We start from the raw sequence: 57,671 nt of genomic DNA, 5'->3' as shown, positions 1-57,671 counted from the left end.
TTCAAAGCGGGCGAGGATTATCAAATCCTAGATACCGCAGCGACCGACACCCCAACGGTAACCGAGTTCTTCTCGTTTTATTGTCCGCACTGCTTCCAATTTGAGCCACTGGTGCAGCAGTTGAAGCAACAAGTGCCTGACAATGCCAAAGTGGTAAAAAATCACGTTTCTTTCATGGGCGGCAATATGGGTGAAGTGGTCACACGCGCCTATGCAACCGCCGTGGTCTTAAACGTTGAAGACACCATGATCCCCGTGATTTTTGACCGTATTCATGTGGCCCAAAATGCGCCCAAGTCGCTAGATGACGTTCGCCAAATGTTTGTCGACAACGGCGTCGATGGCAAAGAGTTCGATTCGGCTTACAACAGCTTTGCCGCCAACTCGATGGCCAAACGATTTGATCAATCTTTTGAAAAAGCCGGCCTACGCGGCGTGCCTGCGGTGATCGTGAACGGTAAATATCACGTGACACCGAAAACCGTCGAAACCCCGGAAGAGTACTTCCAGCTGATTAACTTCCTGTTAAGCCAGAAGTAATCAACTGACTTGGGCGTTGAGATGGCGAAGTAAGCCATCCATCGCCCGATACCCTAAGGCCTCAGCAAGATGAGGGCGGCTTATCGCCTCCGCTTCGGCCAGATCGGCAATCGTCCTCGCCACTTTAATGATCCTATGGTATGCCCGTACCGACAGTCCTAATCGATGCAATGCCTGCTCGAGAAACGCAGCATCCACCTGCGCAAGCTGACAGTATTCCTCCATTTCGCGATTGCTGAGTAACGCATTCACTTTCCCTTGCCTCGCCAACATACGCGCACGGGCACACGCAACTCTCGCTCTCACCTTTGCGGTTGATTCACCGCGGTCGCCGCCGCTCGATAACATCCCGCGCGGCAGTGCCGGGATCTCAATCGACATATCAAACCTATCCAGCAAAGGGCCAGATAAACGCGCCAAATAGCGCAACACTTGCTGTGGATTAGAGCGCGCTAGTTCGCCCTCATGATGGCCTGTCGGGCTCGGGTTTAATGCGCCAATCAACTGAAAACGCGCGGGGAAGCGGGTTTTACCGTTAGCACGCGAGATAATAATTTCACCCGACTCCAGCGGCTCGCGGAGCGCATCAAGCACACGACGCTCAAACTCTGGCATTTCATCCAAAAACAGCACCCCTTGGTGCGCCAATGAGATCTCCCCGGGACGCGGGACCGTTCCGCCCCCGACCAGTGCCGCCATAGAACTAGAGTGATGAGGACTTCGAAACGGTCGCTGGCGCCAGTTTCCCTCATGCAAAGGTTGCTGGGTTAATGACGTTACCGCGGCGGAGGCTAACGCTTCTTCGTCGTTCATGGGAGGAAGCAAGTCGCACAAACGCGACGCTAACATGGTTTTTCCCGTTCCGGGCGGTCCAACAAACAACAAGTTATGTGAACCACTGGCGGCGATTTCTAGCGCGCGTTTGCCTTGCTGCTGGCCGATGATGTCACGTAAGCAGCGGGTTGGCGCCGGCGTTGTATCCCCATGTGGTGTCGCGTTAAGCTGCAAACTCTGTTGGCCCGCTAAGTGCTGACACACTGCGATTAAATCGGGCGCTGACACATGGCGCTCGCTGTCCACCAACGCCACTTGGCTAGCGTTACCATCAGGGACCACGAGCGCGCGCTGCGCTTTTTGACTGGCAAGCGCCGCCGGTAATGCCCCTTTGACGGGGCGCAACTGCCCGGATAACGCCAGCTCACCGAGAAACTCAAATTCATGCAGCCGTTTCGCTGGAATTTGCCCTGAGGCGACCAAAATGCCAAGCGCGATGGGCAAATCAAAACGCCCTCCTTCTTTCGGTAAATCCGCCGGTGCCAAATTGACGGTAATACGCCGTGACGGAAATTCAAAATTGGAGGTCACAATGGCACTTCTGACCCGATCACGCGCTTCTTTGACCGTGGTTTCCGGTAACCCCACCAGCGCAAATCCTGGCAATCCATTGGAAATGTGAACTTCAACCGTCACATTGGGAGCCTCTACCCCGACACACGCTCGGCTATGCACAATCGCTAGCGCCATGACTCTATCCTGCTATTACTATGAAACCTTGCGCTTATGGTGACGAGAGAATTTGTGATTCAGAGTAATTTTTTCTTGTCATGCGAGTGAGGTCTGTGATACCACTACAAATGCACAACAATTAAACATGAGACTCGGCGCCAGATCGAGTTCGTGACTGACCTGTAACAAGCAGGCGCAAACAAAAACATAATTAACAAAACGCCCAACAATGGGCGACTAACGACAAGAAAAGACAGACAAATGCCAAACTTCGCTACCGTCCTCATTATTCGCCTTATCGTGGTCATTCTACCGCGAGGGGTGTAGGTACGCGAAACACAGCAGCAAACATCGCAACCAAGCCCCCGCACCCAACCAGGTTCGGGGGCTTTTTTCATTCATGTGGTCAAGCCACACAAAAACGGAAGCAGCAAAAATGGAGAGCGCAGACACTGACTATTCGCACACCTGCCCTCCCCGTTCATTCGGGGAGGGGCGACGATGACAGGTGCACAATGGGTTGTGGAAGCCTTACGTAAGCAAGGCGTTGAAACGGTATTTGGTTATCCGGGTGGCGCCATCATGCCAGTCTATGATGCGCTATACGACGGCGGCGTCGAACACATTTTATGTCGCCACGAACAAGGCGCTGCCATGGCCGCCATCGGTTATGCTCGTGCTAGCGGGCGTCCCGGCGTCTGCCTAGCGACCTCTGGCCCCGGCGCGACGAATCTGATCACCGGATTGGCCGATGCAATGATGGACTCCGTCCCGGTGGTCGCCATCACAGGCCAAGTGGCCAGCCCATTAATCGGCACGGATGCTTTCCAAGAAATTGATGTCTTAGGTTTGTCTTTGGCCTGTACCAAACATAGCTTTTTGGTCACAGACCCCGCAGACCTTACCGCCACGCTCGAAAAGGCGTTCGTCGTGGCACAATCAGGCCGCCCGGGGCCTGTGTTAGTCGATATTGCTAAAGACGTACAACAAGCGCTGATCCCTGCGCCCCGAGAAGCCTCAGTGCCTGCGCCCACTGGCATCCCTCTGGATGCTGTCGCGCTCGAACATGCCAATGCACTGATCCAAAAAAGCGAGCGCCCTATGCTGTATGTCGGTGGTGGCGTGGTGCTAGGCAAAGCAACAGCGGCGCTTCGCGATTATCTTATTCGCAGTCAAATGCCCGTTGTCAGTACCCTTAAAGGGCTAGGCACCGTTAACAAAGACTATCCGCACTATTTAGGCATGTTGGGTATGCACGGCACCAAAGCCGCCAACCTTGCGGTACAGCAATGTGATTTGTTGATTGCCGTCGGGGCCCGTTTTGATGATCGCGTCACCGGGAAGCTCGATACCTTTGCTCCTCACGCAAAGGTAGTGCATGTGGATATTGATGCCGCAGAATTAAACAAGCTGCGCCGCGCACAAGCGCCGGTTTGCGCTGAGCTGAATACCGTCTTACCCAAGCTCGCCACGCCCAACACCTCACCGGCATGGCGAGAGCAAGTACACCACTGGCAACAGCAGCACGCATGGCGTTACGACCATCCCGGCGATGCCATTTATGCGCCCGCGCTACTGAAAACCTTGTCAGACAGCATGCCGGCGCAAACCGTGATCGCCACCGATGTCGGTCAGCATCAAATGTGGGTCGCCCAGCATGTGACGCCTAGCGAGCCCGAAAACCTATTGACCTCGGCAGGACTTGGCACCATGGGGTTTGGTTTGCCCGCCGCGATGGGTGCGAAGATCGCTCGCCCCCACGATGAGGTGGTACTGGTGACTGGTGATGGCTCATTTATGATGAATATCCAAGAGCTTGGTACCTTAAAACGCCGAGGCATCGGCGTGAAAATCATCCTGCTCGACAATCAACGCTTAGGCATGGTGCGCCAGTGGCAACAGCTCTTTTTTGATCAGCGCTACAGCGAGACCAATTTGTCTGACAACCCTGATTTTCTCACCTTGGCGCGCGCCTTTGATATTCCGGGACACCGTATCCGCTGCAAAGAAGAAATACACGCTGGGCTGACCATGATGATGGGCCATCCCGGTCCTTACCTGCTACACGTTGCTATCGATGAAATGGAAAATGTTTGGCCACTGGTGCCACCCGGTGCGGCCAACCAACAAATGATGGAGCAAAGCTGATGACACAACACCAATTTTCGATTCACGCCACCCACAGCCCAGAATTATTGGAGCGCATCTTGCGCGTGATCCGTCACCGTGGTTTTACCGTGCGTCAGCTCAATGTCTCCATGCCCACAGCGGCGGGCGAGGTAATCTTTGACGTGACCGTCGAAAGCCAACGCGCGATCGAGACCTTGCGACCACAACTGACTAAGCTATGGGACGTGGTTGAGGTACTCACACCCTCAACCCAATCACATTCCCTACGCGCATAAAAAAGGAAAATAACATGTCGACAAATACCGCTGATTACATTTGGTCTAACGGTGAAATGATCGCTTGGCAGGATGCCACTGTGCACGTACTGACTCACGCGATGCATTATGGTACCTCCGTCTTTGAGGGGATCCGTTGTTACGACACCCCAAACGGCCCGGTGGTCTTTCGCCATCGTGAGCATATGCAGCGCTTAAAAGACTCTGCCAAAATCTACCGCTTCCCGATCCCCTTTAGTGTCGATGCCCTAATGGAAGGGTGCCGCGAAACCCTGCGCGTTAACCAACTGCGCTCGGCGTATATCCGTCCGTTAGGCTTTGTGGGTAACGTAGGTTTAGGCGTTTGTCCGCCTGTCGATACAGAAATGGATGTCATCATTGCCGCGTTCAGTTGGGGCAGCTACCTCGGTGAAGATGCACTAGCCCAAGGCGTGGATGCGATGATCTCAAGCTGGAACCGCGCCGCCCCAAACACCATCCCCACCGCCGCTAAAGCTGGCGGAAACTATTTATCCTCCCTACTGGTAGGAGGCGAAGCTCGCCGCCATGGTTACGCCGAAGGGATTGCTCTGGATGTACGTGGCTTTTTATCCGAAGGCGCGGGAGAAAACCTCTTTGTGATCAAAAATGGCGTGATCAGTACCCCCCCTGCCACCAGCGCGATTTTGCCAGGGATCACCCGTGACTCGATCATCACCCTTGCAAAAGAACAGGGCTACACCGTGCGCGAAGAGCCGATTGCACGCGAAGCGCTTTATCTGGCCGATGAGGTGTTTATGACTGGCACCGCGGCCGAGATTGTTCCCGTACGCAGCGTCGATCAGATCACGGTCGGCGAAGGCCAACGAGGCCCGATCACCGCCGCGTTACAACAAGCCTTTTTCGGCTTGTTTGATGGCACCACCGACGACAAATGGGGCTGGCTTGACCCCGTTAACCCTCAGCACAGCGAATAAAGGCAAAGGAGCCGTAATTATGCCAACCTATCGTTCCGCTACTACCACCCACGGTCGCAACATGGCAGGGGCGCGCGCGTTATGGCGCGCCACTGGCGTCAAAGATGACGACTTTGGCAAACCCATTATTGCCGTGGTGAACTCCTTTACCCAGTTTGTTCCCGGTCATGTCCATCTCAAAGACATGGGCCAGCTGGTGGCGAAAGAAATCGAGCAAGCCGGCGGTATCGCCAAAGAGTTCAATACCATCGCGGTCGATGACGGTATCGCTATGGGTCACGGCGGCATGCTCTACTCGTTGCCTTCTCGCGAGATCATTGCCGATTCCGTGGAGTACATGGTCAATGCGCACTGTGCCGACGCCATGGTGTGTATTTCCAACTGCGACAAGATCACTCCGGGTATGCTGATGGCCGCTATGCGCCTGAATATCCCGGTGATCTTTGTGTCGGGCGGCCCGATGGAAGCGGGCAAAACCAAACTGTCCGATCAAATCCTCAAGCTCGATTTGGTCGATGCTATGATGCAAGGCGCCAATCCCGACGTCTCCGATGAGCAAAGCGAGCAAATCGAACGCTCCGCCTGCCCAACCTGTGGCTCGTGCTCTGGTATGTTTACCGCCAACTCGATGAACTGTTTGACCGAAGCGCTGGGGCTGAGCCAGCCGGGTAATGGTTCTATGCTCGCCACCCATGCCGACCGTGAGCAATTGTTCATCAACGCCGGCAAACGCATTGTGGGTCTGACCAAACGCTACTACGAGCATGACGATGACAGCATCTTGCCACGCAATATCGCCAATCGCGCCTCGTTTGAAAATGCCATGGCGCTGGATATTGCTATGGGTGGGTCCACCAATACGGTCTTACACCTACTGGCCGCCGCGCAAGAAGGCGAGATTGATTTTGATATGGATGACATCGATCGCATGTCTCGCCAAGTACCTCACCTTTGCAAAGTCGCGCCGTCAACCCAGCAATATCACATGGAAGATGTGCACCGTGCTGGGGGGGTGATGGGCATTCTTGGGGAGCTGCAGCGCGCGAACCTGCTCAATGTCAAACAACAAACCGTGCTGGGGATGAGCCTCGAGGAGCAGCTCGCTCGGTATGACATCATGCAAACCGATGATGAGGACGTGAAGTCTTTTTATCGCGCCGGCCCCGCAGGCATCCGCACCACCCAAGCGTTCTCACAACGTTGCCGTTGGGACACCCTGGATGATGATCGCCAATCCGGGTGTATTCGTGCCCATGAATACGCCTTTAGTCAAGACGGCGGCCTTGCCGTGCTACAAGGCAACATCGCCTTGAACGGCTGCATCGTCAAAACCGCAGGGGTGGATGAAAGCATACTGACCTTTGAAGGCCCCGCGGTGGTGTTTGAAAGCCAAGACAGCGCGGTAGATGCCATTTTAGGTGGCAAAGTGAAAGCGGGTGATGTGGTGGTGATCCGCTATGAAGGCCCGAAAGGTGGCCCAGGTATGCAAGAAATGCTGTATCCGACCACTTACTTAAAATCGATGGGATTGGGTAAATCCTGTGCCCTACTCACCGATGGTCGTTTCTCTGGGGGGACATCTGGGCTGTCCATCGGCCATGTTTCGCCCGAAGCAGCCAATGGCGGCACCATCGCCTTAGTCGAAGATGGCGATCGGATTCGTATCGATATTCCTAGCCGCGAAATCAGCCTGCTGGTGGATGAAGCCACCCTCGCCACCCGCCGTGCTGAGGTGAACGCTCGCGGTTGGAAGCCTAAAGACCGCCAACGCCAAGTCTCCTACGCGCTAAAAGCGTATGCCAGTCTCGCCACCAGTGCCGATAAGGGTGCAGTGCGCGATCGCAGTAAGTTGGAGGAATAACCATGCAACAGGCGCAAACGTCACCCGAACACCCCATGGATGGCCCCGATTACTTAAGGAATATTTTACGTGCGCCTGTCTATGAAGTGGCGACTGTCTCGCCACTTCAGGCCATGAAGCGACTCTCTGAACGCTTAGGTAATCAGGTTCAGCTCAAACGTGAAGACCGGCAGCCCGTGCACTCATTTAAGCTACGCGGCGCGCATAACATGATGGCGCAGCTGACAGAGGCGCAGAAAAAAGCGGGGGTGATCGCTGCATCAGCGGGTAACCACGCCCAAGGTGTCGCCCTGTCCGGCAGTAAACTGGGTATCAAAGCCACCATTGTCATGCCCCGCACCACTCCCGCCATCAAAGTTGAAGCCGTTAAAGGCTTTGGGGGGAATGTGGTCCTACACGGCAATAACTTTGATGAAGCGAAAAGCAAAGCACAAGCGCTGGCCGACCAACACGGCTATACCTTTGTGCCCCCTTTTGATCATCCGCAGGTCATTGCCGGACAAGGCACGATCGGGCTGGAGCTGGTGCAACAAAACAGCCACCTTGATTACATTTTTGTCCCGGTCGGCGGCGGTGGTATTGCTGCCGGTGTGGCGGTGCTTATCAAGCAGCTTATGCCCAATATCAAGGTGATCGGAGTGGAGGCGGAAGACTCCGCATGTCTGCGTGCCGCCTTGGATGCAGGCTTTCCCGTCACCTTAGAGCGGGTGGGAACTTTTGCCGATGGGGTGGCGGTTAAACGGATTGGTGACGAATCATTTCGACTGTGTCAGCAATACCTAGACGACAGTATTACCGTCTCCAGTGATGCGATTTGTGCTGCCGTACAAGATATTTTCGAAGACACGCGCGCGATCTCTGAACCGTCAGGTGCCTTGGCACTCGCTGGTCTCAAGCATTATGTCGACAAGCACCAACTACAAAACAAGCAATTGGGGGCGGTCCTGTCGGGCGCCAACACCAACTTCCACTCACTACGCTACGTGTCTGAGCGTGCTGAACTGGGGGAGAAACGTGAAGGCCTACTGGCGGTGACCATCCCTGAGCAAACCGGTGCATTTTTAAAGTTTTGCGATATTCTTGGTGGCCGCGCGGTTACCGAATTTAACTATCGCTATGGCGACGACCAATTGGCCAATATTTTTGTTGGGGTACGTTTACTGGGCGGGCAAGAAGAGCTCGACAGTATTCTGCATGATTTGCGCCAAGCTGGTTATCCGGTCGAAGACTTATCTGACGATGAGATGGCCAAGGTACACGTACGCTACATGATTGGTGGGCGACCATCTGTGCCGCTTAACGAGCGCCTGTATAGCTTTGAGTTTCCGGAATACCCCGGGGCATTACTGCACTTTTTGCAAACCTTGGGCACCCACTGGAACATTAGCTTATTCAACTACCGCAACCATGGTTCAGATTATGGCCGTGTGCTGTGTGGATTTGAACTTGGCGAGCAGGACTTACTCGCGTTTACCGCCCATTTGCGTGAACTGGGTTATGCGTGGAAGGACGAAACGGCTAATCCAGCCTATCGCTTCTTTCTCTCTCGCCGTTAAGCGAATAATACAAAAAGGCCCGACAGGGGATGTCGGGCCGATAACAGAGGTTAGACGCGCTTATCTGGCGAGAGTGATACCAGATACTCGGCAATCGATAAGGCATTATCCATCACCGTTTGGCGCGCCACTTGAGGCAACTGGCTTAACAGACTGGTCAATGCCGCTAAATCATCGCGGTGAGAGAAGGCAATATCTCGCTCGTCTGTTTCACCATAAATAAACCAATTAAATGGGCGACCAGTGATCTCTGCAATCGTGATGAGCGCGAGAATCTTAGGATCGGTCTTTCCCGACTCCACATCCAAGTAGGTTTGGCGCGCCACATTCAAACGCTTCGCCATGTCTACTTGGGTTATTTTACTGAATTCCCGTGCTTCACGGATCCGTTGCGCCATGCGCGCTGTCGAAATCACCATGGTCCATGCCTCATCTCTGTTACCCGGGCCGTTTAAACATCGGCTCCCGTCACATCACCGACCTTGCATTATGCATGGCTCGGCGGGCCTATCATGGGCGCTGTCATCGATAGTGTGATGCTACGCTGCTGATGCCTACCTCAGTAAGCAGGCACTTACCCGCATATCTAATCAGGCAGGCAGGCCTTTAGGCACGCTGTGCGGCCTTAGAATAGTTCACCAAGAATGAGGCCATGTTCACGCTCTGGTTCAAGATCGCCGTACGTGCTTCATGCGGTAAACGAGAGAAGTGCTCCAACAAGCGGTTCACATCTTGCTTGTACTGCACATCGTGCATCTCGACATCTTCATCGCCATACACAAACCACACTAATGGACGCTCAGTCAGCTCAGCGATGTTCGACAACATGCGCACACGCGGTTCGGTTTTACCGTTTTCGATATCCAAGTAAGTTTGGCGTGCGACATTGAGTAGCTTGGCCATTTTTACTTGAGTGATCCCTTTCCACTCACGGGCTTCTTTGATGCGCTTAGCGACTTGGTTTTTAGAGTCAATCATTGCTTCCTCTCTACAACTTATCAATGTTGGTACTTGTCCATCGACTATGCACAATGCAGGCCAAGTTATTAGGCAGGACTAAAAGCAATAAAAATCATAAGCTTATGGTATAGAACAGCGTTCTGTTTGTATTTTCAGGCGGGATGTCTGAGATTGAGTGCAAAATGATTTGCATTTTGCAAAATGTGTCACTGCAGATCGCATTTTTGTAGCAAAACGGCAGTAATTGATAAAAGATCAACCACGCTCCTAGTCAGAGCGTGGTGAATGTTAGGCAGGCTTACTCTACAGTAACGGCTTTCGCAAGGTTACGAGGTTGGTCGACGTCCGTGCCTTTAATCAAGGCCACATGATACGACAATTGCTGCATCGGGATGGTGTAGAACACCGGGGCGATGATGTCATCCACGTGTGGCATGGCGATGATGTTCATCCCCTCTTCCGGTGTAAAGCCGGCATCTTGATCGGCAAACACATACAGTTGACCACCACGAGCACGGACTTCTTCGATATTGGATTTAAGCTTTTCCAACAACTCATTGTTCGGTGCAATAACAATCACTGGCATGTCGGCATCAATCAGCGCCAGTGGGCCGTGCTTTAGCTCACCAGCGGCATAGGCCTCAGCGTGAATGTAAGAGATTTCTTTTAGCTTTAGCGCAGCTTCTACGGCAATCGGATAAAACTCACCACGCCCTAAGAACAGTGAGTGATGCTTGTCAGCAAAGTCTTCCGCAAGTTGCTCAATGGCTTTATCAAAGGTCAGGGCTTGCTCGATACTTGAAGGCAGATGATGCAAGGCATCGACAATCTCACGCTCTTTTTCGTATCCGATAGTGCCCTGCATTTTACCCAGTGCGGTGACCAGCATCAGCAGTGCAGAAAGCTGGGTGGTGAACGCCTTGGTCGATGCGACACCGATTTCTGCGCCCGCGCGCGTCATAAAGGCCAGATCGGATTCACGTACCAACGAGGAGCCCGCCACGTTGCAGATGGTCATGGTGGCCATATAGCCACGCTCTTTGGCCAAACGCAGCGCTGCTAGCGTATCTGCGGTCTCACCAGACTGCGATAAGGTGATCAGTACACTGTTCGGACGGGTGACAAACTGGCGATAGCGAAACTCTGACGCGATTTCCACATCACAGCTTATCCCTGCCAGCGATTCAAACCAATAACGCGCCACCATGCCCGCATTATAGGAGGTGCCACAGGCAATGATTTGAATATGCTGCGCTTTAGCAAGAATATCGCTAGCACCGTTACCAATCGCATCCACAATCACATGATCGTTGCCCAAACGCCCTTCCATGGTATTGGTAAGCGCAGTCGGTTGCTCGTAAATCTCTTTTTGCATGTAATGGCGATATTGGCCTTTGTCCGCCGCGTCGTACTGGGCGCTTGCTTCATGCACCTCTCGCTCAACCGGCGTACCTTCTTGGTTGTAAATCACCACTTCACGACGACTAATATCTGCCACATCGCCTTCTTCAAGGTAGATAAAGCGACGGGTAACATTGAGCAGCGCTAGCTGATCAGAGGCGAGAAAGTTTTCTCCCACACCCAGGCCAATCACCAACGGGCTGCCTGAACGAGCCGCAATCAAACGCTCAGGTTGGTTTTTATCCATCACCACAGTGCCATACGCGCCTTCAAGCTGACTGACAGTGCGCTGGAAAGCGGCGAGGAGATCGCCACATTGACGACGCTCCCAATCAACGAGGTGAGCAATCACTTCGGTATCGGTTTGGGAGTGGAATTGATAACCACGCGCTTGCAATTGTTCGCGCAAGCTGTGGTGATTTTCGATAATGCCGTTATGCACAATGGCAATATCATCGCCAGACATGTGTGGGTGCGCATTGGCTTCGCTTGGCTCACCGTGCGTTGCCCAGCGCGTGTGCGCAATCCCTGTGCCTCCAGCAGGGTTGGCGTCAGCCACTGCGTCCGAGAGCGCCGCCACTTTACCCAGTCGGCGTAAACGCGTCATCTGCCCGCTCTTTGTATCGGTAATGGCGACCCCTGCTGAGTCGTATCCGCGATATTCTAAGCGACGTAAGCCTTCAACCAGAATTTCTGCCACATCACGCTGCGCCACAGCGCCTACAATTCCACACATAGTGAGTCCTTATACATTGTCTACACAGATAACGTCTGTGCCGGTTTGTTCTATCGCGCGCCGAGTGTCTTCATCCAACGCATTATCAGTGATCAAGGTGTCGATACTGGACCACGCAAGCTCCAAGTTAGGGATCCGACGGCCAATTTTTTCAGACTCGATCATCACCACCACCTCTCGCGCGACTTCCGCCATCACCCGAGTCAGGCCCGTCATCTCGTTAAAGGTGGTCGTCCCGCGCGCCACATCAATGCCGTCAGCGCCCACAAAAAGCTGGTCAAAGTCGTACGCACGTAAGGTTTGTTCAGCCACTTGGCCTTGAAACGATTCAGAATGGGTATCCCAAGTGCCGCCCGTCATCAGCAGCGTTGGCTCGTGTTCGAGTTCACGAATGGCATTGGCAACCTGGAGTGAGTTAGTCATCACCACCAGGCCACGCTTTTTATCCAATAAAGGGATCAAAGCGGCGGTGGTCGTGCCACTGTCGACCACAATACGGTTGTGGTCCCGAATGCGCGCAGCGGCGGCATCGGCGATGCTTTGCTTTTGTTTCGAAACTTTGACGGCTTGTTCCGAGACCATTTCTTGCGGCACAGGCACCGCTCCGCCATAACGGCGCAGCAACAGGCCATTTTTTTCTAGCTCGGCAAGATCCTTACGGATAGTCACTTCTGACGTTTCAAAGCGTTGAGAGAGTTCGTCAACGCTGACGCTGCCCTGCTCGGTAAGCAAGGTAACGATGGTATGACGACGCTGTTGCGTGTTTCGTTTCGACATGTAACCTACCAACTTTCGTTTCGAAACTTATGGTAGTGAAAACACATCAAAGATCAAGAAAAGAACACAAAAAGTGACGAGAAATAAGCGGATAAACAAGAAATAACAAAAAAGCCCACCAGCAACAGCTGATGGGCTTCTAAGATGGTGCGGAAGGAGAGACTTGAACTCTCACACCTTGCGGCGCCAGAACCTAAATCTGGTGCGTCTACCAATTCCGCCACTTCCGCATATTTTTATGATAGCTCAGCGGGCGGGCTGAGTACCAATTGTCTTGGTGCGGGGGGAGGGACTTGAACCCTCACGTCCTTTCGGACACTAGCACCTGAAGCTAGCGCGTCTACCAATTCCGCCACCGCCGCAAACCGGTGTGATTTACCGCTTTTGGCGACAAATCGGAAAGAATGGTGGCTACGACGGGATTCGAACCTGTGACCCCATCATTATGAGTGATGTGCTCTAACCAACTGAGCTACGTAGCCAACCTAAAGTGGCTGGGGTACCAGGATTCGAACCTGGGAATGACGGGATCAAAACCCGTTGCCTTACCGCTTGGCGATACCCCAACTTAGTCATGCCGCTTTACGCCACATGCTTTCAAATAATGGTGCGGAAGGAGAGACTTGAACTCTCACACCTTGCGGCGCCAGAACCTAAATCTGGTGCGTCTACCAATTCCGCCACTTCCGCATTCCAAGTTGTTCATCTCACTTCATGGTAGTTGAAGAAAGATGGCGCGTCCGGGAGGATTCGAACCTCCGACCGCCTGGTTCGTAGCCAGGTACTCTATCCAGCTGAGCTACGGACGCGTTGGCTGGGGTACCAGGATTCGAACCTGGGAATGACGGGATCAAAACCCGTTGCCTTACCGCTTGGCGATACCCCAACTGAGGCGCGTATACTAGGCTGGTTTTTATCGGGAGTCAACACCTGATTTTACCAACCGCGCAAGTTTTAGCCGCTTGCGTGAAAAAGCCGTTGATACGCGCTCAACAGACAGTGATTTTACTGTTTTTTCGGCCGTTGCCAAGCCTCAATTGTCCTTGGTTTAGCGCGAGTGATGATAAGTTGACCATCGGAGACATCTTTGCTGATGGTACTACCGGCTCCGACGGTCACCCCTTCGCCAATCACCACAGGTGCCACCAGCTGAGAGTCTGAGCCGATAAAGGCATTGTCTTTAATCACGGTTTTATGTTTATTGGCGCCATCGTAATTGCAGGTGATCACCCCAGCACCAATATTCACGCCGCGTCCCACCTCTGTATCACCCAGATAAGTCAGGTGGTTGGCTTTCGACCCTTCCCCTAAGCGAGACTTTTTCATTTCCACAAAGTTACCGACATGCGCATCGCGAGCCAGTTCGGCACCCGGACGCAACCGCGTAAACGGACCGACTGTGCACGCTTCCCCAACGCTGGCCCCTTCAATGACGCTGTACGGGCGCACTAATGTATTGTCATCAATCTCACAATCAATCAGCACACTGCCTGCGCCGATGGTCACGTTATCCCCTAGGGTGACATTGCCTTCGATAATCACGTTGGCGTCAATGGTGACATCCAGCCCACATTGCAGTTGGCCACGCAAATCAAAACGCGCAGGATCGATGAGCATCACGCCACTAAGCAATAACTGTTCAGCCTGCATTTTTTGATATTCCCGCTCAAGGCGTGAAAGTTGTAGACGATTATTCACCCCTTCCACTTCAATCGCATTCACAGGGTGCACAGCTTGAATCGTGCGGCCTTGTTGATGGGCCAGCGCAATCACGTCAGTGAGATAAAATTCGCCTTGCGCGTTATTGTTATCAAGCTGCGATAACCAATGACGCAAGTCACGTCCAGTCGCCACCAGCACACCGGTATTGATTTCAGTGATGGCAAGCTGGCTTTCAGTGGCATCTTTTTGCTCAACAATCGCGACCACTTCCCCGTTTTCACGCACAATACGGCCATAACCGGTCGGATCGTTTTGATGCACCGTTAATAGACCAATCCCGCCCTCAGGCTGTCCTTCGAGCAAACGGGTTAAGGTTTGCTCTGAAATCAAAGGCACGTCGCCATACAGCACCAGAACCTGCTCATCATCACGAAAATGCGGTGCCGCCTGCTGTACCGCATGACCAGTCCCCAATTGCTCTGCTTGCAAACACCAGTTCACATCGCTATCAGCAAGCACCTGCTTCATGGTGTCGCCACCATGACCATAAACCAGATGAATCGACGCGGCGCCTAGCCCTTGGCAAGTGTCAATCACATGTTTCACCATAGGTTTACCGGCGAGAGTATGAAGCACTTTGGGAGTATTAGAATACATACGCGTGCCTTTTCCGGCCGCAAGAATTACTGCACTGTATTGCATAGTCTTTCCGTGATAAGAGAGATGAGTTGTCTATGATATTGCGCTTAGTGTAACGCGTTTTGGCTTGCGAGCGAATCGCCACCGAAAAAGTACACTCGTACAGGCAATAAAAAAGCGACGCCAACGCGTCGCTTTTATTTCACCGTGAGCGCCTGATTAACGCTTGTGTTTGGTCAGCTCGATCACTCGAAGCTTCGCAATCGCCTTAGCCAGGTCACTGGCCGCCTGAGCAAAGTCGATGTCACCGTGCTGATTGTGGATTCGCTCCTCAGCGCGGCGCTTCGCTTCTTCTGCCTTGGCTTGGTCTAGCTCTTCACCCCGAATTGCTGTATCAGCCAGCACAGTCACTGTGCCAGGCTGTACTTCAAGGGTGCCGCCAGAAAGATAAATGATCTCTTCGCTACCGCCTTGTTTGACGATGCGAACCATACCAGGCGTGATAGCGGTCAGCAGCGGTGTGTGTCCTGCGTGAATACCCAGTTCACCTTCGCTACCGGTCACCTGAATGTGCTCGGCACGGCCAGAGAACAATTGTCGCTCTGCGCTGACCACATCCAGATGGAAGGTTATCGCTGCCATATCGCCTCCTACTCAAGCCTTACAGGTTTTTCGCTTTTTCGAGCACTTCATCGATGTTACCGCAGTACAGGAATGCCTGTTCTGGGATATCGTCGTACTCACCACTGAGCAGGCCTTTGAAGCTTGCAATGGTATCTTTCAGCGAAACATAGACACCTGGTTGGCCGGTGAAGACTTCTGCAACGTGGTAAGGCTGAGTCAAGAAACGCTCAATCTTACGTGCACGTGCAACAGTCAGTTTGTCGTCTTCAGACAACTCGTCCATACCCAGGATGGCAATGATGTCTTTCAGCTCTTTATAGCGCTGAAGCACAGACTGTACGCCACGTGCCACATCATAGTGGTCCTGACCAACCACCAATGGGTCCAACATACGTGATGTAGAGTCCAATGGGTCGATCGCTGGGTACATACCCATAGACGCGATGTTACGTGACAGAACAACGGTTGCATCCAAGTGAGCAAACGTGGTTGCTGGTGACGGGTCAGTCAAGTCATCCGCAGGCACGTAAACCGCCTGTACCGAGGTAATAGACCCGGTACGGGTTGAGGTAATACGCTCTTGCAGCACACCCATCTCTTCAGCCAGTGTTGGCTGATAACCTACTGCCGATGGCATACGACCCAACAGGGCGGATACTTCAGTACCGGCAAGGGTATAACGATAGATGTTATCGATGAACAGCAGTACGTCACGGCCGTCATCACGGAATTTTTCCGCCATGGTCAAACCGGTCAGTGCAACACGCAGGCGGTTACCTGGTGGCTCGTTCATCTGACCATATACCATGGCCACTTTTGACTCTTCGGGCTTCTCAATGTTTACAACACCCGCTTCCTGCATCTCGTAGTAGAAGTCGTTACCCTCACGAGTACGCTCACCTACACCGGCGAATACAGACAGACCTGAGTGTTGCAGTGCGATGTTGTTGATAAGCTCCATCATGTTAACGGTCTTACCGACACCCGCACCACCAAACAGACCGATTTTACCGCCTTTCGCAAACGGACAGATAAGGTCGATAACCTTTACACCCGTTTCCAAAAGCTCAGTCGCGCTTGACTGTTCTTCGTAGCTTGGCGCTTCACGGTGGATAGAGTAACGCTCTTTCTCACCGATATCGCCACGCTCATCAATCGCATCACCCAGCACGTTGACGATACGGCCGAGGGTTTCTTCACCCACAGGGACTTCGATTGATTTACCTGTATTTTCTACTTCGATTCCACGACGTAGACCATCAGATGAGCCCATAGCAATGGCACGGACTACGCCACCACCTAGCTGCTGCTGAACTTCCAGCACCAGACGCTCGCCTTCACGTTTCACATTCAACGCATCATATACCTGAGGTACTGCGTCTTGTGGAAACTCTACGTCGACTACCGCACCGATGATCTGAACGATCTTACCTGTAGCCATCGTTATTCCTCTAAACTAGTTCGTTAACCCTTGCCTTTACACCGCGCTTGCGCCAGAAACAATTTCTGACAGCTCTTGGGTGATCGCAGCCTGACGGGCTTTGTTGTAGACCAATTGCAGATCATCAATCAGATTCCCTGCATTATCAGTCGCAGCTTTCATCGCCACCATACGTGCCGCTTGCTCACTGGCGAGGTTCTCAACCACACCTTGATACACCTGTGATTCCGCATAACGGACCAATAGGGTATCGAGCAACGGCTTTGGCTCAGGCTCATATATATAATCCCAAGCATGGCTGCGCTGCATTTCCTCGTCGTCTGACTTTGGCAAAGGCAGCAATTGATCGATCACTGGGGTCTGCACCATGGTGTTCTCAAACTTATTGAAAACCAAGTACAAGCGGTCCAGCTCACCTTCATCATATTTTTTCAGCATCACCCCAACGGTACCGATGAGGTCTTCCAGTGCTGGGGTATCACCCAGACCAGACACTTGCGCCACTACATTACCGCCGTAGCTGTTGAAGAAAGCTGTCGCTTTAGCGCCCACTAAGGCTAAATCAATCTCAGCCCCTTTTTGGGTCCAGCTTTCCATGTCACTGATAGCGCTTTTGAACATATTGATGTTCAAGCCACCACACAGCCCACGGTCTGTAGAAATGATGATGTAACCAACGCGCTTGGCTTCCCGCTCTTCCAAATAAGGATGGCGGTACTCCAAGTTACCCAGTGCAAGATGACCGATCACTTTGCGCATAGTGACAGCGTATGGACGTGACGACTCCATGGCTTCTTGCGTTTTACGCATTTTGGAGGCTGCCACCATTTCCATCGCTTTAGTGATCTTCTGTGTGTTTTTCACACTTCCGATCTTATTACGAATCTCTTTTGCGCCGGCCATAGTTACTCTCCGTTAGTGGGTGACCACCTGAGTGGTCACCTACGTTTTACCAAGTCTGGGTCGCTTTGAAATCTTCCAACAGCTTTTTCAGCTGTGCTTCAACTTCATCGTTATAAGCACCAGACTCATCGATCTGAGCCGCTAGGTCAGCGTACTGACTCTTAGCAAAGGCCAGCAGAGAGCGCTCAAAATCACCGATTTTGTTCAACTCAACGTCTGCTAGGAAGCCTTTTTCCGCAGCGAAAATCACCAGCGCCTGCTCAAACACAGACATAGGTGCATATTGCATCTGCTTCATCAGCTCGGTCACTTTCTGACCGTGGTCCAATTGCTTCTTAGTAGCGTCATCCAGATCGGAAGAGAACTGAGCGAACGCCGCAAGTTCACGATACTGTGCAAGCGCGGTACGAATACCACCAGACAGTTTTTTCATGATCTTGGTTTGCGCAGAACCACCAACACGCGATACCGAAATACCTGGGTCAACCGCTGGACGGATACCTGCATTAAACAGCTCAGTTTGCAGGAAGATCTGACCATCAGTGATCGAGATAACGTTGGTCGGTACGAATGCAGATACGTCACCGGCTTGGGTTTCAATGATAGGGAGTGCGGTCAACGAACCGGTTTTTCCTTTCACTTCACCCTTAGTGAACTGCTCAACATAGTGCGCATTAACACGTGCCGCACGTTCTAGAAGACGTGAGTGCAAGTAGAAAACGTCACCTGGGAAAGCTTCACGGCCTGGTGGACGACGTAGCAGCAGCGAGATCTGACGATATGCAACAGCCTGCTTAGACAGGTCATCGTAAACAATCAGGGCATCTTCACCGCGGTCACGGAAGTACTCACCCATTGCACAACCCGCGTAAGGCGCGAGGTATTGCAATGCTGCCGCTTCAGACGCTGAAGCCACCACAACAATGGTGTTTTTCAGTGCGTCATGCTCTTCCAGTTTGCGCACTACGTTCGCAATGGTCGACGCTTTTTGGCCGATCGCAACGTAGATAGAGTAAATACCAGAATCTTTCTGGTTGATGATGGCATCGATCGCCAGCGCGGTTTTACCGGTTTGGCGGTCACCGATGATCAGCTCACGCTGACCACGGCCGATTGGGATCATCGAGTCAACCGCTTTATAGCCGGTTTGAACAGGTTGATCGACCGATTGACGTGCGATAACACCAGGGGCAATCACTTCGACTGGCGAAGTGGTTTTGGTTTCGATCGGACCTTTACCGTCGATCGGCTCACCCAGCGTATTCACAACGCGACCCAGAAGTTCAGGGCCAGTCGGGACTTCAAGAATGCGACCTGTACCGGTCACTTTCATGCCTTCTTGCAGGTCCGCATAAGGACCCATCACAACCGCACCCACTGAGTCACGCTCAAGGTTCAATGCAAGTGCATAGCGGTTGCCAGGCAGTTCAATCATTTCACCTTGCATAGCATCAGCAAGGCCGTGGATGCGAATGATACCGTCGCTGACTGACACGATGGTACCTTCGTTACGCGCTTCACTTACAACGTCGAATTTCTCGATACGCTGCTTGATCAGATCGCTTATTTCCGTGGAATTAAGTTGCATGCTCCAATTCCCCAAATCAAGACTGCAATGCATCGCTCAGACGGCGCATACGGCCGCTTACTGAGTTATCGATGMCCAAGTCTCCAGCTCGAATAACAACCCCGGCAACCAGGGCTTCGTCTACACTACAGTTCAGCTTTACTTTGCGCTCAAGACGCGCGGCGAGCTTGTCACTGATGGCTTGTTGTTGCTCTTCGGAAAGAGCCGTCGCTGAAATCACTTGGACTTCCGCTTCTTTTTCCAGATCGCGGCGCATGGCCAGGAACTGTTCACAAACCTCAGGCAGGGCTTTTAGGCGCTGGTTCTCTGCCATTACCTTAATCAGGTTCTGGCCGAACGTGTTGAGCTGATCGCCACCAACTGCGATAAATAATTCCGCTAACTTGTCAGCGGAATAGGAGGCGTCCAGCATATGTTGGACGCGCTCATCACGGGCGATCTCAGCAGTAAAGGCGAGCATTTCTGCCCATTGGGACAGCTCGCCTTTTTCTACCGCAAAATCAAAGGCTGCTTTCGCGTAGGGGCGAGCGATTGTTGTCAGTTCAGACATTGCTGCCCCTCCTTATTACAGTTCTGCAGTGATTTTATCGAGAAGATCTTTATGGGCATTCTGGTCGATAGAACGCTCAATAATTTTCTCGGCACCAATAACAGCGAGCGATGCAACTTGCTTACGCAGCTCATCGCGAGCACGGTTACGCTCTGCTTCCAACTCGGCTTTACCCTGATTCAGGATATTGTCGCGCTCAGCAGCCGCTTCAGCACGCGCCTCGTCGAGGATTTGTGCTTTGCGTTTGTTCGCCTGCTCGATGATGTCAGTTGCAGCGCGCTTCGCTTCTTTCATTTGCTCAGAAGCATTTGCCTGGGCCAAATCCAGGTCTTTGGCAGCACGATCTGCCGCCGCGAGTCCGTCAGCAATTTTCTTCTGACGCTCCTCAATCGCTTGCATCAATGGTGGCCATACATATTTCATGCAGAACCACACAAAGATTGTGAATGCGATTGCCTGGCCTAGCAGAGTTGCGTTGATATTCACAACAGCGCCTCCTTAATCATTAGCTAAAGGGTCTGTTCAGCTACTAGCCAGATTACAGTTGACCTACAAATGGGTTCGCGAAAGTGAACAGCAGTGCGATTACGATACCGATCATTGGTACGGCGTCCAGAAGACCCGCGATGATGAACATCTTCACTTGCAGCATAGGAGCCATCTCAGGTTGACGTGCTGCACCTTCAAGGAATTTACCACCCAGCAGGGCGAAACCAATCGCAGTACCTAGGGAAGCAAGACCTACAATGATGCCCACGGCAATTGCAGAAAAGCTCAATAAAGTTTCCATCACTATCTCCAGTTTTCGTTGTCGGCGTAAACGCCAATAATGACTAACAAATTGCTTACTAACTAAAAAATGTCATCAATGATCTGAGTCTTCGTGTGCCTGCGAGAGATACACGATGGTCAACATCATAAAGACAAAGGCTTGAATTGTAATGACTAGAATGTGGAAGATTGCCCACGGCACAGAACCCAGCCATTGCGCCCACCACGGCAGCAATGCCGCGATAAGAATAAATACCACCTCACCGGCAAACATGTTACCGAACAGACGCATCCCAAGAGAAATCGGTTTCGCCAGCAGCGAGACGACTTCCAACAGGAGGTTGAACGGGATCATGATAGGGTGATTGAACGGGTGCAGAGCCAGCTCTTTTGCAAAGCCGCCTAGGCCCTTAATCTTGATGCTGTAGAAAATCATCAAGAAGAACACGCCCAGCGCCATCGCAAGGGTGATATTTACGTCTGCAGTTGGCACTACTTTCAAGTAAGGAATGCCTAACCAATGTTCCGCTGGATACGGTAGAAAATCGATGGGGATTAAGTCCATCGTATTCATCAGGAATATCCAAACGAAGATAGTCAGGGCCAAAGGTGCAATCAGTGGATTTCGTCCGTGGAAGGTTTCGCGAACGTTATCATCAACGAACTCAACCAAGATTTCGACGAAACACTGAAGCTTACCTGGGACACCTGTCGATGCTTTCTTTGCCACCGATCGGAAGATGCCTAGGAAGACGATACCGATGAGGACAGAGAAAAACAGGCTATCAATGTGAACCGCCCAAAATCCTTCACCCACTGACAAATTAGTCAGGTGGTGAGAGATGTAGCTAGACGGTGTAAGCGCATCACCTGACGCAGCCATAACTCATCCTATTTGTTGTTGTTAATGAATAAAACTGGCGCGAGGATGTTAATCCCTAATGCCAGCAAATAGGCCAGTTTGAGGGGAACGAGTTCCACCTCGATATACAGGTAAGCAAGGACAAACAGGACGACGGTCAGTGAAATTTTTAACACTTCACCGCTGAAGAAGGACGCGACTACAAATTTTGCAGCTCTTGCCCCACTAAAAAGGAAAGCACACGACGCAAATGCAGCATTGGCAATCACAAAGATGCCGCCGCCGATCAGCGCGGATTTTCCCCAGTCGACATTGATAGCGAGTGCCATCACGCTTGCCGTTGCTAATACGACGCCAGCTTGCAAAAGCACCAATTTTGTCGCGATAACACGACCCGGCCGCGCGAGCGTCGATACCATGTATTTGTTCCTCGATTCCGTTCCACTTAGCACTGTTGCCGTGCTGGGAAAACAGCGAAAATTATACGTTTCACCCCAGCTAATGCAATCGCATCGATGTAAAAAAGCGGGGAAAATTTTACAACAGAGTAACCTGATCACAGTAAGCGCTTTTATGTAACAAAAAGCGAATGGCACGGGTCACACTTCTTCGTCGAAAATTGCAAGAATTTGCGCTAACTTGTCAGATTCTTCGAAATTGATCACCAATTTACCACTACCATTTTTCTGTTGTGTTAATGCCACTTTCACCCCAAGCTTGTCGCCGAGGCGCTGCTGTAGTGCCTCTACTTCAGGTGATAATTCTGGCCTTTTCGCTTCAACTTGCGGTGAAAGCATTTTTTTCACTAGTTTTTCTATCTGGCGGACGGTCATTTTTTTGTTGACGGCAGTCAGTGCCGCATCAATTTGCGCGTCTCCTTCCAACGCCAGCAGGGCACGTGCGTGGCCCATCTCGAGTTGTTTGTTAAGCAGCAGTTGTTTTACCCCAGACTCTAACCCATTCAAGCGCAATAAGTTGCTGATGGTAGTGCGAGATTTACCAAGCGATTCAGCCAGTTGCTGGTGGGTGAGTGAGAAGTCATTGACCAAGCGTTCAAGCGCTTGAGCTTCTTCCATCGCGTTCAAATTTTCGCGTTGGATATTTTCAATCAACGCCACCGCACTGGCGACTTTGTCACTCATCTCACGGACCAAGCAGGGCACTTTGGCCAAACCGGCTTGCTTTGCTGCTCGCCAGCGACGTTCGCCAGCAATAATTTCGTACTGCCCGTTTTCAGCGTGGCGAACCACGAGGGGCTGAATAATACCTTGAGCGCGAATGGATTCGGTYAACTCTTCCAGCGCCTCTTCCGCCATATCTTGGCGTGGCTGGTAAAGACCCGGCACCAACGCCGATACCGACAATTGCTGCAATTCGCTATTGCTCGCATCGGTGGATTCAGGTTCGGATGTATAACGAGACTGAGCTTGTGCACTGGTCGCCAACAAGGCATCCAGGCCCTTTCCAAGACCGCGTTTCGCTGAATTCATTGTGTTCCTCAGGCATTGACAGCGTCGGCAGAAGCGCGTGATTGCTCTTCTCGACGCAGAATTTCACCCGCAAGGGCTAGGTAGGCTTTGGCACCACTGGATAACTTGTCATAGTACATGGCGGGTCGGCCATGACTTGGCGCTTCCGCGAGCCGCACATTGCGGGGAATCACAGTACGATACACCTTATCACCGAAGTGTTTTTTGATCTGATCCGATACTTCGGTCGCTAATCGGTTTCTTGGGTCGTACATGGTGCGCAATACACCTTCAACATGAAGGTCGGCGTTCACGACGCTAGCCAGTTTACTGATGGTATCCATCAATGCAGTGAGCCCTTCCAACGCAAAATATTCACATTGCATGGGGACGAGTACCGAGTTTGCTGCGGTCATCGCATTGATGGTAAGGAGGTTCAAAGACGGGGGACAGTCGATAAAAATGTAATCGTAACGTGCAACCACAGGCTCAAGCATGGTGCGTAGGCGCACTTCACGGGCAAACACTTCCATCAGCTTGATTTCTGCGGCAGTGACATCACCGTTCGCCGCAATCAGGTCATAGCCGCCAGACGTATCGCTGACCACCACTTGTTCAAATGGGGCTTCTTCAACCAGTAGATCGTAGGCGGTGGCATGGACATCGTATTTATCCACACCACTGGCCATGGTCGCGTTCCCTTGTGGGTCAAGGTCGATAAGTAGCACCTTGCGATTAGTGGCTGCCAGCGATGCCGCTAAGTTGACACTCGTGGTGGTTTTACCCACACCGCCTTTTTGGTTTGCTACCGCGATAACTTTACCCACGTGCCTATGACCTCTACTCGTTAATCTTTGCTCTCAAGATTACTAGATGACGCGCCCCTTCCAATCCCGGCACCTTCAAAGCTTTGATATCGGTCACAGAACAATCAGTCGGCAGGGCATCTAGCTCCTGTTGGTCCACCTGTCCTTTCAAGGCGTAAAACAGCCCACGCGTATGAGGGAGGTGATGACACCAACTCACCATGTCATTCATCGACGCAAACGCGCGACTTAGCACACCATCAAACCCGATTTCAGGGATAAACGCTTCGACACGGCTTTGTACCGGCGTCACATTATCGATGCCAAGCTCGTGCAGCACTTGGCGAATAAAACGAATCCGCTTACCTAAGCTGTCGAGCAAGGTGAACTGTTTATCTGGGTTGGCGATGGCCAAAGGGATCCCGGGCAAACCCGGTCCTGTTCCGACATCGATAAAGCGTTCACCTTCCAAGTGTGGTGATACTACCAAGCTATCAAGGATATGTTTCACCACCATGTCTTCTGGCCGACGAACCGAGGTCAAGTTATAGGCTTTGTTCCACTTGTCGAGCAAGCCTACATAATCAAGCAGCTGCTGTTGTTGCGACGGAGAAAGCGCAAGGCCGGCTTTCGCCAGCCCTTGTTGAAGTTGCTGTTGCATTTAGGCTCCTTTTTTGAGCATGCCGTGCTTTTTCAAATGCACCAGCAAAATCGAAATAGCCGCCGGCGTGACACCTGAGATACGCGATGCTTTACCGACCGTTTCCGGACGCGCGTCTTGTAGCTTGCCACGTACTTCGTTTGAAAGACCTTTGATCTGCATGTAATCAAGTTCAAATGGGATCACGGTATTTTCATGGCGCTGAGACTTTTCGATCTCGTCTTGCTGACGTTCGATATAGCCGGCGTATTTCACTTGGATCTCAACTTGCTCGCTAGCTTGAACATCGTCATGCGCCGGACCAAAGGTCGGCAACGAGACGATATTTTCATAGCGGAGCTCTGGGCGACGGAGTAAATCTTCTCCGTTTGCTTCACGCGTCAGCGGTGTTTTCAGCATGGCATTGAGCGCATGGACATCGTCTGAGTGAGGATGAATCCAAGTACCACGCAGACGCTGACGTTCTTGCTCCATGTTTTCCATTTTTTGGTTGAAGCGAGCCCAGCGTACATCGTCTACCAGTCCCAGCTCACGCCCTTTTTCGGTTAAGCGCATATCGGCGTTATCTTCACGCAACAGCAAACGGTACTCGGCGCGCGAGGTAAACATCCGGTAAGGCTCTTGGGTGCCCATGGTGGACAAGTCGTCAATCAACACGCCCATGTAAGCTTGATCGCGACGTGGGCTCCATCCTTCTTTGCCTTGAGCTTGTAACGCGGCATTACAACCGGCCAACAACCCTTGTGCTGCGGCTTCTTCATAGCCGGTAGTACCATTGATTTGTCCCGCAAAGAACAAACCGTGGATAAATTTGGTTTCCAGGGTGTGCTTGAGATCGCGCGGATCGAAAAAGTCATACTCAATCGCGTAGCCTGGGCGGATCACGCGCGCATTCTCAAACCCTTTGATCGAGTGGATGATCCCCATTTGCACATCAAACGGTAAGCTGGTGGATATCCCATTTGGATACAGCTCAGTGCTGGTCAATCCTTCCGGCTCGACGAAAATTTGGTGTTTGTCTTTGTCCGCAAAACGCATCACCTTGTCTTCGATCGACGGGCAATAACGTGGGCCAATACCTTCAATCACCCCAGCATACATCGGGCTGCGATCAAGATTAGCGCGAATGACATCATGGGTTTTTTCATTGGTGTAGGTGATGTAGCACGGAACTTGCTGTGGGTGCTCAGACACATCGCCTAAAAATGAAAACACCGGACAAGGAGTATCCCCGTGTTGGGTTTGCATCACACTAAAATCAACCGAGCGAGCATCGATACGTGGCGGAGTACCGGTTTTTAGGCGATCCACCCGAAATGGCAAGGCACGTAAGCGATCCGCGAGTTTGTTTGACGGTGGATCCCCAGCACGACCACCGGCATAGTTATCCAGTCCAATATGGATTTTACCGCCAAGGAAGGTTCCCACGGTCAATACCACGGTAGTGGCACTGAATTTGAGCCCCATTTCGGTCTCGACGCCAGTGACACGATCTTGGTCGACGATCAAATCCACCACGGCTTGTTGGAACAGTGACAAATTTGGCGTGTTTTCAAGGGTATGACGAATGGCTGCCTTGTACAGCGCACGGTCTGCTTGAGCACGTGTCGCCCGTACCGCTGGGCCTTTCGACGCATTAAGGGTTCGAAATTGGATCCCGCCTTTATCAATGGCTTGCGCCATCGCACCGCCTAACGCATCGATCTCTTTTACCAGGTGTCCTTTCCCGATCCCACCGATCGCTGGGTTGCACGACATTTGACCCAACGTATCAATGTTATGGGTCAATAACAGCGTTTTTTGGTTCATCCGTGCAGCGGCAAGTGCCGCTTCGGTACCAGCATGGCCACCACCAACAACGATGACGTCAAAGTGATCCTGGTAAAACATGATTAAAGCCTCAACCTGGGTAAGTGTGTGAGCATGAACTAAGCAAAAGGGGCGACATTCTAGCGCTTTTTCCGCCAACAGTGAACCAAACCTTGATCAAGATCGTCTATGGGCGTTAGCTATATATAAATAAGATCTTTATATAGATCTTTTGTTAGATCTTTTATTAGGGAAGACGATCTTTGTGGGTAACTGGAAAAAGATCATAGAGATCAAGGATCTTAAAACGATCACTTGTTGTGGGCGGCCTTGGATCCGATCCTGTATCACCTGGGATCAAAATGGCATGTTATCCACAATGGTAGGGAAGGAGTAAAACTATTAAATGGATAACTAAAGGAAGATCACTGGGTTATTCCTTAGTTATCCACAGATTGAATGGTTAAATAATGCTCACTTGATTTTGTGGATCAAGGGTTCCCACTCGGTAAACCAACGTTCCGCTTCATCCTCAGGGACCGGATGCGCTTGAATATCAATATCGATCCGTTCCCCGACTTTGACGGCGCCAAGGTCTTGTAACAAGGCATCGGCCTTCATGCCCGCCTCGCAGAAGGTGTCATAGCTTGAATCTCCAATGCCGACCACACCGTAATGGAGATCGCGCAGCATTGGCCGTTCGCTCATTAACTGCTCCATCAGAGGCGCGATGCTATCTGGAAAGTCGCCAGCCCCATGGGTGGACGTGACGATCAATAATGTACTGGCGCTTAGTACATCATCGAGGATCCCTTCATTGACGACGTGGGCCTGATGGCCTTTTGCTTGCAGGAGATCGGCAAGGTGATCACCGACATATTCTGCACCACCGAGCGTACTGCCGGTGATGATGGTTACATTTGCCATACTGTCCTCATTATTCACGGTTATCGCGACTAGTATTTCGGCAGTTGGGTTCAGAGTCAATCGATGAAGGTGTAGCAAAATCAGGGGCGTTGCTGGGATGGCAAACAATTTGATTGCCCCCTGCGAATTTGGCGTCTGTCATCGCCCGAGTGGCTTGATCAATCAAGGGAATAGCGTAGATTTTTCCTTCCATTTGTTGCACTAAGCCAATCGATACGGTGAGCGCATAAGCGCCGCCAGCAAAGGTAAAAGGCGTTTCCGCAATGGCTTGTCGGCACTGAGCGGCCCAATGGGGAGCGGCTAAGCAGGCTTGGCCCGCCAACATAACCAAAAACTGATCGGCATGGGTACGGCTGATAATGGCGTCATGCGGTAGGTGGCGAGTAAGAAGTTGGGCGGTAAATTGAAGGAGCTGATCACCCGTATCGCGGCCATATCGCCAATTAAGAGATTGAAAACCATCGAGATTGATGCACAGAACGGCCAGCGGATTGTCTGAGGTCGCGCGACCGTGCTGCGCGACACATTGGTAGAAATAGCTGGCGCTCCACGTTTGGGTAAGGGCATCACGTTGAATCTGCTGACGAGCTTGGCGATTAATGGCATATAAATCAAATAAATAAAAATCCATGAGTACTACGGACAGTGCGACAAACACCAATACCACACTTAAATAGAGGGTCTGTGCGTGGAGACTAGAGAGATAAACTAACGGCGTGGGGGCGGGAAGCACTTGCGCGGCGAACATCAACGCGATGGCGCCCAATGCGAGTCCGTAGCGAGCAAAGCGCTCTGTGGGCTCAAAGACTAAAACCACCACGGTCGGTACCACCAGCAGCAACAGCTCGTTTTGGCTGTTCGCATCCAGTACCCAGTAAGACATCACAAACTGTTGGGCAAAGAACACCCCAAAGAGCCAATAGCGCGCAATCGACCAACGACCCGCTGCCATTATCCCCCATACGCCCGCATACAAGCCTGCGTAGAGGAGGTTGTGCCACGCGGCGATAGCGCTTTGAAAGGCAAACCAATAGAGCGCGGAGAAGATAAGTGTGCCGAGCACACAAATAAGCCCTAACAGATTGATCATTCGAATCTGATGGCGCATGAGTTGGTTCTGACGGGTTAAACCGATCGATAAGATCGGATTTAAGGACGAGAGCATTTCACCTCCAGCTAGACGCTCTATTAACGTAGCAGATCATGGTGAAAACTGTGGGGATAAGTCAGGATCTTAGTCTGAGGATAACCGCGATCAGCGCCGCCAGAATAAGGGATCCTCGCGGTAAGGATCCCTTGAAGGAGCTGGGGATAATTATTTTCCGATACAGAACGAGGAGAAAATTTTGCCCAGCAAATCGTCAGCCGTGAACTCACCGGTAATGGTGTTGAGGTGTTGCTGGGTTAAGCGCAATTCCTCGGCAAGGATTTCGCCTGCCATATAGCCTTCTAGCTGCGCTTGGCCGATGTCGAGGTGGTGTGCGGCGTTGGCGAGTGCATCCAGATGACGACGACGTGCCATAAAACTGCCTTCGCTGCCTCCAGCATAGCCCATACAGGCTTTTAGATGCTGGCGTAAAGCATCAACGCCTTCTCCGGTTTTGGCACTCAAGCGGATTAGTGCAGGCTCACTGACTGCACACAAACCGAGTGGCTCTTCAGTGATATCGGCTTTGTTGCGGATCACCGTCATCCCCATGCCCTCGGGTAAGCGAGAGACAAACTCTGGCCAAATTTGGGCCGGGTCGGTCGCCGTGGTTGTGGTGCCATCGACCATAAACAATACCCGATCGGCGTGTTCGATTTCACTCCAGGCGCGCTCAATCCCAATCCGCTCCACTTCATCCGAGGCATCCCGTAAGCCGGCGGTATCGATGATATGCAGTGGCATACCGTCAATGTGAATATGTTCACGGAGCACATCGCGGGTGGTGCCTGCGATTTCGGTGACAATCGCGCTCTCTTTACCGGAAAGAGCATTGAGCAAGCTGGATTTACCGGCATTCGGGCGTCCGGCAATGACCACCTTCATCCCATCGCGCATAATCGCCCCTTGATTGGCTTCTTTACGCAACAGGGCGAGACGCTCAATGATATGCCCAAGATCGCTGGCCACTTTACCGTCAGAGAGAAAATCAATCTCTTCATCAGGAAAGTCGATGGCCGCTTCCACATACATGCGCAGATGAATCACTTTTTCGACCAGTTGGTTGACCTGCTTGGAAAAAGCCCCTTGCAGGGACTGCAACGCAGAGCGAGCCGCTTGTTCTGAGCTGGCATCGATTAAATCGGCGATTGCTTCGGCCTGGGCTAAATCCAGCTTATCGTTTAAGAAGGCGCGCTCGGAAAATTCACCGGGTCGGGCTGCTCGTACGCCGTCAAAGGCGCTGATTCGCTGAATAAGCATGTCCATGATCACCGGGCCACCGTGACCTTGCAGCTCTATAACATCTTCACCTGTGAATGAATTGGGGCCTTTAAAGAATAGGGCAATGCCTTGATCGATAGGTTGACCTTCTTGATCGAGAAAAGGCAAATAATCTGCACGACGAGGCACTAACTCGCGTCCCGTCATTTTTGTACCAATCTCATGAGCGAGAGGGCCGGACACGCGGACAATCCCTACGCCGCCGCGGCCTGTTGCTGTGGCTTGTGCCACGATAGTGTCGGTTTGAGCCATATTGCGCACTCTTGATGTCGGTGACAGGCCTAAAGGCCGTAAACGTGAAAAAGGCGACCGCGTGGTCGCCTTTTTATTATTGCTTGACGCGGCCTAACTTACGAGCGGGAATGAAGGCCTTTTTTCTCCAGCGATTTGTAAATCAAGGTTTGCTGGATAAGCGTCACGATGTTCGATACCAACCAGTATAGAACCAGACCGGATGGGAAGAACAAGAAGAAGAAGGTAAAGACCACGGGCATAAAGGTCATGATCTTCTGCTGCATAGGATCAGTGACTGTGGTTGGACTCATCTTCTGGATCAGGAACATAGAGGCGCCCATCAGAATTGGCAGCACGTAGTAAGGGTCTTGTGCCGACAAGTCTTGAATCCAGCCAAAGAAAGGTGCATGACGAAGTTCAACTGACTCCATCAGTGCCCAATAAAGCGCAATGAAAATAGGCATTTGCAGTACCAGCGGTAAACAGCCACCCAAGGGGTTCACTTTTTCACGCTTGTAAAGCTCCATCATTTCTTGGCTCATGCGCTGACGATCGTCACCGATACGCTCTTTCATTTCTTGCAGCTTAGGCTGCAGCATGCGCATTTTCGCCATCGAGGTGTACTGCGCTTTGGTCAGTGGGTACATCGCACCACGGACAATGAAAGTCAGCATGATAATTGCGATACCCCAGTTGCTGACGAAGGTTTGAATCGTCGAGAGCAACCAGTGTAGTGGCTTAGCGATAAACCACAGCCAGCCATAGTCGACTACCAAGTCTAGGCTTGGCGCCACCGCGGCCATTTGCTCTTGCAGTTTCGGACCAACCCACAAGGTTGCAGTGAGCGTTTTACTGGTGCCTGCTGCAATGGTATCGCTGGTTTTGGTTTGGATATAACCATACTGGGCGGTAGTACGGGTGCTCAGCACATTATTGTCCGCACGTGGGATCCACGCGGTAGCAAAGTAGTGCTGGATCATCGCTGCCCAACCTTGGTTAAACGTCACATTCAAGTTTTTGCTTTGCATGTCATCAAAGCTGTATTTTTCGTAACGTTTATCGTCGGTAGAGTAGGCGCCACCACGGTAGGTTGGCATGGTTAAGCTGCCACCGTCGTCCAGCAGGTTTTGTTTTAGCTGGGTGTACATGGTGACACTGGCGTTGGCATCGGTTTGGTTATCGATGGTGTGCTCTACATCCACCGCATAGCTGCCACGCTTAAGCACAAAGGTTTTGGTGTACGTGATCCCGTCTTTTTCAACCGTCATTGGCACGCGCAGGGTGTCTTGGTCGTCAGAGAGGGTAAAGGTGTTTTGCGCCACCTGATACTGGGCACGGCCTTGCGCAGTATCAATACCATTGGCACCAATTAAACCGCTTTGCGCCACAAAGGTATGATCGGGCTTGGTGTGCAGCAGCGTGAAAGCATTGTCAGAGTTGAGCTCCGCATCGTACTGAGGCAGCTCGGCGTGCACAACATCACCGCCTTGTGTATCCACTTTAAGTGTTAATACATCGGTTTTGATGGTGACGAGCTTGTCAGAGACAGGCTGTGCATCGAGAGACGTGGTATCGCCATTGTCGCTGCTAGGCACGTCACTGTGAGTGGTTTGCTGCTGCTCAACGCCCTGTCCCTGCGGCTGCGGGGATTCTGGTTTGTTCCATTCCATGTACAGCATGAAAGAAACGAACAATAGGGCAATCAACAGGATATTACGTTGGGAATCCATTGTTAATTGTCTCTGTTATGGTGGTCGCAAGGCGGCACGGGATCGTAACCGCCATCATTCAAAGGGTGGCATTTTAATAGACGTTTGCCTGCCAACCAACACCCTTTTATCACACCATGGGATTGAATCGCCATGATGGCATAGTGGGAACAGGTTGGTGTAAACCGGCATCGTGGCCCAATCAATGGGCTGATCACCAGTTGATATCCCCGAATCAGCGCGATGAGCGCTTTTTGCGCGGCGGTCGCGACAAACGTTGCCATAACTTGTCCAATTCGTCTCGCAGCGCTTGATTGCTTAGGTCGTTGGCACTTTTTTTCGCGATCACCACAAAATCTTTCGCCGGTAGTTGATGCTGACGTAAACGAAAGCTCTCGCGAACCACACGTTTAAAGCGGTTGCGATCAACGGCAAGTTTGATTTGCTTTTTCGGAACAGCTTGACCGAGACGTGGGTGGTCGAGCGAGTTAGATCGGGCGAGTATGGTTAAGTGCGGCGAACCTGCGCGATGCGGTTGCTGGAAGACGGCACTGAAATGTTCGGGAGTTAGCAGACGTAACTCCCGAGGATAAGCGAGCTTATTCACAAATCACTGCGGATTATTTAGAAAGCTGCTTGCGGCCTTTCGCACGGCGAGCGGCAATGACCTTACGGCCGTTCTTAGTCGCCATGCGCGCACGGAAACCGTGAGTGCGCTTACGCTTTAGAACTGAAGGTTGAAAAGTGCGTTTCATGGTTTCTACCTTTATTACTGATCAGTGTTAGGTTTGTTAACCCGACGTGGGAGGTTAGCAACAGGCAATACCTTAGCCAATGTCTCCGACGCCTCTCAACAAAGAGGGCGGATTGTAGCCATTGACTAACGATTAGTCAATCACTAAACCGATGCCACTCCGGGCCGGGAATTATAAGCGCTCAGTCAGAGATCGCAAGGATCCTTCGTTTACGATCGCTAGTTAAGACGCGATCCCGACTTGATTCAAAAACTTATGCAAGCGTGGATCGGCGCAGTGATTAAACAGCCAATCCGGTGTGCCTTGGGCTATGATGTGACCGTCGTTCATAAACACCACGCGGTCAGCAACATCGCGAGCAAACTGCATCTCGTGAGTGACCACCAGCATGGTTTGATGGCGTGTGGCGAGCTTTTTCATCAACGCCAATACTTCGCCAACCCACTCTGGGTCTAATGCAGAGGTAGGCTCATCGAAAAGCAGTAATTCGGCCTCAAGTGCCATCGCTCGGCCAATGCCAACCCGTTGTTGCTGTCCACCCGATAAGGAAGCGGGGTAATGGTCTCCTTTATCACCCAAGCCTATGTCGTCGAGAATTTGTTGCGCGCGTTGACGTGCTGCCTCTTTAGACCAGCCTTTTACCGTTCGCAACCCTTCGGCGATATTGTCTCGTGCCGTGAGGTGAGCAAATAAGGCATAATTTTGAAACACAAAGCCTGTCTGGCGCCGCAACGCCAAAATCGCCTGTTTACGGGTGCTTGCATCGCCACTATCAACACGCTGATCGCCGATACTGATCACCCCTTGCTCCGCGCGTTCTAGGAAGTTAATACAACGCAATAGGGTAGATTTTCCCGTACCGCTCGGACCAATAATACACACGATTTCGCCACGCTCGATGGACAAATCGATGCCATCAAGTACCGCGACGCCTTGGTAGACTTTTTTAAGCTTTTCTATCTTAATCATCGTTGGTACGCCTTATTAAGATGGCTTTCTGCCCAAAGTTGCACTCGGGTCAAAGCGACCACGACCGCCCAGTAGATCAGTGCGACCGCCAAATAGGCTTCGAAGAATTTAAAGCTCGACGACGCTTCCATCTGCGCCTTCGCCATGATTTCTGCCACCCCGAGCGTGAAGGCGAGTGATGTGGCTTTGATCATATCGATGAAGTAATTCATCAGCGAGGGAAGTGCGATCCGTGCTGCCTGTGGTAACACAATGCGCTGCATGGCTTGGCGAGTCGTCATACCAATGGCCAGACTGGCTTCCATTTGGCTGCGATCCACGCTGGTAATGGCGGCACGAATTGACTCGGCCATATAAGCAGAAAAGTGTAAGCTGATCCCGATCACCGCGGCTGTGAGAGCATCCATTCCGACTAACGCGGGGATGACCTGAGGCAGACCGTAATACAGTAAAAATAGCTGAACCAGAAGTGGTGTACCGCGAAAGAAACTAATAAACAGTTGCGCGAGGCCATTGAAAACCGGTAGGCGAAACACGCGGATCAGTGCAATCGTCACTGCCAAAATCAGTGCAAACACTAATCCCCACACCGCCATCTCTAACGTGATCCCCAGATACTTCAGCAGTAACGGGAACAGAGAGGCCATATAGTCAAAATCAAACGCCATGTCTGTCCTTTAGATGCACAGACCCGCCAAAGCGGGCCTATTTATGTGAGTAAATACTTACTTTTTAGTGACGTCGCCGCCAAACCACTTAACAGAAATCTGTGCCAAGGTACCATCTTCTCGCATGGCTGAGAGGGCGGTGTTCACTTCATCACGTAGGCGCTGACCGCGTTCTGAGTCGACAAATGGCCAAGCATTGGCAATGGTTTCAAACGGTTGTCCGGCCAGTTGAAGTGGCAAGCCCGATTCTTTAATCAGCTGCATGGCTGACAGGCGATCCATCACAAACGCATCGGCCCGACCGAGGGCGACATCGTGTTCAATCCCAGTCTCGTAGGTTTTAATGTCGATATCCTCGGCTGCCGAGTGTTCGCGTAACAATTGCTCGAAGTTCGAGCCAAGGTTTACTGCAACGGTTTTGCCTTTCAGATCAACCACGGACTGAATCGTGTCATTGCCTTTACGAACCGTGATCTGTGCGCCGTCGACCACATACGGGTCGGTGAACAAATAGGTTGCCTGACGCTCGTCGGTGATGGTGATTTGGTTAGAAATGGTGTCGATGCGCCCGGTTTGTAACAGACCAAACAGGCCAGAGAAGTTAGCGGTCACATACTCGACTTGGTAGTCATTGCGGCGGCCTATCTCATCCCAAAGGTCAACTTCAAACCCTTGCAGCTGGTCTTGCTTCACAAAGGTGAAAGGGAAATAGCGCCCAGACATCCCCACTTTCACGGTTTCTTTGGCGAATGCGGGCACTGAAATCACCATGCTCACACTTAGCAAGGTGCTCAAGATCCATTTACTCATGACAACACTCCATAATGACAACTTCAATAATAGGACGCGTATCATAGAAGTGAACGATCACTGGCGAGAAATACCGTCTGGTTATGAGCCATAACTTTATTCTCCGCGCGCGTATCATTAAGGAGATGTGTGCAATCTTGTGAGTAAAAAGCGGGTACCTTGTGGCGATCCATGGTATATCTGTGGGATCTATGTGAATAACTCCGATCTTATTCACTGATTTCGGGATCTTGTGGGTGGCGATCTTCGCCTGACAGGAGTACCATTGTGACCTTTTCTTTTTCGGTATAACTGCGTGGAGTCAAACGTGTCATCATCGCTTTGGTTGCAGTGTCTTGAGCGCCTTCAGGAAGACCTACCTGCAACAGAATTCAGTATGTGGGTGCGGCCGTTACAAGCCGAGCTCAATGACAATACGTTGACCCTGTTCGCCCCAAACCGCTTTGTGCTTGATTGGGTGCGAGACAAATACTTGCATCAAATTAACCAGCTGTTGAACGAGTTTTGTGGCGTCGACGTGCCCATGCTGCGGTTTGAAGTGGGCAGCAAACCTGTGTCTGCAGCGCCCGCGGCGGCGCCAGCCGGACCAGCAGCGGCGCCCGCTCCACAGCAAGCCSAACCGGCTCCGAGCCGAGGTCGAGTGTGGGAGCCGGCGCCGTCACCCGTTCAGTCGGATGTCAATCATCGCTCTAACGTGAACCCCAAACACAAGTTCAATAACTTTGTTGAGGGTAAGTCTAACCAGTTAGCGTTAGCGGCAGCGCGTCAGGTGTCGGATAACCCAGGGGCGGCCTATAATCCGCTTTTTCTTTATGGCGGCACGGGCTTAGGTAAAACCCACTTGTTGCATGCGGTGGGTAATGCGATTTCCGATCGTAAAGCGGATGCGCGCGTGGTGTACATGCACTCAGAGCGTTTCGTGCAAGACATGGTGAAGGCGCTACAAAATAATGCGATTGAAGAATTTAAGCGTTATTACCGCAGTGTCGATGCACTGTTGATCGATGACATTCAATTTTTTGCCAACAAAGAACGCTCGCAAGAAGAATTCTTCCATACCTTTAATGCGTTGCTTGAGGGTAACCAGCAGATCATTCTTACCTCTGACCGCTATCCTAAAGAGATCAACGGGGTTGAGGATCGCTTAAAATCGCGATTCGGTTGGGGTCTGACAGTCGCCATTGAGCCGCCAGAGCTGGAAACGCGAGTGGCGATTTTGATGAAAAAAGCCGAAGATCATGCGATTCGTTTACCGGATGAGGTGGCGTTCTTTATCGCCAAGCGCTTACGCTCCAACGTCCGAGAGCTTGAAGGGGCCCTCAACCGCGTGATTGCCAACGCGAACTTTACTGGGCGTGCGATCACCATCGATTTTGTCCGAGAAGCGTTGCGAGATCTGCTCGCCTTGCAAGAAAAACTGGTCACCATTGATAATATTCAGAAAACAGTCGCTGAGTATTATAAAATCAAGATGGCGGATTTATTGTCGAAGCGTCGTTCACGGTCGGTCGCGCGCCCTCGTCAAATGGCGATGGCCTTGTCCAAAGAGCTAACCAACCACAGTTTGCCAGAAATTGGTGATGCCTTTGGTGGCCGTGACCATACCACCGTGCTGCATGCGTGTCGTAAAATCGAGCAGCTCCGTGAAGAAAGCCACGACATTAAAGAAGATTACTCTAACCTGATTCGAACATTGTCCTCTTAATTATGAAATTTACTCTTACGCGAGAGCAGCTGCTACAGCCGCTGCAACAAGTATCAGGCGCACTGGGTGGGCGAAGCACGCTGCCTATTCTCAGTAACTTACTCATCCAAGTGGCTGATCAGGCATTGACGTTGACAGCAACGGACATGGAAGTGGAGCTGAATGCCACCGCGCCGTTGGAAGGCGATCACCTCGACGGTGCGATTACAGTGCCTTCGCGCAAGTTTATGGACATCATTAAAGGGTTACACAGTGAAGCCCAAATCACGGTTGCGCAAGAAGGCGATCGTGTGGTGGTACGCGCGGGACGTAGCCGCTTTACGCTGTCGACATTGCCGGCTAATGATTATCCCAACATCGAGCAGTGGCAGGCAGACGTAAGTTTGCAGCTGCCACAAGATAAGTTGCGTCACCTGATTGACGCGACCCAGTTTTCGATGGCGAACCAAGACGTACGCTATTACCTCAACGGACTGTTGTTCGAAACAGAAGGGCAGACATTACGGACGGTCGGAACCGACGGGCACCGGATGGCGGTCTGTCAGCTCTCGATGGATGATACCTTACCCGCGCAGCAAGTGATTGTGCCGCGAAAAGGGGTGAGTGAGCTTGCGCGCTTGTTGGATGACAGTGAGCACCTCGTTACTATCCAAATCGGCGCATCGAACATTCGAGCGGTGGTTGGCAATGTCACCTTCACCTCGAAGTTGGTGGATGGCCGTTTCCCAGACTATCGTCGCGTGCTGCCGCAATCCACCTCTCGCACACTTGAGGTCGACTGTGCGGAGCTCAAGCAAGCGCTGTCGTTAGCTGCGGTGCTGTCTAACGAGAAATTTCGTGGCGTGCGGATGAATATTGAAGGCAGCGAGCTACGTATTTCCGCCAATAACCCTGAGCAGGAAGAAGCCGAAGAATTTCTCGACGTCACCTTTCAAGGCGAGCCGATCGAAATTGGCTTTAACGTCAGCTACGTGTTGGATGTTCTCAACACCTTACGCTGTGACAAAGTGCGCTTTTCGATGACAGATGCGGTGGGCAGTACCCTGATTGAAGACTGTGCCCGTGATGACGCCATGTATGTTGTGATGCCAATCCGCCTCTAGGTTATGGCGCTTACTCGATTGGTCGTTCACGACTTTAGAAATATTGAAGCCTGCGATATCGAACTGTCGTCAGGCTTTAACTTTTTAATTGGCCCCAACGGTAGCGGTAAAACCAGTGTGCTTGAGGCCATCCACTTTCTTGGCCACGGACGCTCATTCCGCAGCGCGCTGAATAGCCGAGTGATCCGTCATCAGCAGCCCAGTTTAACCGTGCATGGACGGGTTAAAACCCAAGATGCGATCTTGCTTCCTGTCGGCATTCAAAAGCGCCGCGATGGCACTGCGGATGTTAAAATAGGGCAAGAGAAAGGGCAGAAGCTGGTGGCCTTAGCGAAAGTGTTGCCTTTACAGCTGATCACCCCTGAAGGATTTGAGCTGCTGACGGATGGTCCCAAATTTCGCCGTGCGTTTATCGATTGGGGTGTGTTTCATTCTCAAGCTGGCTTTTTCGAAGCCTGGACGCGGGTCAAACGACTCACCAAACAACGCAACGCTGCGCTAAAAACGGCGCGGCGCTACCGAGACATCCAGATGTGGGATGCGGAATTGGCGGTGTTGGCTGAGCAAATAAGCCAGTGGCGAGCCGATTATGTGGATGCAGTGGCTGAGCGCGCTGCCGCACTATGCGAGGCTTTTTTACCCGAGTTTTCGATACAATTTAGTTTCTCTCGAGGGTGGGAGAAAGACACGGATTACCAAACCTTGTTGGCAGCCAATTTTGAGCGCGACCAACAAATGGGATACACCGTCTCCGGACCGCACAAGGCGGATGTGCGTATCAAGGTGCAAGGGACGCCAGTGGATGATGTGTTGTCCCGAGGTCAGTTAAAATTAATGGTTTGTGCGCTACGACTTGCACAAGGCCAGCTCTATAGTGAACAACAGGGAATTGCCTGTATTTACTTGATTGATGATTTTGCATCGGAGCTTGATAGTCGCCGCCGAGCCCTATTGGCAAGCGAACTCAAGCGTACCGGCGCACAGGTTTTTGTCAGCGCCATTAGTGCCGATCAAGTCGCGGAAATGTGCGACGAAAATAGTAAGATGTTTCATGTGGAACATGGCAAAATAAACGCAGGATAAATAAGCGAGAGTAACTCAATGTCCAACGAATACGATTCATCGAGTATCAAGGTACTGAAGGGCTTGGACGCCGTCCGTAAGCGTCCGGGAATGTATATCGGCGACACAGACGACGGTACCGGCCTCCACCACATGGTGTTCGAAGTGGTCGATAACTCGATCGATGAAGCACTAGCCGGACATTGTAACGATATCGTGGCGACCATCCACGAAGACGGCTCTGTCTCGGTGAAAGATGATGGTCGTGGTATTCCTGTTGATATCCACGAAGAAGAAGGGGTCTCCGCCGCTGAAGTTATCATGACGGTATTGCATGCCGGCGGTAAGTTTGACGACAACTCCTACAAAGTTTCCGGTGGTTTGCACGGCGTGGGTGTGTCCGTGGTGAACGCACTCTCTGAGAAGCTAGAGTTGACCATTTGGCGTGATGGCCATATTCACCAGCTCAACTTTTCCCACGGTGAGCCACAAGGCCCATTGGCGGTGATTGGTGATACCGAACAAACCGGTACCCGTATCCGTTTTTGGCCCAGTGAAGAAACTTTCTCTGACATCAATTTCAACTATGACATCTTAGCCAAGCGTCTACGTGAGCTGTCGTTCCTGAACTCAGGCGTATCGATCAAGCTGGTGGATGAGCGCGAAGAAGATAAAGCGGATCACTTCAAATACGAAGGGGGCATCCGCGCCTTTGTTGAACACCTCAACAATAAGAAAACCGCGATTCACCCATCGGTATTCCATTTTGAACACACGCGTGAAGATGGTGTGAGCGTTGAAGTGGCGATGCAATGGAATGACGGCTACCAAGAAAACATCTACTGCTTTACCAACAATATTCCACAGCGCGATGGTGGTACCCACCTTGCCGGATTCCGCGCCGCGTTAACGCGTACGCTGAACAGCTTTATGGATAAAGAAGGCTACTCGAAGAAAGCTAAGGCGGCGACCTCGGGCGATGATGCTCGTGAGGGTTTGACCGCTGTGGTGTCGGTGAAAGTGCCTGATCCTAAGTTCTCAAGCCAAACCAAAGATAAGCTGGTGTCGTCAGAAGTGAAGTCTGCCGTTGAGTCGGCCATGGGTGAACACCTGTCTGACTTTTTGATTGAACATCCAGCGGACGCCAAAGTGGTGTGCACTAAGATTATCGATGCGGCGCGCGCGCGTGATGCGGCACGTAAAGCACGAGAGATGACTCGCCGTAAAGGTGCGTTAGATTTAGCGGGTCTTCCCGGCAAGCTAGCTGACTGCCAAGAAAAAGATCCAGCACTGTCAGAACTCTACATTGTGGAGGGTGACTCGGCAGGTGGGTCAGCCAAACAAGGGCGTAACCGTAAGAACCAAGCGATTTTGCCGCTTAAAGGTAAGATCCTTAACGTGGAAAAAGCCCGTTTTGACAAGATGCTCTCGTCGCAAGAAGTCGCGACCCTAATCACTGCGATGGGGTGTGGTATCGGTCGAGAAGAGTATGATCCGGACAAGCTGCGTTATCACAGCATCATCATCATGACCGATGCGGATGTCGACGGCTCGCACATCCGTACCTTGTTGTTGACCTTCTTCTATCGCCAAATGCCAGAGCTGATTGAGCGTGGTTATATCTACATTGCTCAACCTCCTTTGTACAAAGTGAAGAAAGGAAAACAAGAGCAATACATCAAAGATGACGAAGCAATGGAGCAATACCAAGTCGCGTTGGCGTTGGAAAATGCTTCCTTGTTTGTGAATCCAGAAGCACCGGCGATGCACGGTGAATCACTCGAGAAGTTGGTCAAAGAATACAATGGTGTGATCAAGCTGATTAAGCGCATGAACCGCCGTTATCCGGCTTCGCTGCTCAATGAATTGTTGTACCAGCCTCGCTTGTCGGTCGACGACTTGCGTGATGAGTGGGCGGCGAAGAAGTGGGTTGAAAATATCGTTGCGATTCTAAACCGTAAGTCAACGGGTGAAAGTCAATACAAAGCATCTTGCCGCTTAGACGAAGAGCATCAAGTGTGGGTGCCGGAGCTGGTGGTACGGACGCACGGTGTTGATCACAAGTATCTGGTGAGTTACGACTTCTTAAACTCGAAAGAGTATGGACGTATTGCCAGCTTGTCTGAAACACTTAATGAGCTGCTTGATGAAGGCGCTTATGTGCAGCGAGGCGAGCGTAAACAAGAAGTGGAAAGCTTCGAGCAAGCGCTGAACTGGCTGATTAAAGAGTCGACGCGTGGTGTATCGCGTCAGCGTTACAAAGGTCTAGGTGAAATGAACCCAGAACAGCTTTGGGAAACCACCATGGATCCTGAAGGTCGCCGTATGATGCAGGTGACCATTCAAGATGCGGTCGCTGCAGACGAGCTATTTACCACCTTGATGGGTGATCAAGTTGAGCCACGCCGTGCCTTTATCGAAAATAACGCACTCAAAGTGGAAAATCTTGACGTTTAAACGGTAAATCAATGGGTTAACCACTATTAAGGCCAGCTTTGCTGGCCTTTTTTATTTTTATGCGAGGCAGTACGCAATAAATTACTGTTTTTATATACAGTATTTTTATGGGTAAGTAGAGTCAATAGCTCCGTAACGACAAAGTGATAGGAAGCCTGATGTCTATAAAAACGCGTGCTAATCTCCAACTGGTTTATGTGTCTAATATTGACCGTTCCGTGAGTTTCTACCAGCAACTGTTTCAGTGTGAGCCAGTGTTTACCAGCCCAAGATACGTCGCCTTTTCTGCCTCTGAGCAGGGCGATGCTTTGTTCGCGTTGTGGACCGGCGGCGAGCAGCCCTCACCATCAATCACACGACTAAGCGAAATTGGCATTATGGTGCCCACCAATGATGACGTTGATGCTGTTTTTGACCAATGGTCGAACAATCTAACCATCAATGTTGTTCAACCTCCTTACGATGATGTGTTTGGCCGAACCTTCGTGATTCAAGATCCTGATGGGCATTTCGTGCGCGTAGCACCTATTGATTAAGCATACTGCTATCCTAATGAGGAGCAATTATGATCGATCATTTAAGTACTTACGCAAAGAATTTCTCGGCGACTAAAGAATTCTATCGTTCGGTGTTTGAGCCGCTCGGCTATGCGATCCAAATGGAGTTTGTTGCAGAGTGGAATACTGATTTTCCGACTCAGCGAATGTGTGCTTTTGGACCAAGCGATCGGCCCATCTTTTGGGTGATAGAAACCCAGACTCCCTATACCCCTCGTCATATCGCATTTTCAGCACCAACAAGAGCGACAGTGGAGGCGTTTTACGATGCTGGAATGAAGGCTGGGGGAATGGATAATGGTAAGCCAGGTCTTAGGCCTATGTATCACAACCATTACTTTGGGGCATTTCTTATTGATCCAGACGGCAATAACATTGAAGCGGTATGCCATCATCCTGAGTCGTAGTTTATCAAAGCGATCAGAGGATATATGAACGCACCTGTATTGATGGATAACCAGTGACACGAGAAGCGATGATAAAAAATCGCTCGACGAGGCTTGAAATCAAATCGCGCAACCTTATATAGAGTAATGAGGCGATGCCATTGGGTCGCCGGGGGCTTGTCCAAGTTGGAAAGCCGTAGATAACATTTTATTGCTTCATAGGAAGGGTAAGATTATGCGTAACTTTGATTTCTCTCCACTCTATCGTACCGCAATTGGTTTTGACCGTTTGTTCGATTTGGTTGAAAACACGAATGCGTCAAACGCAGGTGGTTTTCCTCCTTACAACATTGAGCAAGGCAAAGAGAACCAATACCGAATTACCATGGCGGTCGCTGGCTTTAGCCAAGACGAAGTAGACATTACTCAGCAAAAAAACAGCCTCACGGTTGCAGGTAAAAAACACAGCCGTAATCAAGATACGAAGTTCTTGTATCAGGGTATTGCTGAGCGTGATTTCGAACGCAAGTTCCACCTCGACGATCACATTAAAGTGACGGGGGCGGAAATGGAAAACGGCATGCTTCATATTGATTTAGTGCGTGAGGTGCCTGAAGAGGAAAAACCTCGTCGCATCGAAATCGGTAGCCGTTTACTCGAAAACGTTGAGTAAGTGTCGGCCAGAACGATACGAAAAAGGAGAGGGCAGCATGGCTGCCCTTTTTTGTGGCTAGAGAATTGTGGTGTTCCGATTCGCAAGCCTGCTTTGCATCTTCGCTTTATAGACACGTTCCCTTTACCTGTACTTGTGGGCGGTTATCGCTCACTAATGATGCCGCGGGTTGAACCTACTATTATGGACTGTGTTTAAAAAGCGCGTGGTGGAGCCGTGAAAAAGAATCTGGGTTGTTGCACAGAATAAAGTCGATAGGTTTCACGTGGAACCTTTGGATTATCTTTACGAACGATTCAATATCATTTACCAAACCAAACCAAACCAAACCAAACCAAACCAAACCAAACCAAACCAAACCAAACCAAACCAAACCAAACCAAACCATGTGCCTGTTAAAGGCACTTTGATATATAACATGCGGATTCGTTGGGTAGGTTGAACAACCAACAGTCAGGGCTTAGGCTGATGAAGGGCAAAGTCGTCTTTCAGCAATTAGCAAAAATGGGCAGGTTAGATAGCGGCGAGAAGGGAAATAGTATAGAGCGTTATCGCGTTGGCAAGAGGCGTAATAAGAGGTTTCACGTGGAACATGTGTGTACCTATGTTCCACGTGAAACCAACATTTATCCTTCGTTGTAGGCGCGCGCGACTTCTTCGGCAATCACTTTTATACCTTGTTGCATGGCATCATCTTCTTGGACATAGTTCATGCGAATACATTGTTTAGCATGATCCCAGCCTTCGTGCTCCACACCAATAAAGAAATACTCTCCGGGGACAACAAGTACACCGCGGGCCTTTAAGCGTTTATATAACTCTTGGGTGGAGATTGGGAGATCGTTAAACCAGAGCCAAAGGAAGATAGCGCCTTCTGGCTTATGAACACGAACTCGCTCATTGTTAATGGTTTCCAGCACCATCTTTAATGTGCGCTGCGACTTTTGTTGGTAGAAAGGGCGAACGACATCTTTACTTAAGCGTAATAGATCACCGCGTTCTATCATCGCTAGCGCCATTGCTGGCCCCACACTGTTTGGTGACAGACTGACGATGCCGTTGATATTTGACATCGCACTGATCACGGCTTCATTCGCAATCACAATCCCACAACGCACACCCGGCAACCCTAGCTTACTGAGGCTAGAGCAGAGGATGGTGTTTTCATTCCAGAACGGTGCAACGTCTTCAAAAATAATATCAGGGAAGGGCGTGCCATAGGCGTTATCGATGATCAGTGGAATATTGTTGTCGCGTGCGAGTTGGTCCAGTTGTTGAATTTCGTTATCGGTTAACACGTTCCCGGTCGGGTTAGTCGGGCGGGAAGCACAGATGGCGCCAATGCTTTCATCAATCTTTAGGCGGCTGAAATCGACGTGGTACTTAAATTGGCGGTTATCCAATAATTCAATGTCAGGTTGGTAGCTAACAAAGATATCGTCGTTGATGCCGGTGTCACCATAACCGATATATTCGGGCGCTAGGGGCAGCAAGATTTTTTTGTGGCTACCATCGGCGTAGCGTCCAGCTAATAGGTTAAACAGATAGAAGAATGCACTTTGGCTGCCATTGGTCAGCATGATGTTCTTGCTTGAGAGTTGCCAACCATAGGTCTGATTAAGAAGTTCAGCAAGCGCATTGAGCAATGCCGATTTACCTTGGGGGCCATCATAGTTGGTCATGGCATGTAATAGACTGCCATCTTCTAACATTGACTGGCTAAGCGTTTTAAAATACTCGAGCATTTCTGGGATGGCTGCAGGGTTGCCGCCACCCAACATAATGGCATCTGGGTTACGTAAGCCATCATTCAGATCGTCCATTAGTTGCGTGATGCCTGAGTGGTTAGCGAGTTTCTCGCCAAAGTGAGTGACTTCCATGGTTACTGCCTTCAAGGTTCGGTGTTGTTGTTATGGTTAAACAGCCATCAACATACAACAATCTATTGTGCAAAAGAAAGTATCGAGAGCTCGTTATCAGATAATCAATAGGGCGTACGATTGACGGACTTGTTACGTTATCGGTACACCTTGACCGAACCATTGCAGCAGTGATTTAGGCGCTGATTGTTCCACGTGAAACCATCAGGACGCTTGGATAGGGAGAGACAATCACGGGTAAGGCGTTAAGAGTAGAGACACCTTAATTTAATAAAAAAGCCCCGCGTCATAGCGGGGCTGAGTCGTGTATTGCTGATAATTACTTCTGTAGAACAGAGATATCTGCCACGTTGAGGAACTGCTCACGGATAAGGTGAAGCATCGCCAAACGGTTGGCTTTCAGTGCAGGATCATCTGCCATGACCATCACGTTATCAAAGAAGGTATCAACCGGTGTGCGTAATTGCGCCAGCTCGGTCAACGCGCCTTGATAATCGCTGTCAGCAAATAAAGGTTTAACCGCGGCGACTTTCTCTGCCACTACGTCCGCCAATGCTTTTTCAGCGTCTTCTTGGAGCAAGCTAGTATCGACGCTGCTAGGAAGCTCGCCGTCATACTTGGCCAAGATATTACCCACTCGCTTATTGGCCGCAGCCAGTGCTTCGGCTTCTTCAAGACTGCGGAAGTGCGACACCGCTTTAACGCGACTGTCAAAGTCAGCAGGCTTGGTTGGACGACGTGCCAACACCGCTTGGATGATATCCACGCTATAGCCCATATCTTGGTACCAAGCGCGGAAACGACCTAGCATAAAGTCGAGGACATCCGCCTCTACCTCTTTGTGAGTCAGACGGTCATCGTACTGAGCTTTGGCATCGCGGATGAGGTCGACAAGATCAAGCTGATAGCCGTTCTCGACGATAATACGCAGGACGCCTAACGCGGCACGACGCAGGGCGAAGGGGTCGCTGCCTTTAGGTGCTTGACCAATCCCAAAGATGCCCACGATGGTATCCATTTTGTCAGCCATCGCGAGTGCTGAGGAAACCGGCGTCGTAGGCAGCTTATCACCGGCAAAGCGCGGCCAGTATTGCTCATTCAGCGCCAGCGCTACGGCTTCGGGCTCGCCATCATGACGCGCATAGTGCATGCCCATCACGCCTTGGGTTTCTGTGAACTCAAACACCATCGAGGTCATGAGATCACACTTAGCCAGTTGGCCTGCGCGCTCAGTGTGTGCCTTGTCGGCACCGATACGCTCTGCAATCTGTCCTGCGAGTGCAGTAATGCGATCGGTTTTATCTTTGATGGTACCCAATTGCTTTTGGAATACCGCGCTATCTAGCTCTGGCAGGCGATCAATCAATGGGCGCTTGCGGTCAGTATCAAAGAAGAACTCAGCATCCGCGAGGCGAGGACGCACGACTTTTTCATTCCCTGAGATAACCTGCGTCGGATCTTTCGATTCAATGTTAGATACGAAGATAAACTTAGGCAGTAGCTCGCCGTTAGCGTCATAGACAGGGAAGTACTTTTGGTCGCCTTTCATGGTGTACACCAGCGCTTCTGATGGCACTTTAAGGAACTTGTCCTCAAAAGAGGCAGTCAGTACCACTGGCCACTCCACCAGTGAAGTGACTTCTTCAACCAAGTCTTCATCCAGCTCAGCCATCCCACCAACCGCGGCAGCTGCTGCTTTGGCATCTTTAATAATCAATGCCTTACGCTTTTCATAATCGGCCATGACCTTACCTTCACGCTCGAGGCGCTCTGGGTATTGGTCAGCATGATCCAGCGTTAAGCTCGATTCACCCATAAAGCGGTGACCGCGAATCACGCGATCGGATGCCACGCCAAGGATGGTGCCTTCAATCAAGGTGTCCCCATACAGCATCACTAAGGTTTTCACTGGGCGGATAAACTGGGTGTCTTTGTCACCCCAGCGCATGGGTTTAGGAATAGGCAGTTTGCTCAGGGCGTTGTCGGCCAGTACCGGCAATAAGGCGTCGATGGCTTGACCGGGTACGTGTTGACGATACAGCAACCATTCACCTTTATCGGTTTTTAGGCGCTCGGCCTCGCTCACGTCAATCCCGTTACCGCGCGCCCAACCCATGGCCGCTTTGGTGGGGTTGCCATCTGCGTCAAAGGCGGCGCTGACCGCAGGTCCGCGTTTCTCAACCACTTTATCTGGCTGGCGATCGCTCAACGCCGCAACTTTAAGTGCTAAGCGACGTGGGGAGGCGTACCAAGTAATCCCTTGGTGGCTCAGATCAGCGTCTTTCAATTGTGCGTCGAATTGGCTGGCAAAAGCTTCAGCCAAGGTGCGCAAGGCTGTGGGTGGTAGCTCTTCAGTGCCGAGCTCAATCAGGAAATTTTGCGTTGCCATGATGCTCCCTTATTTGGTGTGTCGGCACATCGGGAAGCCCAGCGCTTCGCGAGATGCGTAGTAGGCTTCGGCGACACGTTTAGTCAGTGTGCGAATGCGCAGAATATAGCGTTGACGTTCAGTCACTGAGATGGCTTTACGCGCATCCAGCAGGTTGAACGCATGACCGGCTTTTAGGATCTGTTCGTAAGCAGGCAAAGGGAGCGGCTGCTCGAGATCCAGTAGCTTGGTACTTTCGGCTTCGCACTGATCAAAGTAGCGGAACAGAAAATCAACATCAGCGTGTTCAAAGTTGTAGGTCGATTGCTCCACTTCGTTTTGGTGGAAAATATCGCCGTAGGTCACTTTGCCAAATGGGCCATCGGTCCAAACCAGATCATACACAGAATCGACTTCTTGAATATACATCGCCAGACGTTCGATACCGTAGGTAATCTCACCAGTGACCGGCTTACATTCCAGCCCGCCGACTTGTTGGAAGTAGGTAAACTGGGTGATCTCCATCCCGTTAAGCCAGACTTCCCAGCCTAGGCCCCAGGCGCCAAGCGTTGGGTTTTCCCAGTTATCTTCCACAAAGCGAATGTCGTGGACTTCTGGATCAATACCCAGCACACGCAGCGAGCCCAAATACAGCTCTTGAATGTTATCGGGTGACGGTTTCAGGATGGTTTGAAACTGGTAGTAGTGCTGCAGACGGTTCGGGTTCTCGCCATAACGCCCATCGGTAGGACGACGAGAAGGTTGAACGTAAGCCGCTGCAATAGGCTCTGGACCAAGTGCACGCAAGCATGTCATTGGGTGGGAGGTACCTGCACCCACTTCCATGTCTAGCGGCTGAACAATGGTACAGCCTTGCTGGGCCCAATAATCCTGCAGCGCGAGGATCATACCCTGAAAGGTTTTGATATCGAATTTATGCATTGTCAGGTTCGCGCGAGTTGATGAATGGAGAAAATAGCTGGCAATTATAACTCGCAGTGCGCTCAAGCAGTAGGGGGCTGGCGGATTTTTGTGCGCCTTTGATTCGCTTATTTTCTGCATATAGAGGGAGGAGGAATAGAAGTTGCCAAGCGATTGTTCAAATCGTACACTAGCGCCGTCTTGGGGAGTAGTCGACCACTGCACAGTCAGTGGGGCAATCATCAACATAGTTGAAGCAAAATCTTCATGGTGATTGCAAGCCTGCCATTAGGTGCTCTGGGCTTGACGAGACCAACGACAATCGCACGAACCGGGGTGGGGCGTGTGTGTTGTCGTGGTTGAATCATAATAAGCCCTGCCCCAGATGAGTAATGTCATGAGCGTTCTTGCTATTTCTATCTCCACCGTCACCTTGGCGGAAATCGGGGATAAAACCCAACTACTATCGCTGGCGTTAGCGACACGTTTTCGTAAGCCCGCGGTGATTATCTTTGCTATTTTCGTGGCGACGTTAGTCAACCACGCCATTGCCGCCTGGCTCGGGGTGGTCGCGGCCGATATACTGACCGATACCGTATTGCATATTGTTTTGATCATCAGTTTTAGCGTGATGGCGGTATGGATGCTGATCCCTGACAAGCTTAAGGAAGAAGGGATTCAGGGTAAAAGTGCTTTCTGGGCGAGCTTCAGTGCCTTTTTTGTTGCAGAAATCGGCGATAAAACTCAGATCGCAACCACAGCATTGGGCGCTCAGTTTAATGATGCGCTTTGGATTGTGGTGATTGGGTCAACCATTGGCATGCTATTGGCCAATGTTCCCGTGGTGTTGGCCGGTGATAGAATTCAACGTCATGTGCCATTTGCGGTGGTACGGGCGCTCGCCGCAGCCATGTTTGCGGCGTTGGCTGTCCTTGATACCTGGTATCTACTGAGTTAGCGCAAGACAATGATGGTTCGATAAGGGTTGGCGTTATGCCAGCCCTTTTTTGATCAAAAATTGAAACGGCACGGTCTCTGTTTGGGCTGCGACCAAGGTATGGTCCATAAAGCGACAAAAACTCGGGATATCCCGTGTCGTGGAGGGATCATCCGCGGTGATAAGCAAGGTCTGACCGTCATCCATATGGCGGATACGCTTACGCACCATCATTACTGGCTCGGGGCAACGTAGGCCTATGGCATCAAGTTGGAGATCGGCATGGTCAAAAGGGGCAGTCATGTTAAATACCTCGAAAAATGTCGGTCTGATCATACTTATGGCGAGGAATTATTCAAACAGGGTTGTGTTTGTAAAAAGAATGTGTAGATTAATTAACAAGTCGTTAACGAAAGGCGAGGTCATGAGAAAAGCACAAACGGGCAAATTAGGCTTAGCTTATGGACATCGTATCGCTGCTTACACAGGGCTGAGCGGACTCGCTTTTTGGGAATTAACGCAAAGTCATGAGCACGCTCTCTTGGCAACACTAGCAATTTGCGCTGCAGCGCTGGGGCTATTGGTGGAAACCTTAGCCACTTCGACACCACGTTCGCAGCCTGACTAGGCTAACTCACTCAACAGCTACACTCACTCCCAGTTTTCTTGGGCTTCCCCGCTTTCAGAGCGGGATTTTTTTTGTCTGTACGTCACCAAAAAAGGCCAACCTGTAACAAAGATTGGCCTTTTTGCGTGGATTAGCCTTGGTGAGCAATATCAATCACCACGCGGCCTTTCACCTCGCCCTGAATAATTTTATCCGCATATTCTGGGGTTTGCGCCAGTGCGATAGTGTGGCATGCCTGTTCAAAGTAACTGGCTGGGAGTAGCTTGGTAAGTGACTGCCACGCAGCTTGACGTTGTGCTTTCGGGCAAGAAACGGAGTCAACACCTTGCAATCGCACATTGCGCAAAATAAACGGCATCACAGTTGCGGGTAAATCAAAACCGCCGGCAAGGCCGCATGCGGCGACCGTCCCCCCGTACTGGATTTGTGAGAGGACATTGGCAAGCATTTGACTGCCTACGGTATCAATTGCGCCAGCCCACTGTTGCTTGTCTAGCGGGCGACCGGGTGCGCTAAAGGACTCACGCGGTAGCACGTCGTCAGCGCCTAGTTGTTTAAGCCACGCTTGGTTGGCTTCAAGTCGGCCTGTGACTGCACTGACGCGATAGCCCAAAGCATGCAATAAGGTGACCGCGACCGAGCCAACGCCGCCACTCGCGCCGGTGACTAACACAGGACCATCTTCAGGTTTTACGCCGCCATCGATTAAGGCTTGCACACACAACATGGCGGTAAACCCAGCGGTACCAACCATCATTGCCTGTTGCTCAGTGAGGCCTTCAGGGAGGGGAACGAGCCAGTCTCCATTTACTCGCGCTTTCTCTGCCATACCTCCCCAGTGAGCTTCACCGACGCCCCAACCAGTGAGCACCACTTTATCGCCGCGTTGATAATCGGGATGTTGGCTATCAGCCACCGTGCCGGCAAAGTCGATACCTGGCACCATGGGGAATTGGCGAACAATCTTACCTTTTCCGGTGATGGCCAAGCCGTCTTTATAATTCAAGGAGCTAAAATCGACATCGACAGTCACATTACCGTCTGGGAGCAAATCGTCATCGAGTGAGGTTATTTTAGCGAGGGTTTGCTTTTCGTGTTGTTCAAGGACAAGCGCGTTAAACATGGCATTCTCCCGGTTGAAGTCAGTGAGCGGCCATACTAGGCCGGATGAAGTTACCACCACTTGCGTTACATCAATCACTATGCGATTGCGATTCGGATGACGCAAGCCAAAAAAAAGAGCGGACTCAGCCGCTCTTTGTCTATGATAGGTTCATCGTTAGACGCGTTCGAACACGGTGGCGATGCCTTGGCCTAAGCCAATACACATGGTTGCCAAGCCTATTGTCGCATCTTGACGCTCCATTTGATGTAACAAGGTGGTCGAGATGCGTGCGCCTGAACACCCTAATGGATGTCCTAACGCAATGGCACCTCCATTGAGGTTAACCTTTTCATCCATTTTATCCATCAGGCCGAGATCTTTCACACAAGGCAAAGACTGGGCAGCAAATGCCTCATTCAGTTCGACCAAGTCAATGTCATCGATGCTTAGGCCCGCACGTTTGAGCGCTTTTTTGGTCGCTGGGACCGGGCCATAGCCCATGATGGATGGGTCACAACCTGCAACGCCCATCGCGCGGATGCGAGCACGAATTGGCAGGCCTAGTGCTTTGGCTTTCTCTTCGCTCATCACTAGCATTGCTGCCGCACCATCGGAAAGGGCCGATGAAGTACCTGCTGTCACTGTGCCGTTTGCCGGATCAAAGGCGGGACGCAAACCGGCGAGGCTCTCTACGGTGGTCTCTGGGCGAATCACTTCATCATTTTCCACCAAGGTGAGCAGGCCATCGGCATCGTGGCCTTCAATCGGCGCGATCTCGTCTTTAAAGCGGCCTTCAACGGTAGCGGCGTGCGCACGGGCATGGGAGCGCGCCGCAAACTCATCTTGCATTTGACGACTAATGCCGTGCATACGGCCAAGCATTTCTGCGGTCAGTCCCATCATACCGGCGGCTTTGGCGACGGATTTTGACAGCCCTGGGTGGAAGTCGACGCCATGGTTCATGGGAACATGGCCCATGTGCTCCACACCACCAATTAAGAAGGTATCGCCATCGCCAACCATAATGGCACGGGCGGCGTCATGGAGAGCCTGCATCGACGAGCCACACAGGCGGTTGACGGTGGTTGCACCCACGCTATGTGGAATGCCAGCAAGGAGTGCCGCATTACGGGCAATATTAAAACCTTGCTCGAGCGTTTGCTGTACACAGCCCCAGTAGATGTCTTCGATGCTGGTGCTTTCTACCGCAGGGTTGCGTGCCAGCAGAGATTTCATCAGATGCGCGGATAGATCTTCAGCGCGGACGTTGCGAAATACACCGCCTTTCGAACGGCCCATGGGGGTACGGATACAGTCAACGATCACTACATTGTTCATTGTTCTCTCCTTAAACTTAGGCTGATTGCGGTGCGTTGACCGGTGTAACATCAAAATAAGCCTGTTTGTCGCCAGCTCGACGTTTCATATCAGCGGGGACGTGATACAAGGCACCGAGATCCGCAAACTTTTCTGCCATGGCGACATAGTTTTCGACACCCAAGGTATCCACGTAGCGGAAGGCACCACCTCGGAATGGAGGGAAGCCGATACCGTAAACCAAAGCAATGTCTGCTTCTGCCGGAGAGGCAATGATGTTTTCTTCCAAGCAGCGGGCGACTTCGTTGATCATCGGCACCATCATACGAGCGATAATATCCTCGTCACTGATCTCTGCTTGACCTCCTTCAATCACGGGGGCGAGCAACGCAGAGACTGCTTCGTCGGCTTCTTTTTTCGGCTTGCCTTTCTTGTCTGTGGTGTAGCGATAGAAGCCTTTGCCATTTTTCTGACCAAAGCGCTCGGCCTCAAACATCACATCAATGGCATCACGGCCAGATTTACTCATACGGTCTGGGAAGCCTTCTGCCATCACTGCCTGAGCATGATGTGCGGTATCGATACCAACCACATCAAGCAGATAAGCAGGGCCCATAGGCCAGCCAAATTGTTTTTCCATGATTTTGTCAATGCGCTGGAAGTCCACCCCGTCACGCAGTAGCAAGCTAAAGGCATGGAAGTAGGGGAACAATACGCGGTTGACGAAAAAGCCAGGGCAGTCGTTGACGACCACGGGCGATTTACCCATCTTGGCGGCATAAGCCACCACGCGCGCGATGGTTTCATCAGAGGTTTTCTCGCCACGAATCACTTCCACTAATGGCATGCGATGAACCGGGTTAAAGAAGTGCATGCCACAGAAGTTTTCTGGGCGGGCCAAAGACTTGGCGAGGGTGTTAATTGGAATGGTGGAGGTATTAGAGGCAATCACCGTATCGTCACTGACTAGCGCTTCCACTTCTTTGAGTACGCTCGCTTTGATTTTCGGGTTCTCGACCACAGCCTCGACCACGACATCGCTGTGCTCAATGCCCGCATAGTGGAGGCTTGGAGTGATTGATGACAGCACTTGGCCCATTTTAAAGCCATCAATGCGACCGCGGCTAAGTTGCTTATTCAACAACTTGGTCGCTTCCGTCATGCCCAGTTCCAATGACTGGGGCGCGATGTCTTTCATCATTACCGGCACGCCTTTCAGCGCGGATTGATACGCGATACCGCCGCCCATGATGCCTGCGCCGAGCACAGCTCCACGCTGCGTATCTTTACCTTGTTTGGCTGCTTTCTTTGCATTGCCCTTAATGACTTGGTCATTGAGGAAAATGCCCACAAGGGCTTTGGCAACGTCAGTCTTGGCCAATTTAACAAAGTAACGGTTCTCAACCTCAAGCGCCTCATCACGTCCAAGGCTTGCGGCTTCTTCTATCGCCTTAACGGCCGCCATCGGAGCGGGATAATGCTTACCAGCAACCTGAGCGACCATGCCTTTGGCCATGGTAAAGCTCATCGCCGCTTCGGTGCGATTAAGGGCTAAAGGTTGTTGTTTTTGATGGCGGCGGGTTTGCCAATCAATCTTGCCTTCAATGGCTTGAGTAAGCATGGCTATCGCGGCATCACGCAGTTTGTCGCTCTCTACCACCGCGTCGACCAGTCCCTCTTTCAACGCAGCACTGGCGCGCTTGTCTTTTCCTGCGGTAATCAGCTCCATTGCGGTATCCGCGCCAACAAGACGTGGCAAACGAACAGTCCCCCCAAAGCCCGGCATAATACCTAGTTTGGTTTCAGGTAGGCCAATACGGGCGTCAGTGCTCGCCACGCGTAAGTCAGTGGCGAGTACGCACTCACAACCACCGCCAAGAGCATGGCCGTTAATGGCACTGATTGTTGGGAAAGGTAGGTCTTCCAAGCGGTTGAAAATAGCGTTAGCACGCGCCACCCAGTCAGACAGTTCCTGATCTGGCTTGGCAAACAGGCCGAGAAATTCTGTGATATCCGCGCCCACAATAAAGGCTGATTTGGCTGAGGTGAGTAGTAAGCCTTTAATGTCTTGGCCCGCAAGCGCTTCCAGCGCTTCGTTTAAGCTTTCCAGCGTTGCAAGATCCAGTTTGTTGACAGAACCTTGGCTGTCCAGCGTCAGTTCTGCAATGCCGTTATCCAATGCACGAACTGAAAGGTTATCTCCTTGGTAGATCATGGTCGTTCTCCACGTTGGCAGTACCATCCTGGTTGAAGAGTGTTCTGGTTAGACCAGATGCGACCTAGTGTGGATCATTGTTATAAGAAATGACAACCAAAAGTTAAACGAATGTTTAAAATATGTGGTGTGAGTAGAAGCTTTACACTGCGTTATTCTCTGATGGGCTATGGTAGACTGACGGGGAAAAGTATTGGGTCGAGCTGTGTATGTCCATCACTCCCTATCGGGTTCCTGCTCAAACAGTTCGCTGTGAGCAGGAGATAAAGAAAAGTCGCTTCATTACCTACCTTGCTCATACGCAAGGAGAAGAAGACGCCAAACAATTTATTCAATCACTCCGTGAGACTTATCCAGATGCACGTCATCACTGTTGGGCATTCGTCGCGGGTCGGCCTGAATCCTCCGTGCAGTGGGGATGTGGCGATGATGGTGAACCTGCAGGTACGGCGGGTAAGCCCATGCTCGCGCAGCTCTCTGGTGCGAATGTCGGTGAAATTTGCGCGGTGGTGGTGCGGTACTTCGGTGGGGTAAAGCTGGGTACTGGTGGCTTGGTGAAAGCATACGGAAGTAGTGTGCAACAAGCGTTGGCGATGATGGAAACGCGAGAAATCGCTGTCACGGTTCCTTATGTCTTAAGCTGTGAATATGCTCACATTGATACAATTGAATCCTTACTCAAGCAATACCACGGCGTTCAGCTTGATGCAGAATTCAGTCATAATGTGCGATTAACCGTGCGTATTGACGCACGATTTGTCGCCGATTTTTTAGAAGCATTAAAAAACCAGACCCGCGGTCAGGCCCATGTGTCTCCGCTGGAAAATGAATAAACGTCAGGCACCTAGCCTGCTTTACGTGTAACGACGAGACGTCAGTTGAATACTGTCGCCGATAAGAGGGCCACGTCAGGCTATGCAATTTCGTTCCATCACCCGCATCGTCGGCTTATTACTGGCCCTGTTTAGCATTACGATGCTCGCACCAGCGCTGGTCGCGTTTATATATAGAGACGGTGCAGGTTATCCTTTTGTACTGACCTTCTTTCTATTGCTTGCCGGCGGTGGGTTACTATGGTTTCCAAACCGTCGCAATAAACATGAGCTAAAAGCCCGTGACGGCTTTTTGATTGTAGTCTTGTTTTGGACGGTGATTGGCAGTGCGGGTGCGGTACCCTTGATACTCTCGGAGCAACCCGACCTCTCCGTCAGCGAAGCCTTTTTTGAATCTTTTTCAGGCTTAACCACAACGGGTGCAACCGTGATTGTGGGACTGGATGAGCTTCCCAAAGCGATTTTGTTTTATCGTCAATTGCTACAATGGCTCGGCGGCATGGGGATCATTGTGTTAGCGGTGGCGATTCTGCCTGTGCTCGGTATCGGGGGCATGCAGCTTTATCGTGCAGAAATCCCTGGTCCTGTCAAAGATACCAAGATGACACCGCGAATAGCTGAGACAGCCAAGGTGCTTTGGTACATTTATCTGACCTTGACCGTGAGCTGTGCGTTGGCCTATTGGTTGGCAGGTATGTCAGCCTTTGATGCGATTGGACACAGTTTTTCGACTGTAGCGATTGGGGGCTTTTCAACCCATGATGCCAGTATCGGACATTTTGATAGCACCGCCATCAACCTTATCACGGTTGTCTTTCTGCTGATCTCTGCATGTAATTTCTCGTTGCACTTTGCCGCGTTTGCCAATAATGGCCTGAACATAAAGTTTTATCTCCGTGACCCTGAGTTTCGCGCCTTTTTGGTGATTCAGTTCTTGTTATGGCTGGTGGTCTTCACCATGCTAAGCGGGCACCAAGTGTACGACGGTCCGACAGAGACATTAACCCAAGCCTTGTTTCAGTCTGTCTCCATTTCGACCACTGCCGGCTATACCACGACGACGTTCGCCCATTGGCCGTTGTTCCTCCCAGTTTTACTCTTGTTTTCATCGTTTATTGGTGGCTGTGCTGGCTCAACTGGTGGCGGGATGAAGGTGATCCGTATTCTGCTGCTATCTCTGCAAGGAACACGGGAGCTAAAACGGCTAGTGCACCCTCGCGCGGTCTATACCATCAAAGTCGGGAATAAGGCGCTACGGCAACAAGTGGTCGATGCCGTATGGGGATTCTTCTCAGCTTACGCGCTGGTCTTTGTCATTTGCATGTTGGCCTTAATTGCGACGGGGATTGAAGAGTTAACTGCTTTTTCTGCCGTTGCTGCGACCCTCAATAACTTAGGGCCGGGACTCGGAGAAGTGGCCGCTCACTTTGGTGATATTAATGATACGGCCAAATGGGTATTGATCCTCGCGATGCTTTTTGGCCGTTTAGAGATATTCACGTTATTGGTTTTATTTACGCCCACATTCTGGCGCAGCTAGCCGAATGGGGAAGGAGAGAACATGAGCGCGCAACAGGACGCAACGCAAAAAGTCTTACTACTGCACTCTAGCCGAGAAGGGCAGACCAAGAAGATTCTGCATTTTATCGAGAAACAGCTGGGTGAATCGGCGGAGTGTGAGATAAAGGATATTCATCAGCTTCCTCAGCTCGATCTCAGTGATTATGATCGCGTGCTGATTGGCGCGTCTATCCGATATGGCCACTTTAATAAAAAGCTGTACCAATTTATCAATACGCATATTGACCAGCTCAAAGCGGCGAAAGCTGCATTCTTTAGTGTCAATCTCACTGCGCGTAAACCGGGCAAAGATACGCCAGAGACCAGCGCTTATAGCCGTAAGTTTATTGAGAAGTCACCGTGGACCCCTGAACTGCATGGTGTGTTTGCGGGCGCACTCTACTACCCACGCTATAAATGGTTCGATCGAGTGATGATTCGCTTTATCATGCATATTACGGGTGGGGAAACAGACACGACCAAGGAAGTGGAATACACGGATTGGCGTAAAGTGGCGGAATTCGGCGAGCAATTTGCCCGCTTTTAGGCCATAACGCTGATTGTTTGACCGAACGGCGGCTTTTTCTAAAAAAAGTCGCTTTTCCCTCTTGCCAAGGTGAGCAACTTCTCTATAATGCGCCTCCATCGACACGGCACACAGGGCAAGCGCTCAGCGGCCATGTCGGGGCAAAAAATCAAATAAAAATAAACGCTTGACGTCAGTTTTTAAATGATTAAGATAGCCCACCTACTTAACGCCGACAACGCGTTAGGGGAGTCAAAAAGAGGTTTTGTTTTCGCCGGTTGGCATCAACAAAAAGATAAAATTTCTTCTTGACTTCATCGGCAAGGCGAGTAATATACGCAGCCCTGACCGAGCGAAGCAACGCTTCGCAAGTCAACGCTCTTTAACAATTTGACCTATGCAATCTGTGTGGGCACTCGTTGAGAATAGACAAAAAGATTTATTCGATGAACTGA

53 protein-coding genes, 7 tRNA genes and 1 pseudogene (1 of these 61 running past the window's edge) are annotated in these 57,671 nt (G+C 51.2%); 18 read left to right on the top strand and 43 right to left on the bottom strand.

Annotation, left to right across the window (positions count from 1 at the left end):
- Positions 1-540, top strand: the 3' portion of a protein-coding gene (locus BZJ19_RS12935) for a thiol:disulfide interchange protein DsbA/DsbL (RefSeq protein ID WP_235608235.1). 162 nt of this gene lie to the left of the window's left edge; only the last 540 of its 702 coding nucleotides appear in the window; its start codon lies off the left edge, out of view; its stop codon occupies positions 538-540.
- Here the strand turns inward: BZJ19_RS12935 and BZJ19_RS12930 are convergent, their stop codons facing one another.
- Positions 541-2,064 carry a YifB family Mg chelatase-like AAA ATPase gene (locus BZJ19_RS12930; RefSeq protein WP_077675919.1) on the bottom strand — a complete coding sequence of 508 codons (1,524 nt, stop codon included), beginning with the start codon at positions 2,062-2,064 and terminating at the stop codon, positions 541-543.
- 483 nt (positions 2,065-2,547) lie between these two features.
- Here BZJ19_RS12930 and ilvG point away from each other — a divergent pair, with 483 nt between their 5' ends.
- Genes ilvG through ilvA form a run of 5 tightly spaced genes read left to right on the top strand, consistent with a single transcriptional unit; the run spans position 2,548 to position 8,824 of the window.
- Positions 2,548-4,194 carry an acetolactate synthase 2 catalytic subunit gene (ilvG, locus tag BZJ19_RS12925; protein ID WP_077675918.1) on the top strand — a complete coding sequence of 549 codons (1,647 nt, stop codon included), beginning with the start codon at positions 2,548-2,550 and terminating at the stop codon, positions 4,192-4,194.
- The gene (gene ilvM, locus BZJ19_RS12920) at positions 4,194-4,451 is read left to right on the top strand and encodes an acetolactate synthase 2 small subunit (RefSeq protein ID WP_069588069.1); all 258 of its coding nucleotides are present in this window, start codon (positions 4,194-4,196) and stop codon (positions 4,449-4,451) included. Before ilvG ends, ilvM begins: the two co-directional genes overlap by 1 nt.
- A gap of 14 nt (positions 4,452-4,465) precedes the next feature.
- Positions 4,466-5,407, top strand: a complete 942-nt coding sequence (gene ilvE, locus BZJ19_RS12915; RefSeq protein ID WP_069588071.1) for a branched-chain-amino-acid transaminase — start codon at positions 4,466-4,468, stop codon at positions 5,405-5,407.
- Between the two features lie 19 nt (positions 5,408-5,426).
- Positions 5,427-7,268: a dihydroxy-acid dehydratase gene (ilvD, locus tag BZJ19_RS12910; protein ID WP_077675917.1), complete on the top strand. Its 1,842-nt coding sequence runs from the start codon at positions 5,427-5,429 to the stop codon at positions 7,266-7,268.
- A gap of 2 nt (positions 7,269-7,270) precedes the next feature.
- Positions 7,271-8,824, top strand: coding sequence for a threonine ammonia-lyase, biosynthetic (gene ilvA / locus BZJ19_RS12905; RefSeq protein WP_077675916.1), 1,554 nt, complete (start codon positions 7,271-7,273; stop codon positions 8,822-8,824).
- 50 nt (positions 8,825-8,874) lie between these two features.
- Here ilvA and BZJ19_RS12900 read toward each other — a convergent pair whose 3' ends face one another.
- The 35 genes and pseudogenes from BZJ19_RS12900 to BZJ19_RS12730 all read right to left on the bottom strand — a co-directional run.
- On the bottom strand, positions 8,875-9,243 hold the full coding sequence (locus tag BZJ19_RS12900; protein ID WP_077456654.1) for a helix-turn-helix domain-containing protein: 369 nt from the start codon (positions 9,241-9,243) through the stop codon (positions 8,875-8,877).
- 187 nt (positions 9,244-9,430) lie between these two features.
- The gene (locus BZJ19_RS12895; RefSeq protein WP_069588077.1) at positions 9,431-9,802 is read right to left on the bottom strand and encodes a helix-turn-helix transcriptional regulator; all 372 of its coding nucleotides are present in this window, start codon (positions 9,800-9,802) and stop codon (positions 9,431-9,433) included.
- A 280-nt stretch (positions 9,803-10,082) separates the two neighbouring features.
- A complete protein-coding gene (glmS, locus tag BZJ19_RS12890) occupies positions 10,083-11,921 on the bottom strand; it encodes a glutamine--fructose-6-phosphate transaminase (isomerizing) (RefSeq protein ID WP_069590698.1) in 1,839 nt (612 codons plus the stop codon).
- 9 nt (positions 11,922-11,930) lie between these two features.
- Positions 11,931-12,698 (bottom strand): DeoR/GlpR family DNA-binding transcription regulator, encoded by a 768-nt coding sequence (locus tag BZJ19_RS12885; protein WP_069590699.1) that lies wholly within the window; start codon positions 12,696-12,698, stop codon positions 11,931-11,933.
- Between the two features lie 145 nt (positions 12,699-12,843).
- Positions 12,844-12,928, bottom strand: a tRNA-Leu gene (locus BZJ19_RS12880).
- Positions 12,929-12,973: 45 nt separating this feature from the next.
- Positions 12,974-13,060, bottom strand: a tRNA-Leu gene (locus BZJ19_RS12875).
- 43 nt (positions 13,061-13,103) lie between these two features.
- Positions 13,104-13,180 (bottom strand) — tRNA-Met (locus BZJ19_RS12870).
- A gap of 9 nt (positions 13,181-13,189) precedes the next feature.
- A tRNA-Gln gene (locus BZJ19_RS12865) sits at positions 13,190-13,264 on the bottom strand.
- Between the two features lie 39 nt (positions 13,265-13,303).
- A tRNA-Leu gene (locus BZJ19_RS12860) sits at positions 13,304-13,388 on the bottom strand.
- 42 nt (positions 13,389-13,430) lie between these two features.
- Positions 13,431-13,507 (bottom strand) — tRNA-Arg (locus BZJ19_RS12855).
- Positions 13,508-13,509: 2 nt separating this feature from the next.
- Positions 13,510-13,584 (bottom strand) — tRNA-Gln (locus tag BZJ19_RS12850).
- 119 nt (positions 13,585-13,703) lie between these two features.
- A complete protein-coding gene (glmU, locus tag BZJ19_RS12845) occupies positions 13,704-15,062 on the bottom strand; it encodes a bifunctional UDP-N-acetylglucosamine diphosphorylase/glucosamine-1-phosphate N-acetyltransferase GlmU (protein WP_077675915.1) in 1,359 nt (452 codons plus the stop codon).
- Between the two features lie 156 nt (positions 15,063-15,218).
- On the bottom strand, positions 15,219-15,641 hold the full coding sequence (locus BZJ19_RS12840; protein WP_069590703.1) for a F0F1 ATP synthase subunit epsilon: 423 nt from the start codon (positions 15,639-15,641) through the stop codon (positions 15,219-15,221).
- Positions 15,642-15,660: 19 nt separating this feature from the next.
- Positions 15,661-17,064: a F0F1 ATP synthase subunit beta gene (gene atpD / locus BZJ19_RS12835; RefSeq protein ID WP_069590705.1), complete on the bottom strand. Its 1,404-nt coding sequence runs from the start codon at positions 17,062-17,064 to the stop codon at positions 15,661-15,663.
- 36 nt (positions 17,065-17,100) lie between these two features.
- Positions 17,101-17,967, bottom strand: a complete 867-nt coding sequence (gene atpG / locus BZJ19_RS12830; RefSeq protein WP_077663428.1) for a F0F1 ATP synthase subunit gamma — start codon at positions 17,965-17,967, stop codon at positions 17,101-17,103.
- A 46-nt stretch (positions 17,968-18,013) separates the two neighbouring features.
- Positions 18,014-19,555 (bottom strand): F0F1 ATP synthase subunit alpha, encoded by a 1,542-nt coding sequence (gene atpA / locus BZJ19_RS12825; RefSeq protein WP_069590709.1) that lies wholly within the window; start codon positions 19,553-19,555, stop codon positions 18,014-18,016.
- 16 nt (positions 19,556-19,571) lie between these two features.
- The gene (atpH, locus tag BZJ19_RS12820) at positions 19,572-20,105 is read right to left on the bottom strand and encodes a F0F1 ATP synthase subunit delta (RefSeq protein ID WP_077675914.1); all 534 of its coding nucleotides are present in this window, start codon (positions 20,103-20,105) and stop codon (positions 19,572-19,574) included.
- A 15-nt stretch (positions 20,106-20,120) separates the two neighbouring features.
- Positions 20,121-20,591: a F0F1 ATP synthase subunit B gene (gene atpF, locus BZJ19_RS12815; protein ID WP_077675913.1), complete on the bottom strand. Its 471-nt coding sequence runs from the start codon at positions 20,589-20,591 to the stop codon at positions 20,121-20,123.
- Positions 20,592-20,643: 52 nt separating this feature from the next.
- Positions 20,644-20,895: a F0F1 ATP synthase subunit C gene (gene atpE / locus BZJ19_RS12810; protein ID WP_025672872.1), complete on the bottom strand. Its 252-nt coding sequence runs from the start codon at positions 20,893-20,895 to the stop codon at positions 20,644-20,646.
- A 75-nt stretch (positions 20,896-20,970) separates the two neighbouring features.
- Positions 20,971-21,759, bottom strand: coding sequence for a F0F1 ATP synthase subunit A (atpB, locus tag BZJ19_RS12805; protein ID WP_069590714.1), 789 nt, complete (start codon positions 21,757-21,759; stop codon positions 20,971-20,973).
- Between the two features lie 8 nt (positions 21,760-21,767).
- The gene (locus BZJ19_RS12800) at positions 21,768-22,157 is read right to left on the bottom strand and encodes a F0F1 ATP synthase subunit I (RefSeq protein ID WP_069590716.1); all 390 of its coding nucleotides are present in this window, start codon (positions 22,155-22,157) and stop codon (positions 21,768-21,770) included.
- Between the two features lie 180 nt (positions 22,158-22,337).
- Positions 22,338-23,228, bottom strand: coding sequence for a ParB/RepB/Spo0J family partition protein (locus BZJ19_RS12795; RefSeq protein ID WP_069590718.1), 891 nt, complete (start codon positions 23,226-23,228; stop codon positions 22,338-22,340).
- A gap of 8 nt (positions 23,229-23,236) precedes the next feature.
- Positions 23,237-24,034, bottom strand: a complete 798-nt coding sequence (locus BZJ19_RS12790; protein WP_069590720.1) for a ParA family protein — start codon at positions 24,032-24,034, stop codon at positions 23,237-23,239.
- Between the two features lie 13 nt (positions 24,035-24,047).
- Positions 24,048-24,674: a 16S rRNA (guanine(527)-N(7))-methyltransferase RsmG gene (gene rsmG, locus BZJ19_RS12785; RefSeq protein ID WP_077675912.1), complete on the bottom strand. Its 627-nt coding sequence runs from the start codon at positions 24,672-24,674 to the stop codon at positions 24,048-24,050.
- The gene (gene mnmG / locus BZJ19_RS12780) at positions 24,675-26,564 is read right to left on the bottom strand and encodes a tRNA uridine-5-carboxymethylaminomethyl(34) synthesis enzyme MnmG (protein WP_069590723.1); all 1,890 of its coding nucleotides are present in this window, start codon (positions 26,562-26,564) and stop codon (positions 24,675-24,677) included.
- Between the two features lie 393 nt (positions 26,565-26,957).
- Complete coding sequence (gene mioC / locus BZJ19_RS12775; protein WP_069590725.1) at positions 26,958-27,410, bottom strand: FMN-binding protein MioC; 453 nt, start codon at positions 27,408-27,410, stop codon at positions 26,958-26,960.
- A 10-nt stretch (positions 27,411-27,420) separates the two neighbouring features.
- A complete protein-coding gene (locus BZJ19_RS12770) occupies positions 27,421-28,575 on the bottom strand; it encodes a GGDEF domain-containing protein (protein ID WP_069590727.1) in 1,155 nt (384 codons plus the stop codon).
- 150 nt (positions 28,576-28,725) lie between these two features.
- The gene (gene mnmE, locus BZJ19_RS12765) at positions 28,726-30,090 is read right to left on the bottom strand and encodes a tRNA uridine-5-carboxymethylaminomethyl(34) synthesis GTPase MnmE (RefSeq protein WP_077675911.1); all 1,365 of its coding nucleotides are present in this window, start codon (positions 30,088-30,090) and stop codon (positions 28,726-28,728) included.
- A 98-nt stretch (positions 30,091-30,188) separates the two neighbouring features.
- On the bottom strand, positions 30,189-31,802 hold the full coding sequence (gene yidC / locus BZJ19_RS12760; RefSeq protein WP_069590731.1) for a membrane protein insertase YidC: 1,614 nt from the start codon (positions 31,800-31,802) through the stop codon (positions 30,189-30,191).
- Between the two features lie 2 nt (positions 31,803-31,804).
- On the bottom strand, positions 31,805-32,065 hold the full coding sequence (yidD, locus tag BZJ19_RS12755; RefSeq protein ID WP_077456636.1) for a membrane protein insertion efficiency factor YidD: 261 nt from the start codon (positions 32,063-32,065) through the stop codon (positions 31,805-31,807).
- Positions 32,017-32,388 carry a ribonuclease P protein component gene (gene rnpA / locus BZJ19_RS12750; protein ID WP_069590733.1) on the bottom strand — a complete coding sequence of 124 codons (372 nt, stop codon included), beginning with the start codon at positions 32,386-32,388 and terminating at the stop codon, positions 32,017-32,019. The genes yidD and rnpA overlap by 49 nt, the downstream gene beginning before the upstream one ends.
- Positions 32,389-32,401: 13 nt before the next feature.
- On the bottom strand, positions 32,402-32,536 hold the full coding sequence (rpmH, locus tag BZJ19_RS12745) for a 50S ribosomal protein L34 (protein WP_025672864.1): 135 nt from the start codon (positions 32,534-32,536) through the stop codon (positions 32,402-32,404).
- 222 nt (positions 32,537-32,758) lie between these two features.
- Positions 32,759-33,505 carry an amino acid ABC transporter ATP-binding protein gene (locus BZJ19_RS12740; RefSeq protein ID WP_069590735.1) on the bottom strand — a complete coding sequence of 249 codons (747 nt, stop codon included), beginning with the start codon at positions 33,503-33,505 and terminating at the stop codon, positions 32,759-32,761.
- The gene (locus BZJ19_RS12735) at positions 33,502-34,173 is read right to left on the bottom strand and encodes an amino acid ABC transporter permease (protein WP_077675910.1); all 672 of its coding nucleotides are present in this window, start codon (positions 34,171-34,173) and stop codon (positions 33,502-33,504) included. Before BZJ19_RS12735 ends, BZJ19_RS12740 begins: the two co-directional genes overlap by 4 nt.
- 57 nt (positions 34,174-34,230) lie before the next feature.
- Positions 34,231-34,920, bottom strand: a pseudogene (locus BZJ19_RS12730) (amino acid ABC transporter substrate-binding protein); the annotation flags it as partial.
- Between the two features lie 370 nt (positions 34,921-35,290).
- On the opposite strand from BZJ19_RS12730, the gene dnaA reads away from it, so the two are divergent.
- From dnaA to BZJ19_RS12695, 7 genes are all read left to right on the top strand, one after another.
- Entirely contained in the window at positions 35,291-36,688 is a 1,398-nt protein-coding gene (dnaA, locus tag BZJ19_RS12725) for a chromosomal replication initiator protein DnaA (protein WP_077675908.1), read from the top strand.
- Between the two features lie 2 nt (positions 36,689-36,690).
- Positions 36,691-37,791 carry a DNA polymerase III subunit beta gene (gene dnaN / locus BZJ19_RS12720; RefSeq protein WP_069590743.1) on the top strand — a complete coding sequence of 367 codons (1,101 nt, stop codon included), beginning with the start codon at positions 36,691-36,693 and terminating at the stop codon, positions 37,789-37,791.
- Between the two features lie 3 nt (positions 37,792-37,794).
- Complete coding sequence (gene recF / locus BZJ19_RS12715) at positions 37,795-38,874, top strand: DNA replication/repair protein RecF (protein ID WP_069590744.1); 1,080 nt, start codon at positions 37,795-37,797, stop codon at positions 38,872-38,874.
- Positions 38,875-38,892: 18 nt separating this feature from the next.
- Positions 38,893-41,310, top strand: coding sequence for a DNA topoisomerase (ATP-hydrolyzing) subunit B (gene gyrB / locus BZJ19_RS12710; RefSeq protein ID WP_077663437.1), 2,418 nt, complete (start codon positions 38,893-38,895; stop codon positions 41,308-41,310).
- Between the two features lie 158 nt (positions 41,311-41,468).
- Positions 41,469-41,846 carry a VOC family protein gene (locus BZJ19_RS12705; RefSeq protein ID WP_069586528.1) on the top strand — a complete coding sequence of 126 codons (378 nt, stop codon included), beginning with the start codon at positions 41,469-41,471 and terminating at the stop codon, positions 41,844-41,846.
- 29 nt (positions 41,847-41,875) lie between these two features.
- Positions 41,876-42,274: a VOC family protein gene (locus BZJ19_RS12700; RefSeq protein ID WP_077675907.1), complete on the top strand. Its 399-nt coding sequence runs from the start codon at positions 41,876-41,878 to the stop codon at positions 42,272-42,274.
- Positions 42,275-42,488: 214 nt separating this feature from the next.
- The gene (locus BZJ19_RS12695; RefSeq protein WP_077458063.1) at positions 42,489-42,926 is read left to right on the top strand and encodes an Hsp20 family protein; all 438 of its coding nucleotides are present in this window, start codon (positions 42,489-42,491) and stop codon (positions 42,924-42,926) included.
- A gap of 626 nt (positions 42,927-43,552) precedes the next feature.
- On the opposite strand, the gene BZJ19_RS12690 is transcribed toward BZJ19_RS12695, so the two are convergent.
- The 3 genes from BZJ19_RS12690 to glyQ all read right to left on the bottom strand — a co-directional run bounded on the left by BZJ19_RS12690 (position 43,553) and on the right by glyQ (position 48,116).
- A complete protein-coding gene (locus BZJ19_RS12690; protein WP_077675906.1) occupies positions 43,553-44,806 on the bottom strand; it encodes a valine--pyruvate transaminase in 1,254 nt (417 codons plus the stop codon).
- Between the two features lie 319 nt (positions 44,807-45,125).
- Complete coding sequence (gene glyS, locus BZJ19_RS12685; RefSeq protein WP_069586524.1) at positions 45,126-47,195, bottom strand: glycine--tRNA ligase subunit beta; 2,070 nt, start codon at positions 47,193-47,195, stop codon at positions 45,126-45,128.
- A gap of 9 nt (positions 47,196-47,204) precedes the next feature.
- Positions 47,205-48,116: a glycine--tRNA ligase subunit alpha gene (gene glyQ / locus BZJ19_RS12680; protein WP_046074837.1), complete on the bottom strand. Its 912-nt coding sequence runs from the start codon at positions 48,114-48,116 to the stop codon at positions 47,205-47,207.
- Between the two features lie 376 nt (positions 48,117-48,492).
- Here glyQ and BZJ19_RS12675 point away from each other — a divergent pair, with 376 nt between their 5' ends.
- The gene (locus BZJ19_RS12675; RefSeq protein ID WP_077675905.1) at positions 48,493-49,053 is read left to right on the top strand and encodes a TMEM165/GDT1 family protein; all 561 of its coding nucleotides are present in this window, start codon (positions 48,493-48,495) and stop codon (positions 49,051-49,053) included.
- A 33-nt stretch (positions 49,054-49,086) separates the two neighbouring features.
- Here the strand turns inward: BZJ19_RS12675 and tusA are convergent, their stop codons facing one another.
- Positions 49,087-49,335, bottom strand: a complete 249-nt coding sequence (gene tusA / locus BZJ19_RS12670) for a sulfurtransferase TusA (protein ID WP_069586522.1) — start codon at positions 49,333-49,335, stop codon at positions 49,087-49,089.
- Between tusA and BZJ19_RS12665 the strand changes: the two genes are divergently transcribed.
- Complete coding sequence (locus BZJ19_RS12665; RefSeq protein ID WP_077675904.1) at positions 49,334-49,660, top strand: hypothetical protein; 327 nt, start codon at positions 49,334-49,336, stop codon at positions 49,658-49,660. The genes tusA and BZJ19_RS12665 overlap by 2 nt on opposite strands.
- Before the next feature lie 130 nt (positions 49,661-49,790).
- On the opposite strand, the gene acuI is transcribed toward BZJ19_RS12665, so the two are convergent.
- From acuI to fadB, 3 genes are all read right to left on the bottom strand, one after another.
- Positions 49,791-50,783, bottom strand: a complete 993-nt coding sequence (gene acuI, locus BZJ19_RS12660; RefSeq protein WP_077675903.1) for an acrylyl-CoA reductase (NADPH) — start codon at positions 50,781-50,783, stop codon at positions 49,791-49,793.
- Between the two features lie 156 nt (positions 50,784-50,939).
- Positions 50,940-52,103 (bottom strand): acetyl-CoA C-acyltransferase FadA, encoded by a 1,164-nt coding sequence (gene fadA, locus BZJ19_RS12655; RefSeq protein WP_077675902.1) that lies wholly within the window; start codon positions 52,101-52,103, stop codon positions 50,940-50,942.
- A 16-nt stretch (positions 52,104-52,119) separates the two neighbouring features.
- Positions 52,120-54,297, bottom strand: coding sequence for a fatty acid oxidation complex subunit alpha FadB (gene fadB, locus BZJ19_RS12650; RefSeq protein WP_077675901.1), 2,178 nt, complete (start codon positions 54,295-54,297; stop codon positions 52,120-52,122).
- Positions 54,298-54,506: 209 nt separating this feature from the next.
- Here fadB and BZJ19_RS12645 point away from each other — a divergent pair, with 209 nt between their 5' ends.
- From BZJ19_RS12645 to hemG, 3 genes are all read left to right on the top strand, one after another.
- Positions 54,507-55,130, top strand: coding sequence for a YigZ family protein (locus tag BZJ19_RS12645; RefSeq protein WP_077675900.1), 624 nt, complete (start codon positions 54,507-54,509; stop codon positions 55,128-55,130).
- Between the two features lie 82 nt (positions 55,131-55,212).
- Positions 55,213-56,670, top strand: a complete 1,458-nt coding sequence (locus BZJ19_RS12640; protein WP_069586516.1) for a TrkH family potassium uptake protein — start codon at positions 55,213-55,215, stop codon at positions 56,668-56,670.
- A gap of 21 nt (positions 56,671-56,691) precedes the next feature.
- A complete protein-coding gene (hemG, locus tag BZJ19_RS12635; protein WP_077675899.1) occupies positions 56,692-57,237 on the top strand; it encodes a menaquinone-dependent protoporphyrinogen IX dehydrogenase in 546 nt (181 codons plus the stop codon).
- Positions 57,238-57,671 lie beyond the last annotated feature (434 nt).

It is taken from the genome of Salinivibrio proteolyticus (assembly GCF_001996165.1).
In the GTDB taxonomy this organism is placed as follows: Bacteria; Pseudomonadota; Gammaproteobacteria; order Enterobacterales; family Vibrionaceae; genus Salinivibrio; species Salinivibrio proteolyticus.
Note: the sequence above shows the minus strand (reverse complement) of the source record. Positions and strands in the feature narration are given on the sequence as shown.

Bases quoted from the DNA above. Each gene is read 5' to 3' on its own strand.
- ilvE (WP_069588071.1), top strand. From the start codon at position 4,466: ATGTCGACAAATACCGCTGATTACATTTGGTCTAACGGTGAAATGATC.
- tusA (WP_069586522.1), bottom strand. From the start codon at position 49,335: ATGACTGCCCCTTTTGACCATGCCGATCTCCAACTTGATGCCATAGGC.
- atpE (WP_025672872.1), bottom strand. From the start codon at position 20,895: ATGGAAACTTTATTGAGCTTTTCTGCAATTGCCGTGGGCATCATTGTA.
- ilvG (WP_077675918.1), top strand. From the start codon at position 2,548: ATGACAGGTGCACAATGGGTTGTGGAAGCCTTACGTAAGCAAGGCGTT.
- glyS (WP_069586524.1), bottom strand. From the start codon at position 47,195: ATGGCAACGCAAAATTTCCTGATTGAGCTCGGCACTGAAGAGCTACCA.
- yidD (WP_077456636.1), bottom strand. From the start codon at position 32,065: ATGGCAACGTTTGTCGCGACCGCCGCGCAAAAAGCGCTCATCGCGCTG.
- BZJ19_RS12695 (WP_077458063.1), top strand. From the start codon at position 42,489: ATGCGTAACTTTGATTTCTCTCCACTCTATCGTACCGCAATTGGTTTT.
- BZJ19_RS12675 (WP_077675905.1), top strand. From the start codon at position 48,493: ATGAGCGTTCTTGCTATTTCTATCTCCACCGTCACCTTGGCGGAAATC.
- mnmG (WP_069590723.1), bottom strand. From the start codon at position 26,564: ATGTTTTACCAGGATCACTTTGACGTCATCGTTGTTGGTGGTGGCCAT.
- BZJ19_RS12645 (WP_077675900.1), top strand. From the start codon at position 54,507: ATGTCCATCACTCCCTATCGGGTTCCTGCTCAAACAGTTCGCTGTGAG.
- fadB (WP_077675901.1), bottom strand. From the start codon at position 54,297: ATGATCTACCAAGGAGATAACCTTTCAGTTCGTGCATTGGATAACGGC.
- mnmE (WP_077675911.1), bottom strand. From the start codon at position 30,090: ATGGCTCAAACCGACACTATCGTGGCACAAGCCACAGCAACAGGCCGC.
- BZJ19_RS12740 (WP_069590735.1), bottom strand. From the start codon at position 33,505: ATGATTAAGATAGAAAAGCTTAAAAAAGTCTACCAAGGCGTCGCGGTA.
- yidC (WP_069590731.1), bottom strand. From the start codon at position 31,802: ATGGATTCCCAACGTAATATCCTGTTGATTGCCCTATTGTTCGTTTCT.
- acuI (WP_077675903.1), bottom strand. From the start codon at position 50,783: ATGTTTAACGCGCTTGTCCTTGAACAACACGAAAAGCAAACCCTCGCT.
- hemG (WP_077675899.1), top strand. From the start codon at position 56,692: ATGAGCGCGCAACAGGACGCAACGCAAAAAGTCTTACTACTGCACTCT.
- BZJ19_RS12930 (WP_077675919.1), bottom strand. From the start codon at position 2,064: ATGGCGCTAGCGATTGTGCATAGCCGAGCGTGTGTCGGGGTAGAGGCT.
- recF (WP_069590744.1), top strand. From the start codon at position 37,795: ATGGCGCTTACTCGATTGGTCGTTCACGACTTTAGAAATATTGAAGCC.
- BZJ19_RS12840 (WP_069590703.1), bottom strand. From the start codon at position 15,641: ATGGCAGCGATAACCTTCCATCTGGATGTGGTCAGCGCAGAGCGACAA.
- rsmG (WP_077675912.1), bottom strand. From the start codon at position 24,674: ATGCAACAGCAACTTCAACAAGGGCTGGCGAAAGCCGGCCTTGCGCTT.
- atpB (WP_069590714.1), bottom strand. From the start codon at position 21,759: ATGGCTGCGTCAGGTGATGCGCTTACACCGTCTAGCTACATCTCTCAC.
- BZJ19_RS12900 (WP_077456654.1), bottom strand. From the start codon at position 9,243: ATGGTGATTTCGACAGCGCGCATGGCGCAACGGATCCGTGAAGCACGG.
- rpmH (WP_025672864.1), bottom strand. From the start codon at position 32,536: ATGAAACGCACTTTTCAACCTTCAGTTCTAAAGCGTAAGCGCACTCAC.
- BZJ19_RS12665 (WP_077675904.1), top strand. From the start codon at position 49,334: ATGTTAAATACCTCGAAAAATGTCGGTCTGATCATACTTATGGCGAGG.
- BZJ19_RS12735 (WP_077675910.1), bottom strand. From the start codon at position 34,173: ATGGCGTTTGATTTTGACTATATGGCCTCTCTGTTCCCGTTACTGCTG.
- mioC (WP_069590725.1), bottom strand. From the start codon at position 27,410: ATGGCAAATGTAACCATCATCACCGGCAGTACGCTCGGTGGTGCAGAA.
- glmU (WP_077675915.1), bottom strand. From the start codon at position 15,062: ATGCAATACAGTGCAGTAATTCTTGCGGCCGGAAAAGGCACGCGTATG.
- ilvM (WP_069588069.1), top strand. From the start codon at position 4,194: ATGACACAACACCAATTTTCGATTCACGCCACCCACAGCCCAGAATTA.
- dnaN (WP_069590743.1), top strand. From the start codon at position 36,691: ATGAAATTTACTCTTACGCGAGAGCAGCTGCTACAGCCGCTGCAACAA.
- BZJ19_RS12690 (WP_077675906.1), bottom strand. From the start codon at position 44,806: ATGGAAGTCACTCACTTTGGCGAGAAACTCGCTAACCACTCAGGCATC.
- BZJ19_RS12885 (WP_069590699.1), bottom strand. From the start codon at position 12,698: ATGTCGAAACGAAACACGCAACAGCGTCGTCATACCATCGTTACCTTG.
- BZJ19_RS12640 (WP_069586516.1), top strand. From the start codon at position 55,213: ATGCAATTTCGTTCCATCACCCGCATCGTCGGCTTATTACTGGCCCTG.
- BZJ19_RS12895 (WP_069588077.1), bottom strand. From the start codon at position 9,802: ATGATTGACTCTAAAAACCAAGTCGCTAAGCGCATCAAAGAAGCCCGT.
- BZJ19_RS12700 (WP_077675907.1), top strand. From the start codon at position 41,876: ATGATCGATCATTTAAGTACTTACGCAAAGAATTTCTCGGCGACTAAA.
- BZJ19_RS12705 (WP_069586528.1), top strand. From the start codon at position 41,469: ATGTCTATAAAAACGCGTGCTAATCTCCAACTGGTTTATGTGTCTAAT.
- glyQ (WP_046074837.1), bottom strand. From the start codon at position 48,116: ATGCATAAATTCGATATCAAAACCTTTCAGGGTATGATCCTCGCGCTG.
- ilvD (WP_077675917.1), top strand. From the start codon at position 5,427: ATGCCAACCTATCGTTCCGCTACTACCACCCACGGTCGCAACATGGCA.
- glmS (WP_069590698.1), bottom strand. From the start codon at position 11,921: ATGTGTGGAATTGTAGGCGCTGTGGCGCAGCGTGATGTGGCAGAAATT.
- atpD (WP_069590705.1), bottom strand. From the start codon at position 17,064: ATGGCTACAGGTAAGATCGTTCAGATCATCGGTGCGGTAGTCGACGTA.
- atpG (WP_077663428.1), bottom strand. From the start codon at position 17,967: ATGGCCGGCGCAAAAGAGATTCGTAATAAGATCGGAAGTGTGAAAAAC.
- gyrB (WP_077663437.1), top strand. From the start codon at position 38,893: ATGTCCAACGAATACGATTCATCGAGTATCAAGGTACTGAAGGGCTTG.
- fadA (WP_077675902.1), bottom strand. From the start codon at position 52,103: ATGAACAATGTAGTGATCGTTGACTGTATCCGTACCCCCATGGGCCGT.
- BZJ19_RS12770 (WP_069590727.1), bottom strand. From the start codon at position 28,575: ATGCTCTCGTCCTTAAATCCGATCTTATCGATCGGTTTAACCCGTCAG.
- BZJ19_RS12800 (WP_069590716.1), bottom strand. From the start codon at position 22,157: ATGGTATCGACGCTCGCGCGGCCGGGTCGTGTTATCGCGACAAAATTG.
- atpA (WP_069590709.1), bottom strand. From the start codon at position 19,555: ATGCAACTTAATTCCACGGAAATAAGCGATCTGATCAAGCAGCGTATC.
- ilvA (WP_077675916.1), top strand. From the start codon at position 7,271: ATGCAACAGGCGCAAACGTCACCCGAACACCCCATGGATGGCCCCGAT.